This is a genomic window from Achromobacter sp. 413638, from assembly GCF_043119405.1.
Taxonomy (GTDB): domain Bacteria; phylum Pseudomonadota; class Gammaproteobacteria; order Burkholderiales; family Burkholderiaceae_B; genus Achromobacter.
Genome location: NZ_JBICCO010000051.1, coordinates 1 through 46,691 on the forward strand (window position 1 = coordinate 1; position 46,691 = coordinate 46,691).

At 68.2% G+C, this 46,691-nt stretch carries 23 protein-coding genes; 13 read left to right on the forward strand and 10 right to left on the reverse strand.

Annotation, left to right across the window (positions count from 1 at the left end):
• Positions 1–239 precede the first annotated feature (239 nt).
• The 3 genes from ACEU5R_RS19740 to ACEU5R_RS19750 form a co-directional block, all read right to left on the reverse strand.
• Entirely contained in the window at positions 240–1,268 is a 1,029-nt protein-coding gene (locus tag ACEU5R_RS19740; RefSeq protein WP_103274933.1) for a DctP family TRAP transporter solute-binding subunit, read from the reverse strand.
• 70 nt (positions 1,269–1,338) lie between these two features.
• Positions 1,339–2,637 (reverse strand): TRAP transporter large permease, encoded by a 1,299-nt coding sequence (locus tag ACEU5R_RS19745; protein WP_103274932.1) that lies wholly within the window; start codon positions 2,635–2,637, stop codon positions 1,339–1,341.
• On the reverse strand, positions 2,634–3,161 hold the full coding sequence (locus tag ACEU5R_RS19750) for a TRAP transporter small permease (RefSeq protein WP_392411334.1): 528 nt from the start codon (positions 3,159–3,161) through the stop codon (positions 2,634–2,636). The genes ACEU5R_RS19745 and ACEU5R_RS19750 overlap by 4 nt, the downstream gene beginning before the upstream one ends.
• Positions 3,162–3,520: 359 nt before the next feature.
• Here ACEU5R_RS19750 and purL point away from each other — a divergent pair, with 359 nt between their 5' ends.
• Positions 3,521–7,579, forward strand: a complete 4,059-nt coding sequence (purL, locus tag ACEU5R_RS19755; protein WP_392411335.1) for a phosphoribosylformylglycinamidine synthase — start codon at positions 3,521–3,523, stop codon at positions 7,577–7,579.
• A 186-nt stretch (positions 7,580–7,765) separates the two neighbouring features.
• On the opposite strand, the gene ACEU5R_RS19760 is transcribed toward purL, so the two are convergent.
• Both ACEU5R_RS19760 and ACEU5R_RS19765 read right to left on the reverse strand, forming a co-directional pair.
• Positions 7,766–8,452 (reverse strand): DAPG hydrolase family protein, encoded by a 687-nt coding sequence (locus tag ACEU5R_RS19760; RefSeq protein ID WP_392411336.1) that lies wholly within the window; start codon positions 8,450–8,452, stop codon positions 7,766–7,768.
• A 13-nt stretch (positions 8,453–8,465) separates the two neighbouring features.
• Positions 8,466–9,704, reverse strand: a complete 1,239-nt coding sequence (locus ACEU5R_RS19765; protein WP_199770876.1) for an MFS transporter — start codon at positions 9,702–9,704, stop codon at positions 8,466–8,468.
• Positions 9,705–9,807: 103 nt separating this feature from the next.
• Here ACEU5R_RS19765 and ACEU5R_RS19770 point away from each other — a divergent pair, with 103 nt between their 5' ends.
• From ACEU5R_RS19770 to ACEU5R_RS19790, 5 genes are all read left to right on the forward strand, one after another.
• Complete coding sequence (locus ACEU5R_RS19770) at positions 9,808–10,560, forward strand: IclR family transcriptional regulator (RefSeq protein ID WP_103274927.1); 753 nt, start codon at positions 9,808–9,810, stop codon at positions 10,558–10,560.
• Between the two features lie 226 nt (positions 10,561–10,786).
• Complete coding sequence (locus tag ACEU5R_RS19775; RefSeq protein WP_392411337.1) at positions 10,787–12,412, forward strand: methyl-accepting chemotaxis protein; 1,626 nt, start codon at positions 10,787–10,789, stop codon at positions 12,410–12,412.
• An 87-nt stretch (positions 12,413–12,499) separates the two neighbouring features.
• Entirely contained in the window at positions 12,500–13,972 is a 1,473-nt protein-coding gene (locus ACEU5R_RS19780; RefSeq protein ID WP_392411338.1) for a M20 family metallopeptidase, read from the forward strand.
• Between the two features lie 96 nt (positions 13,973–14,068).
• The gene (locus ACEU5R_RS19785) at positions 14,069–14,626 is read left to right on the forward strand and encodes a DUF1415 domain-containing protein (RefSeq protein WP_103274924.1); all 558 of its coding nucleotides are present in this window, start codon (positions 14,069–14,071) and stop codon (positions 14,624–14,626) included.
• A gap of 191 nt (positions 14,627–14,817) precedes the next feature.
• Complete coding sequence (locus tag ACEU5R_RS19790; protein WP_392411339.1) at positions 14,818–15,627, forward strand: hypothetical protein; 810 nt, start codon at positions 14,818–14,820, stop codon at positions 15,625–15,627.
• 21 nt (positions 15,628–15,648) lie between these two features.
• Here ACEU5R_RS19790 and ACEU5R_RS19795 read toward each other — a convergent pair whose 3' ends face one another.
• The 4 genes from ACEU5R_RS19795 to ACEU5R_RS19810 all read right to left on the reverse strand — a co-directional run bounded on the left by ACEU5R_RS19795 (position 15,649) and on the right by ACEU5R_RS19810 (position 19,324).
• Complete coding sequence (locus ACEU5R_RS19795; protein ID WP_392411340.1) at positions 15,649–16,950, reverse strand: UDP-N-acetylglucosamine 1-carboxyvinyltransferase; 1,302 nt, start codon at positions 16,948–16,950, stop codon at positions 15,649–15,651.
• A gap of 181 nt (positions 16,951–17,131) precedes the next feature.
• The gene (locus tag ACEU5R_RS19800; RefSeq protein WP_392411342.1) at positions 17,132–18,454 is read right to left on the reverse strand and encodes a PD-(D/E)XK nuclease family protein; all 1,323 of its coding nucleotides are present in this window, start codon (positions 18,452–18,454) and stop codon (positions 17,132–17,134) included.
• A gap of 77 nt (positions 18,455–18,531) precedes the next feature.
• Complete coding sequence (locus ACEU5R_RS19805; RefSeq protein WP_392411343.1) at positions 18,532–19,050, reverse strand: hypothetical protein; 519 nt, start codon at positions 19,048–19,050, stop codon at positions 18,532–18,534.
• Between the two features lie 73 nt (positions 19,051–19,123).
• A complete protein-coding gene (locus ACEU5R_RS19810; RefSeq protein ID WP_392411344.1) occupies positions 19,124–19,324 on the reverse strand; it encodes a hypothetical protein in 201 nt (66 codons plus the stop codon).
• 676 nt (positions 19,325–20,000) lie between these two features.
• On the opposite strand from ACEU5R_RS19810, the gene ACEU5R_RS19815 reads away from it, so the two are divergent.
• From ACEU5R_RS19815 to ACEU5R_RS19830, 4 genes are all read left to right on the forward strand, one after another.
• Positions 20,001–31,250 (forward strand): autotransporter-associated beta strand repeat-containing protein, encoded by an 11,250-nt coding sequence (locus ACEU5R_RS19815; protein WP_392411345.1) that lies wholly within the window; start codon positions 20,001–20,003, stop codon positions 31,248–31,250.
• Positions 31,251–31,889: 639 nt separating this feature from the next.
• Positions 31,890–40,382, forward strand: a complete 8,493-nt coding sequence (locus ACEU5R_RS19820) for an autotransporter-associated beta strand repeat-containing protein (protein WP_392411346.1) — start codon at positions 31,890–31,892, stop codon at positions 40,380–40,382.
• A 27-nt stretch (positions 40,383–40,409) separates the two neighbouring features.
• Positions 40,410–40,688 carry a hypothetical protein gene (locus ACEU5R_RS19825; protein WP_392411347.1) on the forward strand — a complete coding sequence of 93 codons (279 nt, stop codon included), beginning with the start codon at positions 40,410–40,412 and terminating at the stop codon, positions 40,686–40,688.
• Between the two features lie 85 nt (positions 40,689–40,773).
• Entirely contained in the window at positions 40,774–41,220 is a 447-nt protein-coding gene (locus ACEU5R_RS19830) for an SRPBCC family protein (RefSeq protein WP_392411348.1), read from the forward strand.
• Positions 41,221–41,306: 86 nt separating this feature from the next.
• On the opposite strand, the gene ACEU5R_RS19835 is transcribed toward ACEU5R_RS19830, so the two are convergent.
• Positions 41,307–43,229, reverse strand: a complete 1,923-nt coding sequence (locus ACEU5R_RS19835; RefSeq protein WP_392411349.1) for a M24 family metallopeptidase — start codon at positions 43,227–43,229, stop codon at positions 41,307–41,309.
• Between the two features lie 205 nt (positions 43,230–43,434).
• Here ACEU5R_RS19835 and ACEU5R_RS19840 point away from each other — a divergent pair, with 205 nt between their 5' ends.
• The 3 genes from ACEU5R_RS19840 (at position 43,435) to ACEU5R_RS19850 (ending at position 46,586) form a co-directional block, all read left to right on the forward strand.
• Positions 43,435–45,006 (forward strand): PLP-dependent aminotransferase family protein, encoded by a 1,572-nt coding sequence (locus ACEU5R_RS19840; RefSeq protein ID WP_392411350.1) that lies wholly within the window; start codon positions 43,435–43,437, stop codon positions 45,004–45,006.
• Positions 45,007–45,120: 114 nt separating this feature from the next.
• Positions 45,121–45,876, forward strand: a complete 756-nt coding sequence (locus tag ACEU5R_RS19845) for a hypothetical protein (RefSeq protein ID WP_392411351.1) — start codon at positions 45,121–45,123, stop codon at positions 45,874–45,876.
• A gap of 224 nt (positions 45,877–46,100) precedes the next feature.
• A complete protein-coding gene (locus ACEU5R_RS19850) occupies positions 46,101–46,586 on the forward strand; it encodes a cupin domain-containing protein (protein WP_103274912.1) in 486 nt (161 codons plus the stop codon).
• Positions 46,587–46,691 lie beyond the last annotated feature (105 nt).

The following is a 46,691-nucleotide window of genomic DNA, read 5'->3' on the forward strand; positions in this document are numbered from 1 at the left end:
GGGGGGGGGGGGGGGGGGCGGGCGGCCCCCCCCAAAAAAAAACCGGGCCGGGGGGTGGGGCCCCCCCCCCGTCCTAGATCGGCGGAACCTGCGTTCCGGCCTTGCTTGTGGCGGTCTCCCGGGCGGCTCTTCGCGCTGGCGCGCTGCGGCAGCCTCGGGAAACGGCCCGGCGGCGGCTCATGATGGCCGCCTTTCCCCCTGGGCTTGCTGCTAAATCCTTACGGTCTGCTTCCTGATCTTCACTTCTTGCGGGCCGCGATCGCCTTCTCGGCGGTGTTGACCAGATCCTCGCCGATCTGCTTCTTCCACTTGTCGTAGACCGGCTTGGTGATCTTGGCGAAGGCGTCGTGGTCGGCCTGGGACAGCGAAGTCACGGTGACGCCGTGGCCTTCGATTTCCTTGAGCAGCGACGGGTCTTCAGGCGTCACGCCCTTGCGCGCGATGACGATCTGCTGCTTGCCGGCGTCCAGCGCGGCCTGGCGCACGATCTCGCGGTCCTTCTCGGACCAGGCGTTCCAGACCTCCCTGTTGACCACGAAGATCAGCGGGTCGGCCACGTAGTTCCACAGCGTCAGGTATTTCTGGCCCACGGTGTAGAGCTTGGAGCCGGTGTAGATGGACAGCGGGTTCTCCTGGCCGTCGACCGCGCCGCTGGCCAGCGCCGGCTGGGCGTCGGCCCAGCTCATCTGCGTGGGGTTGGCGCCCAGCGCGGTGAAGGTGTCGATGTACAGCGGCGAGCCCACCACGCGCAGCTTCATGCCCTTCATGTCCTCGGGGCGCTTGATCTCGCGCTTGGAGTTCGACAGCTGGCGGTAGCCATTCTCGCCCCAGGCCAGCGGCACCACGCCGGCCTTCTCGATCAGCTTGAACATCTCCTTGCCGACCTCGCCCTGCACCAGCGCGTCGATGGCGGCGTAGTCGGGCATCAGGAAGGGCAGCGAGAACAGGTTCAGCTGCTTGACCTGCGGCGACCAGTTGATGGTCGAGCCCACGGCCATGTCGATCACGCCCTGGCGGATGGCGGTGAATTCGCGGGTCTGGTCGCCCTGGACCAGCGAGGTGCCGGGATAGACCTTGATGTTGATGCGGCCCTGGGTGCGCTCGCGCACCAGGTTGGACCAGATCTCGGCGCCCTGGCCCCACGGGAAGGTGGTGCCGACGACGATGGAGAGCTTGTACTCGGGCTTGTAGGTCTGCGCGTGGGCGGGCGCCAGGCCGGCGACGGCGGCCGTGCACAAGGCGGCGGCGATCCAATTGCGGAACTTCATCTTGCGTCTCCTCTCTTCTCGTTGTGATGTCCGTACCTTTCCAGGCCGGCGCGCGGCGCGCGCCCGGCGTTCAATATCCCAGCTTGTGCGGCAGCCACAGCGCCAGTTGCGGGAACACCAGCACCGCCACCAGCACCAGGAACATCGCGCCCAGCAGCCACACCACCCAGGGCACCGTCGACTCCATCGGCACCCGCGCGATGCGGCACGACACCATCAGGTTCACCGCCAGCGGCGGGGTGAACTGGCCCAGCGCGACCTTCAGCGTCAGGATCACGCCGAACCACACCGGATCCCAGCCGTAGGCATTGGCGATGGGCATGAGCAGCGGCACGAAGATCAGGAAGATCGAGATGCCGTCCAGGAACATGCCCACCGTCATCAGCAGCAGGATCAGCAGCGCCAGCACGCCCCATTCGCCCAGCCCGGAATTGACGATCGCGTGCGTGATCGGGTCGATCACGCTGAGCGTGGACAGGGCCCAGGCGAAAATGCCGGCCAGCGTCACCACCAGCATGATCACGGCCGACAGCTCGGCGGCCTCGCGCAGGATGGTGAACAGATCGCGCGGCTTGATGCTGCGATGGATGAACATGCCCACGAACAGGCCGTAGAACACCGCCACCACGGCGGCCTCGGTCGGCGTGAACCAGCCCATGCGCATGCCGCCCAGGATCAGCACCGGCGCGGCCAGGCCCCAGGACGCCTCGCGCAGGCTCTTCCAGAACGGCGGGCGCGGCAGGTGCGCTTCCAGCGAGCCCATCTTGTGCTTGCGCGACAGCCACACGGCCGGGATGATCAGCGCGAAGCCGGCCAGGATGCCGGGCACCATGCCGGCGGCGAACAGCGCCGGCACCGACGCGCCCGGCACCAGCACCGAGTAGATGATGAAGGCCACCGAGGGCGGGATCAGGATGTCGGTGGCGGCGCCGGCGGCCACCACCGCGGCCGAGAACGGGCCCGGATAACCGGCGCGCGACATGGCGGTGATCATCACCGCGCCCACGGCGGCGGCGCAGGCCGGGCCGGAGCCGGAGATGCCGCCCAGGAACATGGCCACCGCGATCGACACCAGCGGCAGCATGCCCGGGCCGCGTCCGACGATGGCGATGGCGAAATCCACCAGGCGCCTGGCCACGCCCGAGCGGTCGAAGATCGAGCCGACCAGCACGAACATCGGGATCGCCAGCAGCGGGTACTTGGCCAGGCCGGCGTAGAAGTTCTGCGGCACGGTCAGGAGGCCATACCAGGGCGTGTCCAGGTTGGACAGCACGATGGCCACCGTGCCGCCCAGGCCCAGCGCCACGCCCACCGGCACGCCGATCAGCATCAGGACGATGAAGACCCCGAACAGGATGGCGGCGATCATGCCTGGCTCCGCAGGATGCGGCGCATCACGCCCAGCATGCGCAGCGAGATGGCGGCGGCCATCACCGGCAGCCAGATCGAATACCACCAGGTCGGCACGCCGATGGCGGGCGAGGTCTCTTCGTAGATGTATTCGTCGGCCACCAGCTTGACCGACAGCACCGTCAGCAGCACGAAGAACAGCAGCACGCAGCCGTTGGCGATCAGGGCCATGATGCGCTGGCGCCGGGGCGAGCCGTTGTCGGCCAGGATCTCGATGCGGATGTGGTGGTTGCGCACGAAGGCCATGCTGCCGCCGGTCATGGTCAGCACGATCAGCAGGAAGACGGAGATTTCCTCGGTCCAGGCGAAGGACTGGTCGGTGAAATAGCGCACCAGCACGTTCACGAAGGTGATCAGCGCCAGCGCCGCCAGCAATATCACGGCCAGCCAGTCCTCGATGGCCAGCGGCACTTTCACGTCGGGTTCGGGTTCAACGGGAAGAATCGGTTCGGCGGGCTCTGCGGAGGCTTCGGAGCGGGACATGGTGAGGCGGTATGGCCAGCGCGGCGGCGTGTGCGGGTTGGGGGGAGGTGTCGCAGCATCCTACCGTCGGGTTCCCGGCTGGGGTGTTCGTGTTTTCCCGTGTTTTTGGCGCTGGCCGCGCATGTTGCGATGCGGGATCGGATTTTCGGAAATCGGGATGGCCAGGCAGAATGTGCAGGAGATTCATGGATTTTCATGAATGCTGCGATGCGGGATCGAGGGTTGATCGGGGGCGAATTTTTTTGTAACACCAGGCCGGAAGCGGACGATCGAACGCCGCCCGCGCGCGCGCTCCGGGAAAACCCGCTTAACAGGTAAAATCCTCGTTTTGCTCCTTCCTCAAATACGGCGCCCGCATCGTGTCCCTTGTTCAGCATCTGCCTGGTTCCTCCGTCCTGTCCTCCTTCCGCCGCGATCGCCTGCTGGCGCAACTGAAAGAGGCCGGCCTGCCGGTGGCCGACATCTCCGCCCGCTACGAGCACTTCGTCAACACCGATGCCGCCCTGACGGCCGCGCAGCAGCAACAGCTGGCCCAACTGCTGGACTACGGCACGCCCGTGACCGGCGACGCGCCCGCCAAGAGCCTGGAACTGCTGGTCATCCCGCGCCTGGGCACGATTTCCCCGTGGGCCAGCAAGGCCACCGACATCGCCCACAACTGCGGCCTGGACGCCGTGCGCCGCATCGAGCGCGGCGTGCGCTACGTGATCACGCCCGAGCGCGGCCTGCTGGGCGCCAAGAGCTTTGACGCCGCCATGCTGGCGCGCGCGGCCGACTGCCTGCATGACCGCATGACCGAAACCGTGGTCGACGCCGGCTTCGACGGTCAGGCGCTGTTCCAGACGCTGGCCGGCAAGCCCATGCGCACCGTGGCCGTGCAGGCGCGCGGCGCCGAGGCGCTGGTCGAGGCCAACGCCACGCTGGGCCTGGCGCTGTCCGACGACGAAATCGAATACCTGGCCAAGTCCTTCAGCGACCTGGGGCGCGACCCCACCGACGTCGAGCTGATGATGTTCGCCCAGGCCAACAGCGAGCACTGCCGCCACAAGATCTTCAACGCCCAGTGGGTGATCGACGGCCAGGAGCAGCCCAACACGCTGTTCGGCATGATCCGCGCCACCCACAAGGCCCAGCCCGCCGGCACCGTGGTCGCCTATTCCGACAATGCCGCCATCATGGAAGGCGGTCCGGCCCAGCGCTTCCAGGCCGGCGTGCCCGGCCTGCCGGGCGCGGCGGGCGAGGGCGCCGACCAGGCCCGCTATATCCGCCGCGACACCACCGTGCACACGCTGATGAAGGTGGAAACGCACAATCACCCGACCGCCATCGCGCCGTTTCCCGGCGCGTCCACCGGCGCGGGCGGCGAGATCCGCGACGAAGGCGCCACCGGCCGGGGTTCCAAGCCCAAGGCCGGCCTGACCGGCTTCACCGTGTCGCACCTGCGCTTTCCGGATGCGCCGCAGCCCTGGGAAGCCGACCATCACGGCCTGCCGGACCGCATCGCCTCGCCGCTGTCCATCATGATCGACGGCCCCATCGGCGGCGCCGCCTTCAACAACGAATTCGGCCGTCCCAACCTGCTGGGCTATTTCCGCAGCTTCGAGCAGACCGCCGGCGACACGCGCTGGGGCTATCACAAGCCCATCATGATCGCGGGCGGCCTGGGCAGCATCGACGCCGGCCTGACGCACAAGGACGTGATCCCGCCGGGCGCGCTGCTGATCCAGCTGGGCGGCCCGGGCTTTCGCATCGGCATGGGCGGCGGCGCCGCGTCCAGCATCAGCATGGGCAGCAACTCCGCCGAGCTGGACTTCGATTCCGTCCAGCGCGGCAATCCGGAATTGGAACGCCGCGCGCAGGAAGTCATCGACCGCTGCTGGCAGCAGGGCGAGCGCAACCCCATCATCGCCATCCATGACGTGGGCGCGGGCGGCCTGTCCAACGCCTTCCCCGAGCTGGTCAACGACGCCGGCCGCGGCGCCATCTTCGACCTGAAGCGCGTGCCCCTGGAAGAATCGGGCCTGTCGCCGGCCGAGATCTGGAGCAACGAATCGCAGGAGCGCTACGTCCTGTCGATCCTGCCGCAGGACCTGGACCGCTTCGACGCCATCGCGCGCCGCGAGCGCTGTCCCTACGCGGTGGTGGGCGTGGCCACCGAAGAGCGCCAGCTGCGCGTGGTCGACGGCGAGGGCCTGCCGGGCCTGGACGCCATCCGCGCGCAGGGCGCCGATGAAGTGCGTCCGGTGGATGTGCCCATCGACGTGATCCTGGGCAAGCCGCCGCGCATGACGCGCGACGTCAAGCGCCTGCCTGGCGTGTCGGCCCCGCTGGACCTGGCCGGCATCGACCTGACCGAAGCCGCCTACCGCGTGCTGCGCCACCCCACCGTGGCCAACAAGTCCTTCCTCATCACCATCGGCGACCGCACCGTGGGCGGGCTGTCCAGCCGCGACCAGATGGTCGGTCCGTGGCAGGTGCCGGTGGCCGACTGCGCCGTGACGCTGGCCGACTACGAAGGCTTCCGCGGCGAAGCCATGTCCATGGGCGAACGCACGCCCATCGCCATGCTCGACGCGCCGGCCTCGGGCCGCATGGCCGTGGCCGAGGCCCTGACCAACCTGGCCGCCGCCGACGTGGCGCGCCTGGAAGACATCAAGCTGTCCGCCAACTGGATGGCCGCCTGCGGCGTGCCGGGCCAGGACGCGGCGCTGTACGACACCGTGTCGGCCGTCAGCGAGCTGTGCCAGGCCGCCGGCCTGTCCATCCCCGTCGGCAAGGACTCGCTGTCCATGAAGACCAGCTGGGAACAGGACGGCGAGCAGCGCCAGGTGGTGGCGCCGGTGTCGCTGATCGTCACGGCCTTCGCGCCGGTGGCCGACGTGCGCGCCAGCCTCACGCCGCAGCTGCGCACCGACGCCGGCGACAGCGTGCTGATCCTGGTCGACCTGGGTCGCGGCCGCCATCGCATGGGCGGCTCGATCCTGGCGCAGACCTACAACCAGGTTGGCGAGACGGTGCCGGACATCGACGCGCCGCAGGACTTGCGCGCGTTCTTCGTCACCATCCGCACGCTGGCCGAGGCCGGCACCATCCTGGCCTATCACGACCGTTCCGACGGCGGCCTGTTCGCCACGCTGACCGAAATGGCCTTCGCCGGCCGCACCGGCATCTCGGTCAACCTGGACATGCTGACCTTCGATCCGCAGTCGGCCGACTGGGGCGATTACAAGATCCGTCCCGAGCAAGTGGCCGTGCAGCGCGACGAGCTGACGCTCAAGGCGCTGTTCTCGGAAGAAGCCGGCGCCGTCATCCAGGTGCCGGCCGCGCAACGCGACGCCGTCATGCAGGTGCTGCGCGGCGCGGGCCTGTCGGCCCACTCGCACGTGATCGGCGGCCTGAACGCGGCCGACGAGATCGAGTTCTATCGCGACGGCAAGAAGGTCTGGGGCCAGCCGCGCGCCGACCTGGGCCGCGCCTGGAGCGAAGTGTCCTACCGCATCATGGCGCGCCGCGACAATCCGGCCTGCGCCCAGGCCGAGCTGGACGTCTGGAGCGACACGCAGGATCCGGGCATGCAGCCGAACGTGGACTTCGATCCGCAGGAAGACATCGCCGCGCCGTACATCGCCACCGGCAAGCGTCCGCGCGTGGCCATCCTGCGCGAGCAAGGCTGCAACAGCCAGGTTGAAATGGGTTGGGCCTTCGACACCGCCGGCTTCGAGGCCTACGACGTGCACATGACCGACCTGCTGGCCGGCCGCGTGGACCTGGCGGGCATGCAGGGCCTGGTGGCCGTGGGCGGCTTCAGCTACGGCGACGTGCTGGGCGCCGGCGAAGGCTGGGCCCGCACCATCCGCTTCAACAGCCGCCTGTCGGACCAGTTCGCCGCCTATTTCGCGCGCCCCGACACCTTCGCGCTGGGCGTGTGCAACGGCTGCCAGATGATGGCCGCGCTGGCGCCCATGATCCCCGGCGCCGAGGCCTGGCCGCGCTTCACGCGCAACCTGTCCGAGAAGTACGAGGCGCGCCTGGCCCTGGTGGAACTGGCCCAGTCGCCGTCGATCTTCTTCGCCGGCATGGACGGCGCGCGCATCCCGGTGGCCGTGGCGCACGGCGAAGGCTATGCCGATTTCTCGCAGCAGGGCGACGCCGGCCGCGTGCTGACGGCCGCGCGCTACATCGACAACCGCGGCCAGGCCACCGAGGCCTATCCGTTCAACCCCAACGGCAGCCCGGGCGGCCTGACCTCGGTCACCACCGCCGACGGCCGCTTCACGGTGATGATGCCGCACCCGGAACGCGTGACCCGCAACGTCATGATGTCCTGGGCCCCCGAAAAGTGGGGCAAGGCCGACGCCGGCGGCACGTTCAGCCCCTGGATGCGCATGTTCCGCAACGCACGCGTCTGGCTGAAGTAAAGCGCCAGGCATAGCTCGGGCTGCAGGCAAAAGGCCCCACCGCTTCAGGGCGGTGGGGCCTTTGTCCATGATGCGCCGCTTTCGCGACGGCGTACTCGAGACCTTGCTTTGGATCCACCGTCCTTGGAACGCCGTGTCCGGGCGGGCCCGGTATCCGGCGCGTGTCGGTGGCCTGCGGCGCGGCGCTTACCAGGGCAGCGTCACCGGCTTGGCGTCGCGGTTGTCGCCGGTGTAAATGCCGGGCAGGAAGCGCGACAGGAAGGTGAACTCGTTGTAGCAGTGCATGAGCAGCGCGCGGCCGAAGTCGTCGCTGAATTCAGCCTTGAGCTGGTCCGGCGTCCAGCCGTCGGCGACCAGGTCCTGGCCCATGTAGAAATGGCTGCGCAGCGCCAGCCCCCATTTCGTGTCACGGCCGATGTGCAGCAGGCGGCCGCCCAGCACTTCGCCGGTGGGCAGGCGTTGCGGCGTCGCGCCCATGCCGACGCGGCCGCAGACGGCTGCCGAGATGGCGCCGCTGTCGCGCGCCGCGCGGTAGGCCTCGGCGCCAAAGAATTCGGCGGCGTCGCGGAACTGGATGGCCAGGTCGGCGGCGGGCATGCCGGTGAAGTACTCCTTCACCAGATGGATCGAACCCACGTGCGTATCGGCGCTGCCTTCGGCCCAGTCGCTGGACACGTGGTCCACGGGGTGCCACCAGATGTACTCGCGCGTGCCGGGACGCGAGCGGAACCACCATTCGAACATCTCGCCCGTGCAGTTGTGCAGATCGGTGCGGCAGGCCACGTGCAGCACGCCGTTGGGCAGCCGTTCAAAGCCGGTTTCCAGTTGCAGGGGGGCGGGGTCCAGCAGCAGGCTGGCTTGCGAGAGTTCCATGGCGCGAGTGTCCTCAGTCGTGACGGGGGGAGGGGCGCTGGCGGCCCATCGCGAGCGCGAAGGCGGCGGCCGACAGCAATGAAATCAGGCCGGCGCCGGCGAATACGACGCCGGGCCCGCCGGGCAGGAATTCCATGAAGGAAGACAGGAACTGGCCGCAGAAGATGGCCATGGACAGGTACGCCAGATGACGGGCCCGCGCGCCGTCGGCGCTATGTTCGATGACCAGGTGGTTGAGCAGCGGAATCGACAGGCCGAATCCCAGTCCATGCAGCAGGGCGCCCGCCAGCAGCGCCGGCCATTGCGCGGGCGACTGCGCCACGGTGAAACAGCCGTGGGCGGCCGCGTAGGCCAGCAGCGCGGCGACCAGCACGGCGCGGCCGCTGGCGCGACGGCCCAGCGCCGGCAGCAGCGCCGCGCCGCCCACCGCCACCAGCGAGATGAAGGACAGGAAGTAGCCGGTGCCGGCCTCATCGACGCCCAGGCCCGCGAGCCGGGCGGGCAGCATGATGATGCCGGCGAAGAACGCGACCATCGACAGCAGGGCGGCGGCGAAGGCGGTCTTGACCTGCGCCGGCATGGCGGCAGCGGCGGCGGTCGGGCCGCCGTGACGGGGCGTGGACGATACGGTAGGTGTGGCAGATGCAGGCGCTGCGGTCGATGCGGCGAATGCGGGCGCTGCGACCGCTGTGACGGGCACGCAGAAATGAACCAGCGCCAGCAGCGCCCAGGCGCACAGGTACAGCGCGAACGGCAGGCTCCAGCGCTGTTGCGCCAGCAGGCCGCCGGCGAACAGGAACAGCACCCCGCCCAGCTCGATGGCCATGCCCTGGCGCGCGATCATCGCCAGCCGCGCGCGGCCCGTGTAGAACGTGGAGATCAGTCCGGTGCCCGCCGCCATCACCAGCGCCGTGGCGCCGCCCAGCAGCAGCCGGTCGGCGTAGATCAGCCAGGCGCCGCGCAGGTACGGGCCGGCCGCGCCCAGCAGGCCGTACAGGAACAGGCCCAGCATCAGCGCGCGCCGCAATCCGGCCCGTTCCATCAGCCGGGCGGCGGCCGGGCCGAACAGCACCACGCCCAGCGCGGGCAGCGTGACCAGCCAGCTGCCGCCGGACCCGACGCCCAGTTGCGCGGCGACGGCGGGCAGCCCAGGAACGATCACGCAGCCCACCATGATGGTGAGCGTGGCCACGGCGAGCAGCGTATGGCTACCGAGGGCGGATAAACTCTGATGGCCGGTGTGGGTATGCACGATTTTTGTTCCGTTTAGTGGGTGTGTGTTCCACTATTCGGATCGAATTGTCGTGGCTTGCCCCTGGGCTGTCAAGACACGCCAAGAGAATCGAGATAGGGAAATGAGCGAAGACAACGACTCCGCGTCGGGACGTCAGGTGATTTCGCGCGCCGCCGCGGTGCTGCGCGCGCTGGCCGAAGACAACAGCGGCCAGAGCCTGGGCCAGATCGCGAAGAAGACGGACCTGCCGCGCACCACCGTGCACCGCATCGTCGCGGCGCTGGAAGCGCAGCAGCTGGCCGCCACCACGCCCGCCGGCGTCCGACTCGGCCAGGCGCTGGTGCGGCTGGCGGCCTCGGCGCATACCGACGTGGTCGCCGCCGCGCGCCCCTTCGTCGAGGCGCTGGGGCGGCGGCTGCGCGAAACCGTGGACCTGTGCGTGTTCCGGGGCCAGCACGCGGTATCGGTCGACCAGTTCGCCTCGGACCAGGAACTGCGCGTGGTCGCGGCGGTGGGCACCGCCTATCCGATCCACTGCACCGCGCATGGCAAGGCCCTGCTGGCGCGCCTGGACGACGCGGCGCTGGAGGAGCTGCTGGGCGCGCGGCTGGAACGCCGCACCGCCAGCACCATCACCGCGCGCAAGGATCTGCTGGCGCAGCTGGCCGAGGTCCGGACTCGCGGCTGGGCACTGGACCTGGAGGAACACGCGGTCGGCATCTGCGGGATCGGCGTGCATATCGAGACCGGCCAATCCGAGCAGTACGCGCTGTCGGTCGCGCTGCCGGCCGCGCGCTACGAAGGGCAGCTCGACGCCTGCCTGGCGGCCTTGTTCCAGTGCAAGGCCGAGATTGAATCCTTGCTGGCCGGCTGATCCGGCGGCGGCCCTGGGCCGACGTCGGCGCGATGGACGTTCCTGCGGGGAAGGGCTGAAATGTAATGAGATATTTAACTTTTCATTGCATCAAGCCGTAATACAGGTACAGCCGCGCCGGCGTTCGGGCGCCCGCGCCGTCCATCCTTGCTTCCCGCCGCAGGATTTCTCCGTGCCCGGCCCTTGAACGCCTGGGCGCCGCTTTCGTGTAATCCCGGAGTGGCTCATGTTCAAGAACCTAAGCATCCGCGCGATCCTGACGACCGCGCTGGCCGTCTTTTTCGCGCTTTTCCTGGTCATCGGCATCGCCGTGCACCAGCAACTGTCTTCCAACCGCAATTCCATCGAAGTCCTGCTAGACACCAACCTGGTGCGCGCCAGCGCCGTCGACAACGCGGGCGCCGAACTGCTGCGCGCCCGCCTGGTGATGCTGGCCGCGCAGACCGCGCTGATGGAAGGCAAGTCCATCGACAACCTGGCCAGCATGCAACGGCTGGACGGCTACCTGAAGAAGTCCGCCGACCTGATCGACAGCGTGCGCAAGATGCCCGAGACCTCGCCGGTGGGCAAGCCGCTGTTCGAGGCCGCGCTGGCCGCCTATGACGTGTATCAGCGCGACGCCATCACGCCGATGGTCGCGGCCATCCGCGCCGGCAAGGCGCAGGAGGCCGGCAAGCTGAACCTGGAGAAGGTCACGCCGCTGGGCCTGGTCTTCACCGTCGCGATTCAGAAGTATGTGGACTTCGCCGATGAAGTGGGCCAGCGCGTGGCGCGCGAAGCGTCCGCCCGCATCAACGGTGCGCTGGCGTTCCTGGTCGCCGCGCTGGCCGTGGTGGCGGCGCTGGTGGTGGGCGTGTACGCGGTGTTCGCGCGCGCGGTCTTCCGCCCGCTGCACGAGGCCGGACGGCTGTTCGACAGCATCGCCGGCGGCGACCTGACCAACCGCGTCGAGCAGCGCGCCAACAATGAAATCGGCATCCTCTACGCGGCGGTCAAGCGCATGCAGGACAGTCTGGCCCGCACCGTTTCGGCGGTGCGCCATGGCGTCGAGGAAATCCATACCGGCGCGCGCGAGATCGCCGCCGGCAACATCGACCTGTCCTCGCGCACCGAACAGCAGGCCGCCTCGCTGGAGGAAACCGCCGCCAGCATGGACGAACTGTCGTCCACCGTGCGCCACAACGCCGACAGCTCGCGCAACGCCTCGGAGCTGGCCGTGGCCGCGTCCGACGTGGCCACGCGCGGCGGCCGCGCCGTCGGCGAGGTGGTGGGCACCATGCGCGCCATCGCCGACAGCTCCAGCCGCATCGCCGATATCGTCGGCGTGATCGAGGGCATCGCCTTCCAGACCAACATCCTGGCGTTGAACGCGGCCGTGGAAGCGGCTCGCGCCGGCGAGCAGGGCAAGGGCTTCGCGGTGGTGGCCAGCGAAGTGCGCGCGCTGGCCCAGCGCAGCGGCCAGGCGGCCAAGGAAATCAAGGGCTTGATCGACGACTCGGTGCAGAAGGTCTCGATCGGCTCGGACCAGGTGGAGGCCGCCGGCGCCACCATGCAGGAAATCGTCGCCTCGGTGCGGCGCGTCACCAGCATCATCAACGAAATCTCCAGCGCGTCCGAGGAGCAGTCGCGCGGCATCCAGCAGGTCAACCAGGCCGTCTCGCAGATGGACAGCGTGACCCAGCAGAACGCCGCGCTGGTCGAGCAGGCCGCCGCCTCGGCCGCGTCGCTGGAAACGCAATCGCAGCGCCTGCGCGAAGCGGTGGCGGTGTTCAAGTTGCAGACCGGCCGCGTGATCGAGGCCGAGGCCCCGGCGCTGGGCCGGGGCGCGGAGCCGGCGCTGCTGGGCGCTTGAATCGGGGACAAAAGATGCCGCCCGTGCCGGGCGGGCATAGAATATCGGTTTGCCCACCCGCACCGCATACCTACAGGATTTCGCGCCATGAACGCACGCATCCCCGACGACGCCCTGCCTCCCACCCTAGACCCCAAGGCGCTGCAGGCCTTCGTGGACGACAACTGGGACAACGAGATCATTCCCGCGCTGACCGATTACATCGCGGTCCCGGCCAAGAGCCCGGCCTTTGACGCCGACTGGGAAAAGAACGCCTTCATCGAGCGCGTGGTGCGCGACGCGGCGCAGTGGGTCGAGGCGCAGAAGGTCTCCGGCCTGACGCTGGAAGTGGTGCGCCTGCCGGGCCGCACGCCCGTCATCTTCTTCGACGCGCCCGCCACCCGCAGCGACAACGGCGACACCATCCTGCTGTACGGCCACCTGGACAAGCAGCCGGAATTCTCCGGCTGGCGCGCCGGCCTGGGCCCCTGGACCCCCAAGCTCGAGGACGGCAAGCTCTATGGCCGTGGCGGCGCCGACGACGGCTACGCCGTCTACGCCTCGCTGACCGCCATCATGGCGCTGGACAAGCAGGGCGTGCCGCGCCCGCGCTGCGTCGGCATCGTCGAGACCTGTGAGGAATCCGGCAGCTACGATCTGCTGCCCTACGTCGACGCGCTGCGCAGCCGCCTGGGCAACGTCGCGCTGGTGGTGTGCCTGGACTCGGGCGCCGGCAACTACGACCAGCTCTGGATGACCACCTCGTTGCGCGGCATGGTCTCGGGCACGCTGGAAGTGCAGGTGCTGGACGAGGGCGTGCACTCGGGCGACTCCAGCGGCGTGGTGCCGTCGTCGTTCCGCATCCTGCGCCACCTGCTGGACCGCCTGGAAGACAGTTCCACGGGCCGCCTGCTGCCGCAGAGCCTGCATTGCGAGATCCCGGCCGAGCGCGTCGAGCAGGTGCACGCCACCGCGCGCATCCTGGGCGACGAGGTCTGGCGCCGTTTCCCCTGGAGCTGCGGCGCCGATGGCGGCTTCGTGCTGCCCATGACCACCGAGCCCGAACAGGCCCTGCTGAACCGCACCTGGCGTCCGACGCTGTCGGTGACCGGCGCCGAGGGCCTGCCGCCGCTGTCCAGCGCCGGCAACGTGCTGCGCCCGCGCACCGCCTTCAAGCTGTCGCTGCGCCTGCCGCCGCTGGTCGACGCCGTGGCCGCCTCGCAGGAGATCAAGGCGCTGCTGGAAGCCGACGCGCCGTACAACGCCAAGGTCATCTTCAAGGCCAACGAAGGCGCCGCCACCGGCTGGAACGCGCCGGCCTCGGCGCCCTGGCTGACCCAGGCGCTGGACGCCGCCTCGCAGGCCTACTACGGTTCGCCCTGCGGCTACATTGGCCAGGGCGGCACCATCCCGCTGATGAGCATCCTGCAAAAGGGCTTCCCCAAGGCGCAGTTCATGGTCTGCGGCGTGCTGGGCCCGAAGTCCAACGCCCACGGCCCCAACGAGTTCCTGCACATTCCCTACGGCAAGAAGCTCACCGCCGCCGTGGCCCAGACCATGGCCGCGATGCCGGCCGCCTGATCCGCCGTCCGCCCGGCCTCGCCGCCGGGCAGGCGCGGCAAGGCGCGGGCCGCGCGGGCGCTTCAGCCCGCGCTTTTCTTTTCCGGAATTCCATCCATGATCACCACCTCCGACGCCTACGCCAGCGTGCTGGAAGAAACCCAGCACTGGCTCAACCAGGCCGTCATCGGCCTGAACCTCTGTCCCTTCGCCAAGGCGGTCCAGGTCAAGGACCAGATCCGCTACGCCATCAGCGACGCCACCGACGCCGAGGGCGTGCTGACCGACCTGCAGGACGAACTGGCGCTGCTGGCCGAGGCCGACCCCGAGCAGATCGACACCACGCTGTTGATCCTGCCCGACGCGTTCGACGATTTCCTGGATTTCAACGACTTCGAGGAAATCTCCAACCGCCTGCTCAAGCGCATGGACCTGGTGGGCGAGCTGCAGGTCGCGACCTTCCATCCGCAGTTCCAGTTCGCCGACACCGAGCCGGACGATATCGAGAACTGCACCAACCGTTCGCCGTATCCGATCCTGCACCTGCTGCGCGAAGAGAGCATCGACCGGGCCGTGGATGCGTTCCCGGACGCCGCCGAGATCTATGAGAAGAACATCGAGACGATGAAGCGGCTGGGTGTCGAGGGGTGGAAGCGGCTGATGCGCGCGCCCTGAGCGGGTGGCGCGTGGCGGGCCGTCAATTTTTGAACGCGTCGTGCTGCTGGACCGCCGCTACCAGGTTTGGATATAAGAAGAACTCGACCAGCCTTTGAAAATTCGCGTCCGCGCTCCCCGCGCGCGGCCCGTGTCTGCATGTCTTGTTTTTGTTGCCCTTCAATCCAAGCAAGAAACCTGGAGCAAGAACCATGATGCGCACGCTGTATTGCACCGCCCTGTTCGCCTTGACGACCGTGGCCCAGGCCGCGCCATCCTGCCCGCTGGCGCATTGGGACGATTACGGCGGCACGCAACTGTTCCGCAATGCCGGGCAGGGCGCCTACGTGTTCGCCACCACGCATGCGCAGGTGGATGCCGATGGCGCGCCCAACGCCTATCACCCTGACGATGTCGGCCTGAATTGCAAGACAGGCACGGGATTCAAGGGCCTGGATTGTCCGGCCAATGGCGGCTATCCGAATGGCGACTGGTGGCCTTCCGCCATCGTTCCGGATCCGAAGAACAAAAAGAAGGGCTACGTCCAGCCTGACGGCGAGTTCAAGGGATTCTTCGTGTCGCAGACGTCGCTCAGGGACGGTGCCCGGTCGGATCTGGATCCGGCCAAGTATGTCAACGCCGCGGCGGTGCCTTACCTGGTCTTTCCCGGGGCATTCCATCAGAAAGCGGGCACGGGAACGCTGGGCGACCTGGGCTATGCGGTGAACCTGGACAACGGCAAGACGTCGGCGTTCATCGTGGCGGAGGTCGGGCCCTCGGATGCGAAATTGGGGGAAATGTCGATTGCCCTGGCGCAGGCGCTGGGCGGACAGAACCCCAATCCGCGCACGGGCGCCGGCAAGCCGGACGGCAAGATCGCCTACGTGGTGTTTCCGAAAAGCCGGGCCAATCCCGCGTGGCCCCTGACCAATCAACAAATCGGCGACCGCGTCCAGGGCCTGCTCAAGCAGTTGCCCGGGGGCATGGAGACGCTCAAGGCTTGCGGCGCCGACGCGAAATAGGCGCCGGGCCCGCGCCGGTCCTCATTCCTCGTTGGCCCACTCCACCTGCACGCCCAGGCTGCGCAGGTTCTCGACGAAGCGCGGATGGGCGCGGCGGATCGGGGTGGCGTTGCGGATCTCGGAGCGGCCCTTGATGCTGCTGGCCACCATGAACAGCGCGATGGCCACGCGGATGATGTAGGGGCTCTCGACCACGGCCGGCGTGAGGGCATTGCCGCCGAAGGTGACGACGCGGTGCGGGTCCGACGAGAATACGTGGGCGCCGAACTTGGACAGCTCGCCGGTCCAGCCCAGCGCGCCGTCATAGACCTTGTTCCAGAACATGGCGTTGCCTTCGGCGCACACGCCCAGCGCGATGAAGATCGGCAGCAGGTCCACCGGGAAATACGGCCAGGGCGCGGCCTCGACCTTGGTCAGCACGTTGCTGGTGAAGGGCGTCTGCACCTTCAGCGGGCCGTCGCGGAATGCGCGCGACCAGCCGTCCTTGTGTTCGATGCGCACGCCGAACTTGGCGAACGTGCGGTCGATCAGCGGGAAATTGCCCGGCGTGCTGTTGCGCACCACCACGTCGCCGCCGGTGATCGCGCCCAGCGCCAGGAAGGTGGTGATCTCGTGGAAGTCTTCCTCGAACGTGAACTCGCCGCCCTTGAGCGCCGCGCCGCCGCGCACCGCCAGCCGCGAGGTGCCGATGCCGTCGATGTCCGCGCCCATCATCGCCATGAAGCGGCAGAATTCCTGCACGTGCGGTTCCGACGCGGCGTTGGTCAGCGTCGATTCGCCTTGCGCGGCGGCCGCGCACAGCACGAAGTTCTCGGTGGTGGTCACCGAGGCATAGTCCAGCCAGTGATGGGTGGGGTGTAGCGGGCCGCTGCTGCGCACCAGCAGCGAGCCGTCGGCGCGTTCCACCTGGCCGCCGAAGGAGCGGAAGATGTCCACGTGCGGATCGATCTCGCGCACGCCCAGCGTGCAGCCCTTGACGTTATCCTCCAGCCGCGCCACGCCGAAGCGCGCCAGCAGCGGCGGCACCAGCATGATGGACGAGCGCATTTCCTCGGGCAGCCGGTGCACGGCGGCGTCGAAGCGCGTATCGCGATGGTGCAGGTCCAGCACGCGGGTGGTTTCGTCCAGCTTCACCTGGCTGCCCAGGGCGCGGAAGATGTCCAGGATCTTGCGCACGTCGGTGATGTCCGGCACGCCGTTCAGCCGCAGCGGCTGATCGGTCAGCAGCGTGGCGCACAGGATGGGCAGGACCGCGTTCTTGTTGGCGGAAGGAACGACGCGGCCGCGCAGGGGCGTGCCGCCGTGGACGATGAGGTTGGACATTGGGGGAAGGCGGGTAAGGCGTTGGGGAAAGCTGCCCGGGGATTGTAACGTCGGCGCGGCCGCCCGCCGGGGCGGGAAGGATTGCCAAAGGTGTCAGGCTACGAGGCTTTGCGACACGCCCGCAGCTCGGGGGGGGCCTGTGCCAGCGGCACAGGCGTGTCCCCATGTCCGGGCGTCCTCGTCAGCCCCGGACGATTCCGCTCTTGCGGGCGGCGGCGATGGCGTTGTCTATCTCGGCAGCAAATTGTCTTGTCTTGCTGATGGCGTCGGCGGTATTGAGCTTGCTGGCCAGGACCAGGCGTCGATACTCGCTGCCTCCGAACTTGTCCAGGCCCGGAAAGACCTTCGCCATGTGCTGGCGCAGCGCTTCGACGTCGCAATTGTCCTTGTGGAACTGGTCAGTCACCCAGATCAGCCTGATGGTGAATCGGGTGTTGGCTTCGTCGCTTTGGGTATCGCGCCGCACGTTCAGGAAAATTGGCCAGTATCCATCCGCCATGAGCGATTCCATTTCGGCCGTGGCGAAGCGCAGCCATGTCCGGCTGTATTCCACTTCGTCATGCTTGACCTGGGGAAGTATCTTGCGCAGTCCGACCCGCACGGACGCGATACCCCGGGATTGAACCAGGTGGTCGCACAGCTGGCGGTTTTGCTGGATGAACAGCAGCAGCTCGCCCGTTTGGTCGCCAAATGTCGTTGGCGTCCATTCCGTGGGTTGGACCTTTCTTTGCAGGCGGATCGCTTCGACGACTGCTTCATGCTGGGAAGCAAGTTCCGCGGCAAGCTCGTTGACCTGCTTTTCGTTTGGACTCTGCCACCCAGTCTGCTTCTGGCAATACGCCATGAGCAACTGGGCTGCTTCGTTGTTGCGCTCCAAATGCAACCGGGCCCGGTTGGCCGATGCTTCGAGCCAGCCGTAGTCGAGCAGGGCCCATTTGTTGCCCAACGATTTCAGATGCTCTTCGGGATAGTCCGCGAGGTCGCGGTCGACGACGATATAGGCGAACTGATAATCGGAGAAGACCCGGCGATTGCTGATCTGCTGCGACACGGCCGCGTAGTAGTCGCTGAGCTGTGTTTCGGTCAGAGAGGCTCCGGCCTTGTTTTCGATCGTGACGATGATCTTGTTGCCGGGATCGATAAGGAACAGGTCCAGGCGGCCCCGTCTCGTGTCGGCGGTGGTGAGGCTGAATTCCCGGGCGATGAAGGCAGAGCCGAAACTTGACGTGCGGATTTTTCCTGGCGTCCACGTTTCGAAGAAGATCTTGTTGGCGAACTTGTTTGTTTCCTGCCCAGCATCGTAGGCCGCGATCAGGAAATCCTTGATCACCGCATCGCCCTGGCCGTGGCCTTCATTGGGATGCAGGCACCAGGCCAGCATGTCGGAGTGCTGTGTTTCGGTCAGCGAGACGACGTCCAGGAAGTCGTCGGAAATCTTGACGCGCTCGATCAGGTCCACCAGTCGCTTGTCGGACAGAAACGCATACAGATCATTCGGTGTCATGGGAGTGTCATTCCGGCTGTGGAGGCTTGGTTGCGATGGGCCGCAACCTCTTACCTACGGCGGCAATGACGCGTTCTTTAGGGCTTGGGATGCGTCCAGCAGAACCACCGCAACACGGGCTCCGAACCTGGCGCGTCCGGATCGTCATGCTCGAATCCCACTTCCACGCCGCCTTCGGTCAGCGCTACGAAGGCATAAGGCGGCGAATACGGCCGGATCGAGCGGATGCCGATGCCCAGCGCCGCCGCAGTCGCCTCGAACTGCGCCAGCGAGGTGCCCTCGCGCAGCGGGCCGGGATCGGCGAGTTTCAGCGGTCCGCCGTCGGGCGTGCCGCGCCGGCCGCTGAAGCTGTCCACGAACAGCGTCGTCAGCTCGGACGGCGCGGCGAAATGGAATTCCACATCGCCATAGGCCAGGATCAGCGGGAAGCAGCGCGCGTCGCCCGCGACATAGGCGCGGTCCAGGTCGCCGGGGGCGTAGGCATCTTCCGGCGCGCCCAGCGCCAGGAACACGTCCTCGGGCGTGCAGTGGACCGTGGGCGTGTAGGGACCGAAGGCGCCCAGGCGCAGGAAGTCGAGCAGGGAGATGGGTGTCATGCAAGGAGGCGCGGGCTTCTGGTCGGGCGCGGGGTCGAGGTTCGGGATGAGGATGGCGGGCTGGCGCCTGGTTTCAAGCGCCGGCCGCCGCCTGCGCGGATTCTACGATTTGTCCGCGCAGCCAGGCATGGGCGGGATCGTCCTGGAAGCGCTCGTGCCAGATCATGGCGGGCGACAGCGGCGGCATGGGCAGGGGCAGGTCCACGACGTGCAACGCCAGCGTGGCCGCCAGCCGCCGCGCCAGTCGCACGAACCGCGCCATCAATCCCGGCACGAGCAGCAGCGCCTGGTGGTCATGTGCGGCGAGGGTGTAGCGGCCCGAGGCCGTGGCCGTATCGACGGACGTCGGCAGGACGATGGCGCGGGCCGATTCCAGCAGGCGGCCGACCGGGCCAGTCAGCTGTTGGTCCCGGGGCGATGGCGGGGCGGATTTTCGGGGAGTTCCTATTGATCAGACTGATTTATTCGATGGTTCTGAATAATGCGCCGGAGCAGGCGTTTAAACGAGGGGAATAATCGCGGAGCGGTTTTTTGCGTCGGCATGCGGCAGGAATGGCTGCTGGGCATTGGAATGGGCGGAATTTATTTTTTTGTATCGGTCGAAAATAAGGACGAGCTATCTGATTCCTGTCCGATGGGCGTCGGCGAAAGTCTGCATGCTTGAAGAAATATTCCTATTCCAGATGCTGATTATTCAGTAGTATCGGATTGGCGTTGATTGAATTAATAATAAGAATATGATTTTCCCGTCATCCGCGCTATTGATTGGTATTCATGTCGCATGCCAAAGTTAATCAAAAATCGCATTTTGTTTTTTATTAACTATTTCCCCCCTGAATTGTCCCGCGGAGAGTTCTCGCGAATCCGGCAGCGTCGATCCGCTACCGGGTAGGCCGCCGCGCGCGCCAATTCGCCTGCCTCCCCGGTTCATCGTCGGGCTGGAGGCTGGCATGCAAGTACGGAAGCAGTCGTTTGTCCCGGCGCCGCGACGCCTGAGCGTGCTGATCGGCATGGCTTTGTTTGGCGGCTTGCCCGGTCCGCTTGCCCATGCCGCGTGTGTCACTACCGGCCTCATCACCGTCTGCGATACCAGCGCGCCCAACCCGTCGACCGGGAGAATCGGCGGCCAGGGCGCCAGCAGTCCTGCCAACCAGTCCGTGACGCTGCGGCCCGGCGCCCAGCTGACGGTGGGCAACACGCAGGCCATCAGCCTGGGGGACAACGCGACCATCCTGCTCGGGGACGGCGCGGTGGTGAGCAACTCGGCGTTGGCGACCACTCCGGTCACGGGCGGGTGGGGCGCCGGCGGCAACACGATCGAGTTCGGCTCCAATGGCAAGCTCACGATCTCGCCAAACGCCAAGGTCCAGGCGCTGGGCACCGATACGTCGGGCGAGGCCATCAATGTCATGGGTAGCGGCAACACCATTTTCAACTATGGATTGATCTCGGCCAGCAATGCGCCCGCGATCTGGTTCCAGGATCTGGTCGTGGGTGCAGCCAATGCGATCGAGAACTACGGCATCATCGAGGCAGGCGATCGCATCACCAGCAACGTCATCGGCAACAGCGGCAACGGCTCCGTTACCTTTTACAACCACACCGGCAGTTCCGTGCACGGCAGTCTGAATTTTGCTGGCGGCAGCGATACCCTCTTGCTGTCGCCCCACTCCACCATCACGGGCAACATCGGCGGCGGTGGTGGCAGCAATACCTTGATCCTGTACGGAGAGGCCGGCTCCGACGATACCTTGACAGGCACCATTACCAACTTCCAATCAATACAAAAGGATGGAGACGGAAAGTGGACCCTGACCGGATCCATCGGCAACAACAGCGGCGCTGGCGGCGCGCCGTTGGCGGTACAGGTGCGGCAGGGCACGCTGGCCCTGACCGGCAACAACAGCAGTTTCAACGGGTCGCTCAGGGTGGAGCTGGATGGCACGCTGGAAGCCCGCGCGCAAAGCCTGCCGCCCAGCGTGATCAACAACGGTCTGGTGCATTTCAACCAGCCGGATAACGGCACCTATGCTGGCACGATCGGTGGCGGCACCGGCCATGTCGCAAAGAGCGGCGCTGGCATCCTGACGCTGAGCGGGGCCAACACCTACGGGGGCCAGACGTACATCGACGGCGGCACCCTCGCGGTGGGGGCCGACAACGCGTTGGGCACCAGTAACGGCAAAGTGACGCTGAATGGCGGTGCGCTGGCATTCAACAGCAGCTTCAGCTTGTCGAACAGCCGCAACGTCGAATTGGGCTCCAACAACGGCACGCTCAGCGCCAATGCCGGCGTGACCGGCACGCTGACCCAGGTCGTCTCGGGCGCGGGCACCTTGACCAAGGATGGACCGGGCACCATCGTGCTGGCCAACAACAACAACAGTTGGGCAGGCGGCACCATCATCGCCGCCGGCACGCTGCAATTGGGCACAGGCGGCGTGTCCGGCAGCCTGCCAAGCGGATCGGCCGTCACCAACAATGGCATGCTGCTGCTCAACCGCAACAGCGCGTTCACCTTGGGCAATGCGATCTCCGGTTCGGGCGGTCTCAGCCAGATAGCCCCGGCGGGCATCGTCACCTTGACCGGCAACAACAGCTACGCCGGTCCCACGACGGTGACGGCCGGCACGTTGTATGTCAATGGCGCGCAGACCGGCAAGGGGGCTGCCACGGTCGCCAGCGGCGCCACGCTGGGCGGCACGGGCAAGCTGGGCGGCAATGTCACGATCCAGTCCGGCGGCACGCTGGCTCCGGGCGGGGCTGGCGCGGCGGCGGGCACGTTGACGATCGACGGTGATCTGACGCTGCAGAGCGGATCCCTGCTGTCGTACGCGCTGGGCCAGGCCGGCGTCGCGGGCGGCGCGCTGAACGACCTGACCAACGTGGGCGGCAATCTGGCGCTGGGCGGCACGCTCAATGTGTCGACCTCGACCGGCGGCGCATTCGGTCCCGGCGTCTATCGGCTCTTCAACTACGGCGGCGCGCGCAGCGGCTCGCTGACGCTGGGCACGATGCCCGCGACGGGCAATTACTTCATCCAGACCTCGGTGGACAAGCAGGTCAACCTGGTCAACGCCGATGGACTGACGCTGAATTACTGGGATGGCGACGCCGGGCCCAAGAACAACGGCGTGATTGATGGCGGTTCGGGCACCTGGAGGGTCGGCGGCGCGGGGACCAGCGACAACTGGACCAATACCGCCGGTACGGTCAACGCGGCCTGGAGCCAGGACGCATTCGCCGTATTCGCGGGGCAGGGCGGCAACGTGAAAGTGGACAGCGCCACCGCCATCCAGGTCCAGGGCATGCAGTTTGCGGCGAATGGCTACACCCTGGTGAACAACGCCGGGACGGATGCGCTGACACTGACAGGCGCGGTCGTATCCGGCGGCGGGCCGAACGAGGCGGACGTGCGCGTTGGCGACGGCTCGGCCGGCGGCGCCGGCTACACGGCCAATGTCGCCGCCACGCTGGCGGGCGCGGCCAGGTTGGTCAAGACGGACCTGGGCACCTTGGTGCTGTCCGGCGTCAATACCTATGCCGGGGGCACGGTTGTCAAAAGCGGCACGCTGCAGGTGGCGCAGAACCTCAACCTGGGCGCGGCTTCGGGCGCGCTGTCGCTGGACGGGGGCACGCTGGCCGCGACCGCGAGTTTCAACACGGCGCGCGCCATCACGCTGGGCGCGGGCAACGGCGGCATCAACGTGATGGGCGCAGCCACCGATCTTGGCGTCACCAGCGCCATCAGCGGCAGCGGCGCATTGACCAAGCTGGGCGACGGCTCGCTGACGCTGCAAGCGGATAACAGCTATACCGGGGGCACCACGATCTCTGGCGGCATCCTGCACCTGGGCGCTGGCGGAGGTGGATCCGCCACCGGCGGCATCCTGGGCAACGTGACCAACAACGGCGAGCTGGTTTTCAATCGCAACAACACCTATACCTTCGCCGGCGTCATCAGCGGCACGGGATCGATCAGGCAGTTGGGTAGCGGCACCACGGTATTGACGGCCGACAACAGCTATACCGGCGGCACGACGATCACGCTCGGCACGCTGCAGCTGGGCGAGGGCGCGGGCGGTTCAACGGCCGGCAGCATCGTTGGCGACGTCATCAACAGAAACGCGCTGGTCTTCAACCGCAGCAACACCCATACCTATGCCGGGGTGATCAGCGGCGGGGGATCGGTCACGCAGCGGGGCAACGGCACCACGGTGCTGAGCGGCGACAATACCTATACCGGCGGCACCACCATCGCTGCGGGCGCGTTGCAACTGGGCGCGGGCGGGTCCACCGGCGGCATCGTCGGCAACGTCGCCAACAGCGGCAGCCTGATTTTCAACCGTGGCAACACCTATACCCATGGCGGCATCATCAGCGGCACGGGCAACGTCGTGCAGTGGGGCGCTGGCACTACCGTGCTCGGTGGCGTCAACACCTACAGCGGCGGCACGACGGTCAACAGCGGCACGCTGCAGATATCCCAGGACGCGAACCTGGGCGCGGCTTCGGGCGCGCTGTCGCTGGACGGCGGCACGCTGGCCACCACCGCGAGTTTCAATACGGCGCGTGCCACCACGCTGGGCGCGAGCGGCGGCGGCATCAACGTCGCCGCGAGCACCAGCTTCGGCGTGACCAGCGCCATTGGCGGCAGCGGCGCGCTGAGCAAGGGCGGCGCGGGCACGCTGGCGCTGCACGCGGACAACGTTTATGCAGGAGGCACGACGATCACGGCGGGCACGTTGCAGCTGGGCGCCGGCGCGGGCGGCTCCGCCACGGGTAGCATCAGCGGCAACGTGGCCAACAATGGCACGCTGGCCTTCAACCGCAGCAACACCTACACCTTCGGCGGGCTGATCAGCGGTTCGGGCGGCGTTACACAGTTGGGCAACGGCGCCACGATCCTGACCGCCAACAATACCTACACTGGCGGCACCACGATCACGGGCGGCGTCCTGCAGCTGGGCGCGGGCGCGGGCGGGTCCACGGCCGGCGGCATTGTAGGCGACGTGACCAACAACGGCAGCCTGGTTTTCAATCGCGGCAATACCTATACGCTGGGCGGGACCATCAGCGGCACGGGATCGGTCACGCAGCAGGGCAACGGCACCACTGTCCTGACGGCCGCCAATACCTACACCGGCGGCACCACGATCACGGCCGGCATCTTGCAGCTGGGCGCGGGCGGCACGACGGGTAGCATTGTCGGCAACGTGAGCAACAACGGCGCGTTGGCCTTCAATCGGAGCGATACCTACACCTACGGCGGGGTCGTCAGAGGCACGGGTTCGGTCGTGCAGCAGGGCGCGGGCGTCACGGTGCTCAGCGGCGCCAACCGCTACACGGGCGCGACCACGGTTAGCGCGGGCAGCCTGTATGTCAACGGCGACCAGACGGCCGCGACCGGCGCGACGACGGTGACCGACGCCAAGCTGGGGGGCAAGGGCGTGATCGGCGGCAACGTGACGCTGGCGGGCAACAGCACGCTGTCGCCGGGCGACAACGGCCCCGCGCCGGGCACACTGACGATCAAGGGCAATCTGGCGCTGGGCAGCGGCACGACGCTGGACTATTCGTTCGGCGAGGCCAACGTGGTCGGCGGCCCGCTGAACGACCTGATGGTGGTGGCGGGCGATGTGTCGCTGGGGGGCAAGCTGAGCGTGGCGCTGTCGCCGGGAGGCAGCCTGGATGTCGGCGTGTACCGCGTCATCAGCTACGGCGGCACGCTGTCCAATGCGGCGGGCCTGACGCTGGGCACGCTGCCGACCGGAGCCGATCGCACCGACTACTTCATCCAGACCTCGGTGGACAAGCAGGTCAATCTCACGTACAGCAATGGCCTGACGCTGAACCACTGGGACGGCGGCGCGGGTCCCAAGAACAACAGCCAGGTCAACGGCGGCTCGGGCACCTGGGTGGCGCCGGGCGGCGTCAACGACAACTGGACCGATGTCGGCGGCAAGGTCAATGCGGGCTGGAACCAGGACGCCTACGCGGTCTTCAGCGGCCAGAGCGGCACGGTGCTGGTCGACAGTAGCGCCAATGGGGCGATCAACGTGCAGGGCATGCAGTTTGCCACCGATGGCTATGTCCTGCAGGGCAACGCCAGCGGGGACAAGCTGAGCCTGACAGACGCGGCGGCGGGTAGCGGGTCGAACGAGGCGACGATCCGCGTGGGCGACGGCACGGCGGCCGGCGCGGGCTATACGGCGACGATCGCCACGGTGCTTGACGGCGCGGTCAAGGTGGTCAAGACGGACCTGGGCACGCTGGCGCTGTCCGGCGTCAATACCTACACCGGGGGCACGGCGGTCAACAGCGGCACGGTGCAGGTATCCCAGGACGCGAACCTGGGCGCGGCTTCGGGCGCGCTGTCGCTGGACGGGGGCACGCTGGCCGCGACCGCGAGCTTCGACACGGGGCGCGCGATCACGGTGGGCTTGGGCGACGGCGGCATCAATGTCGCGGCGGGGGCCAACCTGGGCGTGACCAGCGCGATCGGCGGCAGCGGCGCGCTGAGCAAGGGCGGCGCGGGCACGCTGACGCTGCATGCGGACAACGTTTATGCGGGAGGCACGAGGATCACGGCGGGCACGCTGCAGCTGGGTACGGGCGGCACGGCGGGGGCCATCGTCGGTGATGTGGCCAACAATGGCGCGCTGGCCTTCAATCGCAGCGACACCTACACCTTCGGCGGGCTGATCAGCGGTTCAGGCGGCGTTACACAGTTGGGCAACGGCGCCACGATCCTGACCGCCAACAATACCTACACCGGCGGCACCACGATCACGGCGGGCGTCTTGCAGCTGGGCGCGGGCGCGGGCGGGTCCACGGCCGGCGGCATTGTCGGCGACGTGGCCAACAACGGCAGCCTGGTATTCAATCGCAGCGATACCTATACGCTGGGCGGGACCATCAGCGGCACGGGTTCGGTCACGCAGCAGGGCAACGGCACCACGGTCCTGACCGCCGCTAATACCTACACGGGCGCGACCACGGTTAACGCGGGCAGCCTATATGTCAACGGCGACCAGACGGCCGCGACCGGGGCGACGACGGTGACCGACGCCACCCTTGGCGGCAAGGGCACGATTGGCGGCAACGTGACGTTGACCGGTAACAGTACGCTGTCGCCCGGCGACAACGGCCTCGCGCCGGGCACACTGACGATCAAGGGCAATCTGGCGCTGGGCAGCGGCACGACGCTGGACTATTCGTTCGGCGAGGCCAACGTGGTTGGCGGCCCGCTGAACGACCTGATCGTGGTGGCGGGCGATGTGTCGCTGGGTGGCAAGCTGAACGTGGCGCTGTCGCCGGGAGGCAGCCTGGATGTCGGCGTGTACCGCGTCATCAGCTACGGCGGCACGCTGTCCAATGCGGCGGGCCTGACGCTGGGCACGCTGCCGACCGGAGCCGATCGCACCGACTACTTCATCCAGACCTCGGTGGACAAGCAGGTCAATCTCACGTACAGCAATGGCCTGACGCTGAACCACTGGGACGGCGGCGCGGGTCCCAAGAACAACAGCCAGGTCAACGGCGGCTCGGGCACCTGGGTGGCGCCGGGCGGCGTCAACGACAACTGGACCGATGTCGGCGGCAAGGTCAATGCGGGCTGGAACCAGGACGCCTACGCGGTCTTCAGCGGCCAGAGCGGCACGGTGCTGGTCGACAGTAGCGCCAATGGGGCGATCAACGTGCAGGGCATGCAGTTTGCCACCGATGGCTATGTCCTGCAGGGCAACGCCAGCGGGGACAAGCTGAGCCTGACAGACGCGGCGGCGGGTAGCGGGTCGAACGAGGCGACGATCCGCGTGGGCGACGGCACGGCGGCCGGCGCGGGCTATACGGCGACGATCGCCACGGTGCTTGACGGCGCGGTCAAGGTGGTCAAGACGGACCTGGGCACGCTGGCGCTGTCCGGCGTCAATACCTACACCGGGGGCACGGCGGTCAACAGCGGCACGGTGCAGGTATCCCAGGACGCGAACCTGGGCGCGGCTTCGGGCGCGCTGTCGCTGGACGGGGGCACGCTGGCCGCGACCGCGAGCTTCGACACGGGGCGCGCGATCACGGTGGGCTTGGGCGACGGCGGCATCAATGTCGCGGCGGGGGCCAACCTGGGCGTGACCAGCGCGATCGGCGGCAGCGGCGCGCTGAGCAAGGGCGGCGCGGGCACGCTGACGCTGCATGCGGACAACGTTTATGCGGGAGGCACGAGGATCACGGCGGGCACGCTGCAGCTGGGTACGGGCGGCACGGCGGGGGCCATCGTCGGTGATGTGGCCAACAATGGCGCGCTGGCCTTCAATCGCAGCGACACCTACACTTTCGGCGGTCAGATCAGCGGCAGCGGCGCGGTCACGCAGATGGGCAGCGGAACCACCGTGCTGACCGCCGACAACCGCTACACCGGCCTCACCACCATCGCGGCGGGCGCACTGCAATTGGGCGCGGGCGGCGCCACCGGCGGCATCGTCGGCGACGTGGTCAACAACGGCAGCCTGATCGTCAATCGCGGCAACACTTACGCCTATGGCGGCGCCATCAGCGGCTCTGGCTCGGTCACGCTGCAGGGCGGAGGCGCCACGGTGCTGACCGGCGACAGCAACTACACGGGCGGCACGCTCATCTCGGCCAGCACGCTGCAGCTGGGCGCGGGCGGCACGACAGGCAGCATTCTTGGCGACGTGACCAACAACGGCGCGCTGGTGTTCAACCGAAGCGATACCTATGCTCACGGCGGCGCCATCGTCGGAAGCGGCAGCCTCACGCAGCAGGGCGGCGGCACGACGGTGCTGACGGCCGACAACCGCTACACCGGCGGCACCATGATTTCCGCGGGCGCCTTGCAGCTGGGCGCGGGCGGCACGACGGGTAGCATCACCGGCGACGTGAGCAACAACGGCGCGCTGGTCTTCAACCGTGGCGACGCCTATACCTTCGGCGGGCTCGTCAATGGCAGCGGCACGCTCACGCAGGCGGGAGCCGGCGTCACGGTGCTGACGGCCGATCACGCCTATACCGGCGGCACCACCATTTCGGCCGGCACGCTGCGGCTGGGCGACGGCGGCACCAGCGGCTCGGTGCGCGGCGATATCCTCAACAACGCCGCGCTGGCGGTCGACCGGGGCGACCTGGTGTCGATGATGAACCTGATCTCTGGCGCTGGCAGCTTCACGCAGGCGGGCGCCGGGCAGACGGTGTTGAGCGCCAACAATGCCTACACCGGCACGACCGAGGCGCTCAAGGGTTCGCTCTACATCAATGGGGACCAGAGCGCGGCCACTGGCGCAACCGTCGTGCGGGCGCCGGCCACGCTGGGCGGCAACGGCATCATCGGTGGAGACGTGAGCGTGGCCGGCACGCTGTCTCCCGGCGGCGCGACGGGCGGGCCTGGCACGCTGACGATCAACGGCAAGCTGACGCTCGACGGCGGGGCCAGGCTGGCCTACAGCTTCGGCCAGGCCGGCGTGGTGGGCGGTCCGCTCAACGACCTGACCATCGTCAAGGGCGACCTGGTCCTGGGCGGCAAGCTGGACGTCGTCACGTCGCCCGGCGGCCGCTTCGATCCAGGCGTCTACCGGATTATCAGCTACGGTGGCGCGCTGACCGACAATGGCCTTGCCGTAGGCTCGATTCCATCGCCGTCCTTCTCGCTCCAGACGGCCGTGGCCGGGCAGGTCAATCTGGTCAACACGGGGGGCTTGAGCCTGAACGTCTGGGACGGATCGGCCGCCGCGAACAAGAACAACAACAAGGTCGACGGCGGTGACGGCCATTGGCAGCACGCCAACGGCAACAACAACTGGACCAACACGCTGGGCACGCCGAACGCATCCTACAGTCATGCCTCTTTCGCCATTTTCATGGCGGCGGCCGGCAAGGTCACGGTGGACAACAGCCTGGGTCAGGTGCACAGCGGCGGGATGCAGTTCGCCAGCGACGGCTATCGTGTGCTGGGCGACGCGATTGAACTGGCGCCGGACGCCGACGGCGGCGCGATGATACGCGTGGGCGACGGCACCGGCCCGGGCGCCGGCTACACCGCCACCGTGGACGCCACCCTGACGGGCGCGGCGCGGCTGGTCAAGACCGACCTGGGCACGCTCGTCCTGAATGGCGCCAACCGCCATACGGGCGGCACCGATATCAACGGCGGCACCGTGCAGATCGCCAGCGATACCGCGCTGGGCGCGGCCGGCACGGCCATCGGCATGAACGGCGGCACCTTGCGCACCACGCAAAACCTCGCGCAATCGCGCGCCATCACCCTGGGCGCGCAAGGGGGCAGCGTGGAGCCGCAGGCTGGCACCACGCTGACCTTGGCCAGCAATATCGGCGGCGCCGGCTCATTGACCAAGCTGGGCGGCGGCACCGCGATCCTGACCGGCAGCAACAGCTATGGCAGCGGGGCTTCGGTCGCGGACGGCGTCACGCTCATCAAGGCGGGCACGCTGCAGGTGGGCAATGGCGGCATCAGCGGCAACATCGTGGGTACCGTCAGCAATGACGGGGTGCTGGCGTTCAACCGCGCGGACCGCTATGTCCAGGCCGAGGCGATCAAGGGCAGCGGCAAGCTGGTCCAGCGGGGCAGCGGCACGACCGTGCTCAATGCCGTCAACGCCTACACCGGCGGCACCACGGTGACGGCCGGCGCGCTGGCGGTGGGCGATGCCTCGCATGCCGGCGCGGCGATCAACGGCGGCGCGGTGACGGTCCAGGGCGGCGCGACCTTCGGCGGCTATGGCAGCGTCAAGGGCGACGTCAGCAACGCTGGCACGCTGGCCGTGGCCGATGCCTTGCCCGGCCTGGGCGGCGGCGCGGGCGCGTTCGCCATCGCGGGCAATCTGAGCAATAGCGGCCTGGTGAACCTAGCGGGCGCCAATCCCGGGAACCGGCTGACCGTCACCGGCAATTACCAGGGCCAGTCCGGCGCGCTGTCGCTGAACGCGTACCTGGGCGCGGACGCTTCGCCGTCCGACAAGCTGGTGGTGGACGGCGGCGCGGCAACGGGCGCCACGGCGCTGCGCATCATCAACAAGGCCGGCCCTGGCGTCAGGACCACCGGCGACGGCATCCAGGTGGTGCAGGCTGTCAACGGCGGCACGACCTCGTCCGACGCCTTCACCAGCGCGGGGGTCTACGCGGGCGCCTATGCCTACATGCTGTTCCGTGGCGGCGTCGCTGCCGGCACGGAACAGAATTGGTACCTGCGCTCGGAGATCAAGTCCGCCGGCGAATCCAGGCCGATCTACCGGCCGGGCGTCGCGCTCTATGGCGCGGTGCCGTCGCTGGCTCGCGAGCTGGCGGTGCAGCAGATCGGCACCTTCCACGACCGCCGGGGCAACGAGGAGCGGTTCGGCGATCGCCGGGCGGGCTGGGCGCGCACCTGGGGCGACCATCTCTCGGAGGGCAGCGGCGGCATGGCGGGAAGCTCGTTCAGCGGCAACACATACGGCATGCAGGCCGGTCAGGATCTGTATGCGCGCACGAGCGACAGCGGCCACCAGGACCGCTACGGCGTGTTCCTGGGTTACGCGAGCGCCAATGGCGACGTGCGCGGGGACGCGATGGGCCAGCGCGGCTACCGCGTCGGCAAGCTCGGCATTCAGTCCCACAGCGTGGGCGCCTACTGGACTCACGTCGGGCCGGGCGGCTGGTACACCGACACCGTCATTCTGGGTAGCCGTCTGAAGGTGAATCCCACGTCCAACGCCGGTGACACCAGGGCGACCCGGGGCCGCGCCTTCACCGCGTCGGTCGAAGCGGGACTGCCGATCGCGCTCAAGCCCAATCTGAGCCTGGAGCCGCAGGCGCAGATCATCTACCAGAACACCCGCATCGACTCGGTCAGGGATGCCGCGTCGGAGGTGTCCTTCGCGCCGAAGAACGCGTTCATCGGCCGCGTGGGTGCGCGGCTGCAGGGCGAGTACCAGGTCCAACGCGCCACCTGGAAACCCTATGCGCGGGTCGACCTGGAGCACACGCTGGGGGGACGCGACAAGGTCAGCTTCAGCGGCGGAGCGACCACTGCATCGGACATGGGCGGCACCCAGGCCAGGCTGGGCCTGGGCGTTGCCGTGGACGCCAGCGAGCGCGTCAGTGTCTCGGCGTCCGCCAGCTACGGTTTCAACCTGGGCGGCGAGCGGCGCGAGACAGTGCAGGGCAATCTGGGGGTGCGAATCCGCTGGTGAACGGTGCATCGCCGGACTCGTCGCCTGATGAGGCGACGAGTCCAGCCGCCACGAGTATTCGTTATGCATGGAAAATAATGAAGATCATATTTTTTTGATTATCTGTGGTGGTTCCTTTTTTTATATAAGGGCGACCTTTCCCGGAAATATTGATTTGATTGAATGCGCCCGCCGCAAGCGACTGTTAAGAGTTGTTTAGAGGCCAGGGGCTTGATGGGTAATCCCGGCTGGTCCGGAAAAATCCGGGATTGCATTGCACCTACCCCAATGTAGTGATCTCGCAAGATGCCATGTCGTCCCTGATCAAGCGAGCTAAAAGGCATGCCGCGGATCAACGAACATGCACTGAAACAGCCATGCATCGGCACTTTTGTGGATATTGGTCAAACATCTTTGAATATGTATTCCATATTTTCAATGCATATGGAATTTTTTTGTTTTTGTGCTTGATCGGTATTAATAATCCGTGTCAAAGTAAATCAAAGGCCGCCTTTCTTGCTGCGTTAATTATTAGTTTTTTCCCCTGAGTCGTGCCGCGGAGATCATTCGCAAATCCGGCAGCGTAAACCGCCACCGGGTGGGCCGCCGCATTGGCGAGCCGCGATGCGTACCTGCGGTCTATCCTGGCTGGAGGATGGCATGCGAGAACGGAAGCAGTCCCTTGTCCTGGTGCCACGGCGCCTGAGCCTGCTGATTGGCGCGGCCCTGTTCGGCGGCTGGCCCGGTCCGGCCGCCTACGCGGCCTGCGTCACCTCCGGGACCAGCACCACCTGCAACACCAGCGCGCCGAATCCCGCGACCACGCCGATCGGCCAGGGGCCTGCCACCGCGTCCGGCGCGTCTGTCACCCTGCAGCCCAACGCCCAACTGGCCGTGGGCAACGCCAACACCATCAGTCTGGGCGACAACGCCACCATCTTCCTGGGCGCCGGCGCCGTGGTCAGCAATACGGCCACCTCCGGCGCGGGCCTGTGGACGGCCGGCAACAACACCGTCGAGTTCGGTTCCAACGGCATGCTTACGGTGTCGGCGGGCGCCAAGATCCAGGCGCTGGGCACGCAGGCCAATGGCGAGGCGGTCAACGTCATGGGCGCGGGCAACACCATCCTCAACTATGGGTTGATCTCGGGCGGCAATGCCGCCGCGATCTGGTTCGAGGACCGCAGCAAGGGCGCGGCCAACACGGTCGACAACTACGGCATCATCCAGGCGGGCAACGGCACCAGCAGCAACGTCATCGGCAACAGCGGCAGCGGCAACGTCAGCTTCATCAACCGGAGCGGCGCCACCGTGCGCGGCAGCCTGACCTTCGCCAGCGGCAACGACTCGCTCACGTTGTATCCGGGTTCCATCATCACCGGCGGTTTCAACGGCGGCGGCGGCACCAACAGCTTGTCGCTCGCGGGCGAGCTGGGGTCCAGCGATACCTTGCCCGGCACCATCAGCAATTTCCAGTCGCTGATCAAGACCGGCGACGGCAAGTGGACCTTGTCCGGCTCGGTTGGGAGCAACGGCGGTGGTACGCCGCTGGCGGTGCAGGTGCAGGACGGCACGCTGGCCCTGACGGGCAACAATGCCGGTTTCAACGGTTCGGTCAGGGTCGATCCGGCCGGCACGCTGGAAGCCCGCGCGCAAAGCCTGCCGCCCAGCGTGACCAACAACGGCCTGGTGTTGTTCAACCAGCCGGACAACGGCACTTATGCCGGCACGATCAGCGGCACCGGCTCGGTCAGCAAGATCGCGGCCGGCATCCTGACGCTGAGCGGGTCCAACACCTATCAGGGCGGCACGCGCATCCAGGGCGGCACCGTGGCGGTTGGCGCCGACAGCGCGCTGGGCGCCGGCAGCGGCGGCGTGGCGCTGGACGGCGGCGCGCTGGCATTCAACAGCAGCTTCACGCTGGGTTCCGGCCGAGCCGTCAGCGTGACCGCCAACAACGGCACGCTCAGCGCCAATGCCGGCGTGACCGGCACGCTGACCCAGGCGATCACCGGCGCCGGCGCGCTGACCAAGGACGGCGCCGGCACCATTGTGTTGACCAGCAACGCCAACAGCTGGGCGGGCGGCGCCACCATCGCCGCCGGCACGCTGCAACTGGGCAATGGCGGCGCCTCGGGCAATCTGCCGGGCGCGTCCGCCATCGTCAACAACGGCACGCTGGCCTTCAATCGCAGCGATCAGTTCACCTTCGGCAACCTCGTCACCGGCACCGGCGGCCTCAGCCAGATCGGCGCCGGCACGACCATCCTGACCGCCAACAACAGCTACGCCGGCCCGACCTCGGTGACGGGGGGCGCGCTGTACGTGAACGGTACGCAGACCGGCGCGGGTCCGGCCACGGTAAGCAACGGCGCCACGCTGGGCGGATCGGGACGGCTGGGCGGCAATGTCACGGTCCAGTCCGGCGGCACGCTGGCGCCCGGCGGTGTCGGCGCGGTGCCGGGCACGCTGACGGTCGGCGGCGACCTGACCTTGCAGGGCGGGTCCACGCTGGCGTATTCGTTTGGCCAGGCCGGCGTGGTGGGCGGCCCGTTCAATGACCTGACCAACGTGGGCGGCAATCTGGCGCTGGGCGGCACGCTCAATGTGCAGACCTCGGCCGGCGGCTCGTTCGACCCGGGCGTCTACCGGGTGATCAACTATGCCGGCACGCGCAGCGGCGCGCTGGCGCTGGGCACGGTGCCCTCGCCGGGCAACTATTTCATCCAGACCTCGGTGGACAAGCAGGTCAATCTGGTCAACACCAATGGCCTGACGCTGAACTACTGGGACGGCGCCATCGGCCCCAAGAACGATGGCCAGGTCAATGGCGGGTCGGGTGTCTGGACAGCCAACGGCGCGCTGACCAATGACAACTGGACCGGCATGGACGGCGCGCTGAACGCGCCGTGGACCCAGAGCGCCTTCGCCGTGTTCATGGGGCAGAGCGGCATCGTCAGCGTGGACAGCATCATCAACGGTCCGCTGCTGACCCAGGGCATGCAGTTCGCCGCCAACGGCTACACGCTGGTGAACAACACCGCGCTGGATGCGCTGACGCTGGTCGGCGTGCCCGTGAGCGGCGGGCCGAACGAGGCCGTGATCCGCGTGGGCGATGGCACGGCGGGCGGCGCCGGCTATACCGCCACCATCGCCGCCACGCTGGCCGGCGCGGCCAAGCTGGTCAAGACCGACCTGGGCACGCTGGTGCTGTCGGGGATCAATATCTACACCGGCGGCACGGCCGTCAACGGCGGCACGCTGCAGGTCTCGCAGGACAGCAACATGGGCGCCCTGGCGGGCGCGCTGTCGCTCAATGGCGGCACGCTGGCCACGACCGCGACGTTCGACACGGCTCGTTCCACCACGCTGGGCGCGGGCGGCGGCAGCATCAATGTCGCGGCGGGCACCAACTTCGGCATCACCAGCGCCGTCGGCGGCAGCGGCGCGCTGAGCAAGCTGGGCAGCGGCACGCTGATCCTGGGTGCGGACAACACCTATGCCGGCGGCACGACGATTTCCGCCGGGACGCTGCAGCTGGGTTCCGGCGCGGGGGGCTCGGCCACGGGCGGCATCCTGGGCAACGTGGCCAACAACGGCACGCTGGTCTTCAACCGCAGCAACAGCTACACCTTTAGCGGGCTCGTCAGCGGCACGGGCGGCGTCACGCAACTGGGCAGCGGCACGACCATCCTGACCGCCGACAACACCTACACGGGCGGCACCACGATTTCGGCGGGCACGCTGCAACTGGGCGCGGGCGGCGCCACCGGCGGCATCGTCGGCAATGTCGTGAACAACGGCGGCCTGGTCTTCAATCGCGGCAACGGTTATGCCTTTGGCGGCGTCATCAGCGGCACGGGCTCGGTCACGCAGCAGGGCGCGGGCACCACGGTGCTCAGCGGCAACAACAGCTACACGGGCGCGACCACCGTCAGCGCCGGCGGCCTGTACGTCAACGGCGACCAGACCGCCGCCACCGGCGCCACCACCGTCAACAACGCCACGCTGGGCGGCAAGGGCGTGATCGGCGGCGACGTGACGCTGACGGGCAATAGCACGCTGTCGCCCGGCGACAACGGCCCCGCGCCGGGCACGCTGACGATCAAGGGCAATCTGGCGCTGGGCAGCGGCACGGCGCTGAATTACTCGTTCGGCCAGGCCAATGTGGCCGGCGGCCCCCTCAATGACCTGACCAACGTGGGCGGCAACGTTGCCCTGGGCGGCAAGCTCAACGTGGCGCTGTCGCCGGGAGGGCGCTTCGATGTCGGCATCTACCGCATCATCAACTACGGTGGAACGCTGTCCAACCCCGCGGGCCTGACGCTGGGCACGCTGCCGGCTGGCGCCAACGCCGCCGACTATTTCATCCAGACCTCGGTGGACAAGCAGGTCAACCTGGCCTACACCAATGGCCTGACGCTGAACTATTGGGACGGCGATGCCGGCCCGAAGAACAACAACCAGGTCAACGGCGGTGCGGGCACCTGGGTAGCGCCGGGCGGCGTCAACGACAACTGGACCGATGCCGCCGGCTCGGTCAATGCGCCCTGGAGCCAGGGCGCCTTCGCCGTCTTCACCGGCCAGAGCGGCACGGTGCGGGTCGACAGCACGACTAACGGACCGATCAACGTGCAGGGCATGCAGTTCGCCACCGATGGCTATGTGCTGCAAGGCAATGCCGCCGGCGACAAGCTGACCCTGACCGGCACGCCCACGGGCGGCGGCGGTCCCAACGAGGCCGTCATCCGGGTGGGCGCGGGCTCGGCCGATGGCGCCGGCTATACGGCCACCATCTCGGCCGTGCTCGACGGCGCGGCCAAGCTGGTCAAGACCGACCTGGGCACGCTGGTGCTGTCGGGGATCAATACCTACACCGGCGGCACGGCCGTCAACGGCGGCACGCTGCAGGTCTCGCAGGACAGCAACATGGGCGCCCTGGCGGGCGGGCTGTCGCTCAACGGCGGCACGCTGGCCACGACTGCGACGTTCGACACGGCGCGCGCCACCACGCTGGGCGCGGGCGGCGGCAGCTTCAATGTCGCGGCGGGCACCAACTTCGGCATCACCAGCGCCGTCAGCGGCAGCGGCGCATTGAGCAAGCTGGGCACCGGCACGCTGATCCTGGGCGCGGACAACACCTATGCCGGCGGCACCACGATTGCCGCCGGAACGTTGCAGCTGGGCTCGGGCGCGGGCGGCTCGACGGCGGGCAGCATCCTCGGCAACGTCAGCAACAGCGGCACGCTGGCGTTCAACCGCAGCAACACGTATACCTACGGCGGCATCATCAGCGGCGCGGGCAACGTCGAACAGATGGGCTCAGGCACCACCGTGCTGACCGGCAACAGCAACTACACCGGCGGCACGCTGATTTCCGCCGGGGCCTTGCAGCTCGGGGCGGGCGGGGCGACGGGCAGCATCAGCGGCAACGTCACCAACAATGGCGCGCTGGTGTTCAACCGCGGCGATACCTACACCTTTGGCGGCCTCATCAGCGGCACTGGCAGCGTCACGCAGCAGGGCAGCGGCACGACGGTGCTGACGGGCAACAGCAACTACACGGGCGGCACCACGATCTCGGCGGGCACGCTGCAACTGGGCGCGGGCGGCACGACGGGCAGCATCGTCGGCGACGTCGCCAACAACGGCGCGCTGGTGTTCAACCGCGCCGACGCGTACACCTTCGGCGGCCTGATCAGCGGCGGCGGCGCGGTCACGCAGGCCGGCGCCGGCACCACGGTGCTGACCGCCGACAACACCTACGCCGGCGGCACCACGATCTCGGCCGGCACGTTGCAATTGGGCAATGGCGGCGGGACGGGCAGCGTGGCCGGCCCGATCTCGAACGCCGGCACGCTGGTCGTGGACCGCAATAACAACGTCGTGCTCGCCGGCCCCATACGCGGCAGCGGCAAGCTGGTGCAGCAGGGCGTGGGCGACACCTTCCTGACCGGCGACAACACCTACAGCGGCGGCACCGTCATTTCCGCCGGCACCCTGCGGCTGGGCGCCGGCGGCACCACCGGCTCGGTGACCGGCGACATCCTCAACAACTCGAGACTGGTGATCGAGCGCAGCAACGAGGTGCTGATGACCGGCCTGATCTCGGGCACTGGCCAGCTGGTGCAAGAGGGCGCCGGCCAGACGGTGCTCAGCGGCAACAACGCCTATGCGGGCCCGACGCTGGTGAATTTCGGATCCCTCTATATCAACGGCGACCAGACTGCCGCCACGGGACAGACATTCGTGCTGCCGACCGCCACGCTGGGCGGCACCGGCATCATCGGCGGAGACGCGCTCGTGGCTGGCACCCTGGCGCCCGGCGACACCACCGGCGCGCCCGGCACGCTGACCATCAACGGAAACCTGACGCTCGGCAACGCAGCCAAGCTGGCCTACAACTTCGGCCAGGCCGGCGTGGTGGGCGGCCCGCTCAACGACCTGACCATCGTCAAGGGCAACCTGGTGCTGGACGGCACGCTGAACGTGGCCACGCCGCCCGGCGGCAGCTTCGATCCGGGCGTCTACCGCGTCATCAGCTACGACGGCGCGCTGACCAACAACGGCCTGGCCATCGGCACGATTCCGTCGCCGTCGTTCTCGGTCCAGACGGCCGTCGCCAAGCAGGTCAACCTGGTCAACACCGCCGGCCTGAACCTGAACTTCTGGGACGGCGCGGCCGTGGCGGGCAAGAACAACGGCACGGTCGACGGTGGCGACGGCCTGTGGCAGAACCCGGCGGGCAACGACAACTGGACCAATTCGCTGGGCGTGCCCAACGCGCCGTATGCCGACGCCACCTTCGCCATCTTCATGGCCGCGCCCGGCAACGTCACCGTGGACAACAGCCTGGGCCAGGTGCGCAGCGGCGGCATGCAATTCGCCAGCAACGGCTATCGCCTGCTGGGCGGCGCCATCGAGCTGGTGCCGGACGCCGGCGGCGGCACGACCCTCCGCGTCGGCGACGGCAGCAGCCTGGGCGCGGGCTACGTCACCACCGTGGACAGCGTGCTGACCGGCGCGTCGCGGCTGGTCAAGACCGACCTGGGCACCCTAGTGCTGAACGCCGCCAATACCTACACGGGCGGCACCGACATCAATGGCGGCACCGTGCAGATCGCCAGCGATAGCGCGCTGGGGCCGGCCGGCACGGCCATCGGCATGAACGCCGGCACCTTGCGCACCACGCAAAGCCTCGCGCAATCGCGCGCCATCACCCTGGGCGCGCAAGGCGGTAGCGTGGAACCGCTGGCCGGCACCACGCTGACGCTGGCCGGCAATATCGGCGGCGCCGGTTCGCTGACCAAGCTGGGCGCCGGCACCGCGATCCTGACGGGCAGCAACAGCTATGGCAGCGGCACCGTCGTCAGGGACGGCGTCACCATCATCAAGGCTGGCACGCTGCAGGTGGGCAATGGCGGCGTCAGCGGCAACATCATGGGCACGGTCAGCAATGATGGCGTGTTGGCGTTCAACCGCGCGGACCGCTATGTCCAGACCGACGTGATCAACGGCAGCGGACAGGTGATCCAGCAGGGAGGGGGCACGACCGTGTTCAACGCCATCAACGGCTACACCGGCGGCACCACGGTGGCGGCGGGCGCGCTGGCCGTGGGCGATGCCTCGCATGCCGACGCGGCGATCAACGGCGGCCCGGTGATGGTCCAGGGCGGCGCGACGTTCGGCGGTTATGGCAGCGTCAAGGGCAACGTCAGCAACGCCGGCACGCTGGCGGTGGCCGATGCCTTGCCCGGCCTGGGCGGCGGCGCGGGGGCCTTCGTCATCACCGGCAACCTGACCAATAGCGGCACGGTCAACCTGGCGGGGGCCAATCCCGGCAATCGCCTAACCGTCACCGGCAATTACTTGGGCCAGTCAGGCGTGCTGTCGCTGAACACCTACCTGGGCGCCGACGCTTCGCCGTCGGACAAGCTGGTGGTGGACGGCGGCGCGGCAACGGGCGCGACGGCGCTGCGCATCGCCAACAAGGCCGGGCCCGGCGCCAAGACCACCGGCGACGGCATCCAGGTGGTGCAGGCCATCAACGGCGGCACCACCGCGCCCGGCGCCTTCACCAGCGGCGGGATCTACGCGGGCGCCTATTCGTACATGCTGTTCCGAGGCGGCGTGACGCCCGGCACCGAGCAGAACTGGTACCTGCGCTCGGAGCTGACGCCCGTCGTCGATCCCAAGCCGATCTACCGGCCCGGCGTGTCGATCTATACCGAAGTGCCGTCGCTGGCGCGCGAGCTGGCGGTGCAGCAGATCGGCACCTTCCATGACCGCCAGGGCAACCAGGATCTGCTGACCGGCGCCGGCCGGCTGCCGGCGGGCTGGGCGCGCACCTGGGGCGATCATTTCTCGGAGCGTCGCGACGGCACGGTGAGCCAGTCGTTCAGCGGCAATGTGTTCGGCATGCAGGCCGGCCAGGATCTGTATGCGCGCGTTGGCGACAGCGGCCACCAGGACCGCTACGGCGTGTTCCTGGGCTACGCGCGCGCCGACGGCGACGTGCGCGGCGACGCGATGGGGCAACGCGGCTACCGCGCCGGCAAGCTCGCCATCGATTCCTACAGCCTGGGCGGCTATTGGACGCACATCGGGCCGGGCGGCTGGTACACCGACACCGTCATCATGGGCAGCCACCTGAAAGTCAATCCCAAGTCCACGGCGGGGGATACCTCGTCCACCAAGGGCCGCGCCTTCACCGCGTCGGTCGAAGCGGGACTGCCGATCGCGCTCAAGCCCAACCTGAGCCTGGAGCCGCAGGCGCAGATCATCTACCAGAATACCCGCATCGATTCGGTCAGGGATTCCGCGTCCGACGTGTCCTTCGCGCCGAAGAACGCACTCATCGGCCGCGTCGGCGCGCGGCTGCAGGGCGAGTACCAGGCCAAGGGCGCCACCTGGAAGCCCTATGTGCGGGCGGACCTGGAGCACACGCTGGGCGGACGCGACAAGGTCGACTTCAGCGGCGGCACCACCAGCACGTCGGCCATGGGCGGCACCCAGGCGCGCCTGGGACTGGGCGTCTCGGTCAAGGCCAGCGAGCGGGTCAGCGTCTACGCGTCGGCGGGATATGGCTTCAACCTGGGCGGCGAGCGGCGCGAAACGGTGCAGGGCAACCTGGGAGTGCGGATCAACTGGTGAATGCCGCGCCGGGGCTTCCAGCCCCGGATGTACTATGGTCTGGGCACGATGGTCTGCGACATTCCCGACCGTGGCGGCCGTTTGCATTGGCTTGGGCGCAGCGGAGGCGGGCCGGGCATCAGCGCCGTCGTGGCTTGTGACATCGACCGCCGCACCTTCGTGGCGACGCCCGCCAACGGATCGCCCGCCATCACGCGCGATGGCCACACGCTGAACATTCTGAGGCGCGAGCACGGCCGCTGGCTGCTGGCGCGCGATGCGAATCTGCTGGGGCCGCCCCGATCAGGGTCGGTTTGGGCGGTCTAGGGTTTGTCCCAGGTTCAGACCTGTCGATTTTCCCTGCCGCCAATCGTCGTGCCAATACGACCCACTCTTTGCGAAGGAGCTTTCCATGGCTACCGGAACCGTCACCCTGCACCGTGTCCTGCGCGCGCCCGCCGAGCGCGTCTACAACGCCTTCCTGGACCGCGACGCGGTCGCGCGATGGCTGCCGCCCTATGGCTATCTGTGCCAGGTGCATGAACTGGACGCCAAGGTCGGCGGCAAGCACCGCATGACCTTTCGCAATTTCGGGACGGGGCACGGCCATTCCTTTGGCGGCACCTATCTGGAGTTGGTGCCGAACCAGGTCATCTGCTACTCGGATCAGTTCGATGACGCCAACATGGCCGGCCAGATGCGGACTCGCGTCACGTTGCGCGAGGTGTCCTGCGGCACCGAGATCAGCATCGTGCAGGAAGGCATACCCGAGATGATCCCGACGGAGATGTGCTACCTGGGCTGGCAGGAATCGCTGGAACAGCTCAAGCGGCTGGTGGAGCCGCAACTGCCGGACTGAAGCGCGAAGGTCCGGCGGGATCTGCAACGCGACGGGGTGACTGAAGCGCAAGCGTGAGGGCCGGAAAAGGCCCGGCGCGCGCCGCTTCAGGCCTCGCGCAGCAACACGTCCTCATAGAAGGCGCCGACCGGCAGCGTCAGGTCGCGCACCTGGATCTCCAGCACCCAGATGCCGTCGGCGGGCGCGAAGTCGGCGTGCGCCAGCTTGTGCTTGCCGTACAGGGCGTGAGGAAAATCCGAGACGCGGTGGCCAGGGATCTCGCGCACCAGCGCGCAGCCGTATTCGCGGGCATAGGCGTCGGCGCGGTCGTACAGCGCCTCGCCGGTCGCGCCGGCCAGCCAGTCGAGCCGGGCGCGGCGGAAGACCTCGCGCGCGGCGCGGGCGCAGCGCGCGCCGGCGTCGTCGCGCCCGGTGACGAAGGTGTCGCCGTAATCACCTTCGTAGCCGTCCCAGACCGGGCCGATGTCGACCACGAAGGTGTCGTCATCCCGCAGCACGCGCTGGAAATCCGTTGGCTGCACGGCTGGCGACTGCGTGTCGACGCCGAAGCGCACATAGGTGGGATGCCAGTTGTGCGAGGCGCCCATGCCACGCAGATGGGCGTCGGCGGTGTTGACCGCGTCGCGCGTCGTCATGCCTGGGCGGATCAGCGCGGCGATGTCGCGCACGGCGTCCAGGGAGCGCTGGCGCGCGTCCAGGATGCCCGCCATCGTGAAGCGCTGGCCGACGCGTTCCCAGGCATGTTCGTGGCGCGGCGGCGCATCGATGGCTGCGCCGGCGGTCGCGGGCAGGAAGGCTTCGGACAGGAAGCGGGCGGGCGGCAGGCCCGCCTCGACGAGCCGGGCGCGGGCCTCGCGCACCATCGCGGGATTGCCGCAGGCGTAGACCACGCTGCGGGTCCAGTCGTGGCCGGCGGCCAGCGCCAGGTCCTGGACGCGCGGCGGCGTGGATGCGCTGGCTCGCGTCCGCGCGCCGCCGCCGTCCAGCTCGACGGCGTGTTCCCGCGTCGTGTCCGACAGCGCGGCATGCCAGCGCAGGCCCGCATGCTTGCCTTGCAGCGCATTCAGCAGCGGCGCGGCGTAGCAGTCGTCAGGCGTGCGGCCGCCCCAGTACAGCGTCACCGATGCCATGCGCCGGTCGTGCAGCGCCGCCATCAGGATGGGGAACACGCCCGCGAATCCCGTGCCGGTGGCCAGCAGCACCAGATGGTCCGCGCCGTTGTGTGAACCATTCGATGAACCATTCGGCAAACTGCCCGGCGCACCGTTGCGCCAGCCATCCCCGGGCCAGACACAGGCGCCCAGCGGGCCTTCCAATGTCAGCGTGTCGCCCGGTGCGAGACGCGGCAGGATGCCGTCGGTGAAGACGCCGCCGGGCATGCGGCGGATGTGGAACTCCAGCCGGACCGGCCCGGACGCATCGCGCTCGGCGACGTTCGGCGCGGAACCGCCCGACATCGTGGCGCTCGACGCAGCGGGGCTTGCCGTTGTGGCGACCGAAGCCGTGGCGACCGAAGCCAGAGAGTCCGGCGTAGCGGCGACCGGCACGTTGGCGATGGAGAAGTTGCGTCGGACGCCATCTTCCAGCAGCAGCTGCACATGCTGTCCCGGCAGCCAGGCGTAGGGCCGCGCGTCCTCCATTTCGACGATGAGCTGCGTCACGCCTGGCGCCAGCGGCAGGCGCGACACCACGCGCGCGCGGCGCGGCTCGGGCGGCCGGGCCGGCGCCTGCCAGTGCGGAAATGTCAGGCGCAGATCGCCGGCCGCGCGGCACTGGCACATCAGCAGCTCGTCGTCGGCGGTGACATAGGAACGTTCGTTGGCCGGCGCGATGCGTTCGTAGCGGCCTTCCAGGACCGTGGCGCGGCACGAGCCGCACTCGCCGCGCTGACAGGAGAAGGGTACCTGCGCGCCCTGGGCCAGCGCCGCGTCCAGGATGGAAGCGCTGCCGTCCGTGGAGAAGGCGCCGGTATCGACGGTGATGGTGTGACAGGGGGCGAACGGGTTCATCGCGGATTCCAGGAGGTTTGCCCCGATGGGGCCATGCGGGCAATTTATCGATAGAATGGCTTTTCAAATAGAGCCATTTTTATCAATATCAGCAAGCCACTTTTCCGACCGGCTCCTGGCCGGATCCGGGCCGTAAGGCGCGGATCGCCGTTGCCGGTTGGCAGGGAAGGAGAGTGCGCGAGTCGCCGCCATGAATATGCCATCCATGTCATCCGCGTCATCAGGGACACCCGCGTCCGCCCGACGCCAGGAGGCCAGCCTGGACCTGCCCGTCGACCCGCCGCGCGATGGCGAATCCAAGCAGGCCTGGGTCTATCGCCAGATCCGCGAGCGCGTGCTCAAGGGCGCGCTGCCGTCCGGCGCGCGCCTGCCGTCCACGCGCAGCCTGGCGCAGCGCTGGCGCATCGCCCGGTCCACGGTCGAGGCGGCCTACGACCAGCTGCGCGGCGAAGGCTACACGGCCGGCACGGTCGGGTCGGGCACATATGTGGCGGCCGTCATTCCAGACAACTTCTTCCGCAAGGGACTGCCAGGAGAGAGCGGGGCGTCCTTGGGCGCGGATGCCAGGGACAAGACGGGCAAGGCCGCGCTCGCCCCGGCCCGTCTCTCGGCCGGGCGGCCGGCGCGCCCGCTGCCGCATGAGCAGCCGGTGACGCCGGCGGACCAGGCGGAGTCCGCCGAACCGCCATTCGCCTCGCGCAGCGCCGACGCCGCGCTGTTTCCCATGGCGGCCTGGAGCAAGGGGCTGGCCGTCAGCGCCCGACAGCTGACGCCGGCCCAGCTGACACGCGACGAGCCGCAGGGCTGGCCCGCGCTGCGCGAACAGATCGCGCGCTACCTGGGGGCGGCGCGCGGCATCGTCTGCGATGCCTCGCAGGTCGTGGTGCTGTCCGGCATCCGCGACGGCCTGGACCTGTGCGGCCGGATCCTGTTGACGCCGCGCGACAAGGTGCTGATCGAGGATCCCGGCTATGTGAATGCGGTGCCGATCTACCGTCCTTACACGTCGGGCGTGGTGCCGCTGCCCATCGATGGCCAGGGCTTTGCCGTGGCGCGGGCGCGCCGCCTGCGCGGCGTGAAGCTGGTCCATGTGACGCCCGCGCACCAGTCGCCCACCGGCATCACCATGCCCGTGTCGCGTCGCCTGGAACTGCTGGACTGGGCCGCGCAGGCCGGCGTCTGGGTCGTGGAGGACGATTACGACAGCGAATTCAACTACGACGGCGCGCCGCTGGCGGCCTTGAAAAGCCTGGACGGTGCGGACCGCGTCATCCACTGCGGCAGCTTCAACAAGACCTTGTTCAATGCCCTGCGCATCGGCTATGCCGTCGTGCCCAAGGCGCTGGCGCCCGCTTTCGCCGAGGCGCGGCGCAAGACCGGGCGGTCGGGCAGCCTGATCGAACAGATGACGCTGGCGCGCTTCCTGGAAGACGGCGGCTTCGCGCGCCACGTGCGCAAGGCGCGCGGCGTGTATGCGCGCCGGCGCGACGCGGCGCTGCAGGCGCTTCGCCAGGCTGTGGGCGCCGAGGCCTTGCGCGTCAGCGGCGAGCACGCCGGTTTTCATCTGCTGTGGTGGCTGCCGCCGGGCTGGGACGCGCGGCAGGTGGTCGAGGCGGGCCGCAAGGCCGACGTCGGCGTGCAGGACGTGGCCGAGTTCGCGCGCAAGGCGACGCCGGCGCCGGGCGTGGTGATCGGCTACAGCGCGGTGGACGAGGCGCGGCTACGGCGGCTGGGCGCGCTGCTGGCGGCGCTGCGGCCGGGGCGCACGCGTGGATAAGGGCGCTGCCTGCACAGCAACGGACGCGGCGGCGCAATGACGGCAATGATGGAACGGGAGGCGGCCGGTGCGGGTTAAGCTTGCGGCCTCGATCTATCGCCACGCATGCTCTTCATGAAGAAACTCCTCGCCTTGCTGTGCGTCTCCTGGTCCGTGCCCGCGGACGCGGCCTATGTTCCCAATGCCACCGAACAGGCGGTGCTGGAGGCGGTGCTGCGCGATGAAGTGGTTTCGTTCTCCACCGGTGGCCATAGCTTCGTGGGCGAGTCGCAAGGTATCGTCCCGGTGACGGCCGCGTCGGCTTCGCAGGCAATGGCCGCCCGCGACCGCAACGCCAGGATGCCCGAACTGAAGCAGCCGCTGCTGCTGTCGGGCGCGCTGGCCGCCACGGGCAGCGTCGCGGGGCAGGGCGAGTGGTTCGATTTCGCCGATACCGCCGCGCCCAAGGTGCGCGCGCGCCTGGCGCCGGGCCAGACCCTGGCGGGCAAGCCCAAGGCCGGTCAGGCGCTGGCCCTGGTCTGCGGCAAGATGGATCTGGCCAAGGACACGCTCAGCTTCAGCGGCTGCGAGCCCGCCGCCGCCGTCGCCGAGCGCGAGGCGGCAAGGCTCAAGAACGCCTTGGCCGCGTTCTACCAGGGCAAGCCGACCGATGCAAAGGTCGCCACGCTGGCGATCAACATCTCGCTGTACGCGCAGGAACTGCCGGCCGGCAGCGGTTGTCCCGGCGACGAGGCGCGCTGCGGGGCGTCCATCGCGGCGGTCAAGCTGCCGAGCCTGGGGCACAAGAACGCCGTATTGCAGCGCTTGCGCGAGGCCGGCGTGGACCTGAGCGCGTTCAGTCCGCGCCAACAGCCCTTGTTCGGGCACTAGGCGCGACAACGCGGGCCGGCCGGCAAGCCCGGCGGCCCTGGGGCCAAAGGCCTCCACCGCGTGCCCGCGCCAGACTCACTTCCATCCCCGCCCACCCTAAGGGTTAGACCCGATATCAGCCGCTCCACGCGCCTTGTAGGATCCCGTTAAATAAAAATGGGATCCCATTTGATCGATGTCATGGACAGGATCACGACTTTCAACACACAAGGAGCCAGAGGCACATGAGCAATATCGACCCCATCACCGGCAAGCGCATCCTCAATGAAGGCGGCCGCGGCGGCCCGTTGACCGAGGACCACCAGGGCATGCGCGCCTGCCACCAGGACGACCTGGAGTGGACCAATCTGCGCTACGAAGGCCAGTACGCCAAGATGATGTTCCACCCGACCGCCGAGGATCCGACCATCCCGAACGCCGGCATCGTGCGCTACGAGAAGGGCTCGGGGCATCCGCTGCACAACCACTACTTCGCGCAGGTCTGGTACATCCTGGAAGGCCAGTTCCGCATCGAGGGCAAGCTGTACGGCAAGGGCGCGATGATCTTCCATCCCGATCCCCATTTCGAAAGCGCGCTGGAAACCGTGGAGACGGGCGCCATCCTATACGTGCAGTACGTCGGCCCGCACACGCGCCAGGGCGCCATCTATGAAGGCCGCTTCAACGTGAAGGAGCGGCGGCCGCTGGAGGAAGAGACCACGGCGGTCTAGCGCCGGACCCGCGCGCCCACGGCGTCGCCGCCCGGCCAGACCATGGGGGGGGGGGGGGGGGGGGGGGGGGGGGGGGGGGGGCGGGGCGCGGGGGGGGGGGGGGGG

Coding starts and splice junctions, on each gene's coding strand:
- ACEU5R_RS19740 (WP_103274933.1), bottom strand. CDS start 1,268: ATGAAGTTCCGCAATTGGATCGCCGCCGCCTTGTGCACGGCCGCCGTC.
- ACEU5R_RS19745 (WP_103274932.1), bottom strand. CDS start 2,637: ATGATCGCCGCCATCCTGTTCGGGGTCTTCATCGTCCTGATGCTGATC.
- ACEU5R_RS19750 (WP_392411334.1), bottom strand. CDS start 3,161: ATGTCCCGCTCCGAAGCCTCCGCAGAGCCCGCCGAACCGATTCTTCCC.
- ACEU5R_RS19760 (WP_392411336.1), bottom strand. CDS start 8,452: ATGGAACTCTCGCAAGCCAGCCTGCTGCTGGACCCCGCCCCCCTGCAA.
- ACEU5R_RS19770 (WP_103274927.1), top strand. CDS start 9,808: ATGAGCGAAGACAACGACTCCGCGTCGGGACGTCAGGTGATTTCGCGC.
- ACEU5R_RS19775 (WP_392411337.1), top strand. CDS start 10,787: ATGTTCAAGAACCTAAGCATCCGCGCGATCCTGACGACCGCGCTGGCC.
- ACEU5R_RS19780 (WP_392411338.1), top strand. CDS start 12,500: ATGAACGCACGCATCCCCGACGACGCCCTGCCTCCCACCCTAGACCCC.
- ACEU5R_RS19785 (WP_103274924.1), top strand. CDS start 14,069: ATGATCACCACCTCCGACGCCTACGCCAGCGTGCTGGAAGAAACCCAG.
- ACEU5R_RS19790 (WP_392411339.1), top strand. CDS start 14,818: ATGATGCGCACGCTGTATTGCACCGCCCTGTTCGCCTTGACGACCGTG.
- ACEU5R_RS19795 (WP_392411340.1), bottom strand. CDS start 16,950: ATGTCCAACCTCATCGTCCACGGCGGCACGCCCCTGCGCGGCCGCGTC.
- ACEU5R_RS19800 (WP_392411342.1), bottom strand. CDS start 18,454: ATGACACCGAATGATCTGTATGCGTTTCTGTCCGACAAGCGACTGGTG.
- ACEU5R_RS19805 (WP_392411343.1), bottom strand. CDS start 19,050: ATGACACCCATCTCCCTGCTCGACTTCCTGCGCCTGGGCGCCTTCGGT.
- ACEU5R_RS19815 (WP_392411345.1), top strand. CDS start 20,001: ATGCAAGTACGGAAGCAGTCGTTTGTCCCGGCGCCGCGACGCCTGAGC.
- ACEU5R_RS19820 (WP_392411346.1), top strand. CDS start 31,890: ATGCGAGAACGGAAGCAGTCCCTTGTCCTGGTGCCACGGCGCCTGAGC.
- ACEU5R_RS19825 (WP_392411347.1), top strand. CDS start 40,410: ATGTACTATGGTCTGGGCACGATGGTCTGCGACATTCCCGACCGTGGC.
- ACEU5R_RS19830 (WP_392411348.1), top strand. CDS start 40,774: ATGGCTACCGGAACCGTCACCCTGCACCGTGTCCTGCGCGCGCCCGCC.
- ACEU5R_RS19835 (WP_392411349.1), bottom strand. CDS start 43,229: ATGAACCCGTTCGCCCCCTGTCACACCATCACCGTCGATACCGGCGCC.
- ACEU5R_RS19840 (WP_392411350.1), top strand. CDS start 43,435: ATGTCATCCGCGTCATCAGGGACACCCGCGTCCGCCCGACGCCAGGAG.
- ACEU5R_RS19845 (WP_392411351.1), top strand. CDS start 45,121: ATGAAGAAACTCCTCGCCTTGCTGTGCGTCTCCTGGTCCGTGCCCGCG.
- ACEU5R_RS19850 (WP_103274912.1), top strand. CDS start 46,101: ATGAGCAATATCGACCCCATCACCGGCAAGCGCATCCTCAATGAAGGC.